The organism is Rhodococcus sp. BP-349 (assembly GCF_019835845.1).
Lineage (GTDB): Bacteria > Actinomycetota > Actinomycetes > Mycobacteriales > Mycobacteriaceae > Rhodococcoides.
In genome coordinates this window covers 227,346-283,651 of the sequence record NZ_JABUDR010000002.1, presented here as the reverse complement: position 1 = coordinate 283,651, position 56,306 = coordinate 227,346, and the positions used below count along the sequence as shown (strand labels likewise).

The 56,306-nt window shown below is 68.4% G+C and carries 60 protein-coding genes (1 of these 60 only partly in view); 33 read left to right on the top strand and 27 right to left on the bottom strand.

From position 1 onward, the window contains the following. The 8 genes from HQ325_RS11785 to HQ325_RS11750 form a co-directional block, all read left to right on the top strand. Positions 1-668: the 3' portion of a glycerol-3-phosphate 1-O-acyltransferase gene (locus tag HQ325_RS11785; RefSeq protein WP_222629702.1), read on the top strand. The gene continues 1,606 nt to the left of window position 1, outside the view; 668 of the gene's 2,274 nt are visible here — the last part of the coding sequence; the start codon falls outside the window, past its left edge; the stop codon is at positions 666-668. Then, positions 665-2,113 (top strand): HAD-IB family hydrolase, encoded by a 1,449-nt coding sequence (locus tag HQ325_RS11780; RefSeq protein ID WP_222629699.1) that lies wholly within the window; start codon positions 665-667, stop codon positions 2,111-2,113. Before HQ325_RS11785 ends, HQ325_RS11780 begins: the two co-directional genes overlap by 4 nt. Continuing rightward, positions 2,106-3,155 carry an adenylate/guanylate cyclase domain-containing protein gene (locus HQ325_RS11775; RefSeq protein WP_222629697.1) on the top strand — a complete coding sequence of 350 codons (1,050 nt, stop codon included), beginning with the start codon at positions 2,106-2,108 and terminating at the stop codon, positions 3,153-3,155. Before HQ325_RS11780 ends, HQ325_RS11775 begins: the two co-directional genes overlap by 8 nt. A gap of 9 nt (positions 3,156-3,164) precedes the next feature. Then, on the top strand, positions 3,165-4,256 hold the full coding sequence (locus HQ325_RS11770) for a spore photoproduct lyase family protein (protein WP_374107230.1): 1,092 nt from the start codon (positions 3,165-3,167) through the stop codon (positions 4,254-4,256). Position 4,257: 1 nt separating this feature from the next. Further along, on the top strand, positions 4,258-5,061 hold the full coding sequence (locus tag HQ325_RS11765) for a DNA-formamidopyrimidine glycosylase family protein (protein WP_222629692.1): 804 nt from the start codon (positions 4,258-4,260) through the stop codon (positions 5,059-5,061). 88 nt (positions 5,062-5,149) lie between these two features. Continuing rightward, positions 5,150-5,995 (top strand): type IV toxin-antitoxin system AbiEi family antitoxin domain-containing protein, encoded by an 846-nt coding sequence (locus tag HQ325_RS11760; protein ID WP_222629690.1) that lies wholly within the window; start codon positions 5,150-5,152, stop codon positions 5,993-5,995. A 110-nt stretch (positions 5,996-6,105) separates the two neighbouring features. Then, positions 6,106-7,551 carry a threonine synthase gene (gene thrC / locus HQ325_RS11755; protein ID WP_222629688.1) on the top strand — a complete coding sequence of 482 codons (1,446 nt, stop codon included), beginning with the start codon at positions 6,106-6,108 and terminating at the stop codon, positions 7,549-7,551. A 10-nt stretch (positions 7,552-7,561) separates the two neighbouring features. Then, positions 7,562-7,996: a VOC family protein gene (locus HQ325_RS11750; protein ID WP_222629685.1), complete on the top strand. Its 435-nt coding sequence runs from the start codon at positions 7,562-7,564 to the stop codon at positions 7,994-7,996. Here the strand turns inward: HQ325_RS11750 and HQ325_RS11745 are convergent, their stop codons facing one another. After that, a complete protein-coding gene (locus HQ325_RS11745) occupies positions 7,997-8,428 on the bottom strand; it encodes a MarR family winged helix-turn-helix transcriptional regulator (RefSeq protein WP_222630971.1) in 432 nt (143 codons plus the stop codon). A 183-nt stretch (positions 8,429-8,611) separates the two neighbouring features. On the opposite strand from HQ325_RS11745, the gene HQ325_RS11740 reads away from it, so the two are divergent. Both HQ325_RS11740 and HQ325_RS11735 read left to right on the top strand, forming a co-directional pair. Next, entirely contained in the window at positions 8,612-10,759 is a 2,148-nt protein-coding gene (locus HQ325_RS11740; protein WP_308014501.1) for an MMPL family transporter, read from the top strand. Beyond that, positions 10,756-11,361 (top strand): lipocalin family protein, encoded by a 606-nt coding sequence (locus HQ325_RS11735; protein WP_222629682.1) that lies wholly within the window; start codon positions 10,756-10,758, stop codon positions 11,359-11,361. Before HQ325_RS11740 ends, HQ325_RS11735 begins: the two co-directional genes overlap by 4 nt. Before the next feature lie 25 nt (positions 11,362-11,386). Here the strand turns inward: HQ325_RS11735 and HQ325_RS11730 are convergent, their stop codons facing one another. Together HQ325_RS11730 and HQ325_RS11725 are read right to left on the bottom strand one after the other, a co-directional pair. Then, positions 11,387-11,740 (bottom strand): universal stress protein, encoded by a 354-nt coding sequence (locus HQ325_RS11730; protein WP_222629680.1) that lies wholly within the window; start codon positions 11,738-11,740, stop codon positions 11,387-11,389. A 34-nt stretch (positions 11,741-11,774) separates the two neighbouring features. Further along, entirely contained in the window at positions 11,775-13,190 is a 1,416-nt protein-coding gene (locus HQ325_RS11725) for a sugar porter family MFS transporter (protein ID WP_222629677.1), read from the bottom strand. Between the two features lie 199 nt (positions 13,191-13,389). Here HQ325_RS11725 and HQ325_RS11720 point away from each other — a divergent pair, with 199 nt between their 5' ends. After that, positions 13,390-13,539: a hypothetical protein gene (locus HQ325_RS11720; RefSeq protein ID WP_222629674.1), complete on the top strand. Its 150-nt coding sequence runs from the start codon at positions 13,390-13,392 to the stop codon at positions 13,537-13,539. Here the strand turns inward: HQ325_RS11720 and HQ325_RS11715 are convergent, their stop codons facing one another. Genes HQ325_RS11715 through HQ325_RS11680 form a run of 8 tightly spaced genes read right to left on the bottom strand, consistent with a single transcriptional unit; the run spans position 13,540 to position 20,967 of the window. Then, on the bottom strand, positions 13,540-14,643 hold the full coding sequence (locus HQ325_RS11715; protein WP_222629671.1) for an MSMEG_0565 family glycosyltransferase: 1,104 nt from the start codon (positions 14,641-14,643) through the stop codon (positions 13,540-13,542). Further along, positions 14,625-15,488, bottom strand: a complete 864-nt coding sequence (locus tag HQ325_RS11710; RefSeq protein WP_222629668.1) for a carbon-nitrogen hydrolase family protein — start codon at positions 15,486-15,488, stop codon at positions 14,625-14,627. Before HQ325_RS11710 ends, HQ325_RS11715 begins: the two co-directional genes overlap by 19 nt. A 7-nt stretch (positions 15,489-15,495) precedes the next feature. Further along, a complete protein-coding gene (locus tag HQ325_RS11705; protein ID WP_222629666.1) occupies positions 15,496-16,749 on the bottom strand; it encodes an MSMEG_0569 family flavin-dependent oxidoreductase in 1,254 nt (417 codons plus the stop codon). Continuing rightward, complete coding sequence (locus tag HQ325_RS11700; protein ID WP_056441075.1) at positions 16,746-17,030, bottom strand: MSMEG_0570 family nitrogen starvation response protein; 285 nt, start codon at positions 17,028-17,030, stop codon at positions 16,746-16,748. The genes HQ325_RS11705 and HQ325_RS11700 overlap by 4 nt, the downstream gene beginning before the upstream one ends. Beyond that, positions 17,023-17,931 (bottom strand): carbon-nitrogen hydrolase family protein, encoded by a 909-nt coding sequence (locus tag HQ325_RS11695; RefSeq protein WP_222629664.1) that lies wholly within the window; start codon positions 17,929-17,931, stop codon positions 17,023-17,025. The genes HQ325_RS11700 and HQ325_RS11695 overlap by 8 nt, the downstream gene beginning before the upstream one ends. Continuing rightward, a complete protein-coding gene (locus tag HQ325_RS11690) occupies positions 17,928-19,325 on the bottom strand; it encodes an MSMEG_0567/sll0787 family protein (protein WP_222629663.1) in 1,398 nt (465 codons plus the stop codon). Before HQ325_RS11690 ends, HQ325_RS11695 begins: the two co-directional genes overlap by 4 nt. 1 nt (position 19,326) lies before the next feature. Then, a complete protein-coding gene (locus HQ325_RS11685; RefSeq protein WP_222629661.1) occupies positions 19,327-20,430 on the bottom strand; it encodes an MSMEG_0568 family radical SAM protein in 1,104 nt (367 codons plus the stop codon). A gap of 12 nt (positions 20,431-20,442) precedes the next feature. After that, entirely contained in the window at positions 20,443-20,967 is a 525-nt protein-coding gene (locus tag HQ325_RS11680; protein WP_027506093.1) for an MSMEG_0572/Sll0783 family nitrogen starvation response protein, read from the bottom strand. 170 nt (positions 20,968-21,137) lie between these two features. Between HQ325_RS11680 and HQ325_RS11675 the strand changes: the two genes are divergently transcribed. From HQ325_RS11675 to HQ325_RS11665, 3 genes are read left to right on the top strand one after another with little or no spacing between them, the layout of a single operon-like run. Continuing rightward, complete coding sequence (locus tag HQ325_RS11675; protein WP_308014502.1) at positions 21,138-22,034, top strand: DUF3626 domain-containing protein; 897 nt, start codon at positions 21,138-21,140, stop codon at positions 22,032-22,034. 12 nt (positions 22,035-22,046) lie between these two features. Beyond that, complete coding sequence (locus tag HQ325_RS11670; protein ID WP_222629659.1) at positions 22,047-22,427, top strand: hypothetical protein; 381 nt, start codon at positions 22,047-22,049, stop codon at positions 22,425-22,427. Beyond that, positions 22,420-22,851 carry a hypothetical protein gene (locus HQ325_RS11665; RefSeq protein WP_222629657.1) on the top strand — a complete coding sequence of 144 codons (432 nt, stop codon included), beginning with the start codon at positions 22,420-22,422 and terminating at the stop codon, positions 22,849-22,851. The genes HQ325_RS11670 and HQ325_RS11665 overlap by 8 nt, the downstream gene beginning before the upstream one ends. A gap of 54 nt (positions 22,852-22,905) precedes the next feature. On the opposite strand, the gene HQ325_RS11660 is transcribed toward HQ325_RS11665, so the two are convergent. Further along, positions 22,906-23,277, bottom strand: a complete 372-nt coding sequence (locus tag HQ325_RS11660; protein WP_222629655.1) for an SdpI family protein — start codon at positions 23,275-23,277, stop codon at positions 22,906-22,908. 3 nt (positions 23,278-23,280) lie between these two features. After that, positions 23,281-23,709, bottom strand: a complete 429-nt coding sequence (locus tag HQ325_RS11655; protein WP_222630965.1) for an SRPBCC family protein — start codon at positions 23,707-23,709, stop codon at positions 23,281-23,283. Between the two features lie 109 nt (positions 23,710-23,818). Between HQ325_RS11655 and HQ325_RS11650 the strand changes: the two genes are divergently transcribed. Both HQ325_RS11650 and HQ325_RS11645 read left to right on the top strand, forming a co-directional pair. Beyond that, entirely contained in the window at positions 23,819-26,092 is a 2,274-nt protein-coding gene (locus HQ325_RS11650; RefSeq protein ID WP_222629653.1) for an ATP-dependent DNA ligase, read from the top strand. Between the two features lie 193 nt (positions 26,093-26,285). Continuing rightward, positions 26,286-27,494: a lipase family protein gene (locus tag HQ325_RS11645; protein ID WP_222629651.1), complete on the top strand. Its 1,209-nt coding sequence runs from the start codon at positions 26,286-26,288 to the stop codon at positions 27,492-27,494. A 10-nt stretch (positions 27,495-27,504) separates the two neighbouring features. On the opposite strand, the gene HQ325_RS11640 is transcribed toward HQ325_RS11645, so the two are convergent. Both HQ325_RS11640 and lon read right to left on the bottom strand, forming a co-directional pair. Beyond that, positions 27,505-29,379, bottom strand: coding sequence for an ABC transporter ATP-binding protein (locus HQ325_RS11640; RefSeq protein ID WP_222629650.1), 1,875 nt, complete (start codon positions 29,377-29,379; stop codon positions 27,505-27,507). 111 nt (positions 29,380-29,490) lie between these two features. Further along, on the bottom strand, positions 29,491-31,809 hold the full coding sequence (lon, locus tag HQ325_RS11635) for an endopeptidase La (protein WP_222629649.1): 2,319 nt from the start codon (positions 31,807-31,809) through the stop codon (positions 29,491-29,493). A 166-nt stretch (positions 31,810-31,975) separates the two neighbouring features. On the opposite strand from lon, the gene HQ325_RS11630 reads away from it, so the two are divergent. Then, on the top strand, positions 31,976-32,884 hold the full coding sequence (locus tag HQ325_RS11630) for a GNAT family N-acetyltransferase (protein WP_222629648.1): 909 nt from the start codon (positions 31,976-31,978) through the stop codon (positions 32,882-32,884). Beyond that, positions 32,871-33,233 carry a sterol carrier protein domain-containing protein gene (locus HQ325_RS11625; RefSeq protein ID WP_222629646.1) on the top strand — a complete coding sequence of 121 codons (363 nt, stop codon included), beginning with the start codon at positions 32,871-32,873 and terminating at the stop codon, positions 33,231-33,233. The genes HQ325_RS11630 and HQ325_RS11625 overlap by 14 nt, the downstream gene beginning before the upstream one ends. Positions 33,234-33,245: 12 nt before the next feature. On the opposite strand, the gene HQ325_RS11620 is transcribed toward HQ325_RS11625, so the two are convergent. Both HQ325_RS11620 and HQ325_RS11615 read right to left on the bottom strand, forming a co-directional pair. After that, positions 33,246-33,641, bottom strand: a complete 396-nt coding sequence (locus tag HQ325_RS11620) for an OsmC family protein (RefSeq protein WP_027506084.1) — start codon at positions 33,639-33,641, stop codon at positions 33,246-33,248. A gap of 43 nt (positions 33,642-33,684) precedes the next feature. Continuing rightward, the gene (locus HQ325_RS11615; protein ID WP_222629644.1) at positions 33,685-34,500 is read right to left on the bottom strand and encodes an alpha/beta fold hydrolase; all 816 of its coding nucleotides are present in this window, start codon (positions 34,498-34,500) and stop codon (positions 33,685-33,687) included. A gap of 118 nt (positions 34,501-34,618) precedes the next feature. On the opposite strand from HQ325_RS11615, the gene HQ325_RS11610 reads away from it, so the two are divergent. Further along, positions 34,619-35,140 (top strand): DUF4190 domain-containing protein, encoded by a 522-nt coding sequence (locus HQ325_RS11610; protein WP_222629642.1) that lies wholly within the window; start codon positions 34,619-34,621, stop codon positions 35,138-35,140. 48 nt (positions 35,141-35,188) lie between these two features. Further along, entirely contained in the window at positions 35,189-35,455 is a 267-nt protein-coding gene (locus HQ325_RS11605; RefSeq protein ID WP_222629640.1) for a hypothetical protein, read from the top strand. A gap of 9 nt (positions 35,456-35,464) precedes the next feature. Here the strand turns inward: HQ325_RS11605 and HQ325_RS11600 are convergent, their stop codons facing one another. Next, a complete protein-coding gene (locus HQ325_RS11600) occupies positions 35,465-35,950 on the bottom strand; it encodes a ribonuclease H (protein ID WP_027506082.1) in 486 nt (161 codons plus the stop codon). 136 nt (positions 35,951-36,086) lie between these two features. Between HQ325_RS11600 and HQ325_RS11595 the strand changes: the two genes are divergently transcribed. The 6 genes from HQ325_RS11595 to HQ325_RS11570 all read left to right on the top strand — a co-directional run bounded on the left by HQ325_RS11595 (position 36,087) and on the right by HQ325_RS11570 (position 41,693). Beyond that, the gene (locus HQ325_RS11595; RefSeq protein WP_308014505.1) at positions 36,087-37,118 is read left to right on the top strand and encodes an acryloyl-CoA reductase; all 1,032 of its coding nucleotides are present in this window, start codon (positions 36,087-36,089) and stop codon (positions 37,116-37,118) included. Between the two features lie 10 nt (positions 37,119-37,128). Then, complete coding sequence (locus tag HQ325_RS11590) at positions 37,129-38,067, top strand: DNA-3-methyladenine glycosylase (RefSeq protein WP_222630964.1); 939 nt, start codon at positions 37,129-37,131, stop codon at positions 38,065-38,067. A 289-nt stretch (positions 38,068-38,356) separates the two neighbouring features. Then, positions 38,357-38,875 (top strand): VOC family protein, encoded by a 519-nt coding sequence (locus HQ325_RS11585; RefSeq protein ID WP_222629634.1) that lies wholly within the window; start codon positions 38,357-38,359, stop codon positions 38,873-38,875. A gap of 61 nt (positions 38,876-38,936) precedes the next feature. Next, positions 38,937-39,884 carry an aldo/keto reductase gene (locus tag HQ325_RS11580; RefSeq protein ID WP_222629631.1) on the top strand — a complete coding sequence of 316 codons (948 nt, stop codon included), beginning with the start codon at positions 38,937-38,939 and terminating at the stop codon, positions 39,882-39,884. A 10-nt stretch (positions 39,885-39,894) separates the two neighbouring features. After that, positions 39,895-40,380: a DUF309 domain-containing protein gene (locus HQ325_RS11575; protein ID WP_222629627.1), complete on the top strand. Its 486-nt coding sequence runs from the start codon at positions 39,895-39,897 to the stop codon at positions 40,378-40,380. 50 nt (positions 40,381-40,430) lie between these two features. Then, entirely contained in the window at positions 40,431-41,693 is a 1,263-nt protein-coding gene (locus tag HQ325_RS11570) for a multidrug effflux MFS transporter (RefSeq protein WP_222629624.1), read from the top strand. A gap of 1 nt (position 41,694) precedes the next feature. On the opposite strand, the gene HQ325_RS11565 is transcribed toward HQ325_RS11570, so the two are convergent. The 4 genes from HQ325_RS11565 to HQ325_RS11550 form a co-directional block, all read right to left on the bottom strand. Then, positions 41,695-42,459 carry a deoxyribonuclease IV gene (locus tag HQ325_RS11565; RefSeq protein WP_222629622.1) on the bottom strand — a complete coding sequence of 255 codons (765 nt, stop codon included), beginning with the start codon at positions 42,457-42,459 and terminating at the stop codon, positions 41,695-41,697. A 9-nt stretch (positions 42,460-42,468) separates the two neighbouring features. Then, complete coding sequence (locus tag HQ325_RS11560; RefSeq protein ID WP_222630963.1) at positions 42,469-42,810, bottom strand: carboxymuconolactone decarboxylase family protein; 342 nt, start codon at positions 42,808-42,810, stop codon at positions 42,469-42,471. A 41-nt stretch (positions 42,811-42,851) separates the two neighbouring features. Next, entirely contained in the window at positions 42,852-43,835 is a 984-nt protein-coding gene (locus HQ325_RS11555; protein ID WP_222629619.1) for an NADPH:quinone oxidoreductase family protein, read from the bottom strand. A 93-nt stretch (positions 43,836-43,928) separates the two neighbouring features. After that, complete coding sequence (locus tag HQ325_RS11550; protein ID WP_222629616.1) at positions 43,929-46,166, bottom strand: bifunctional diguanylate cyclase/phosphodiesterase; 2,238 nt, start codon at positions 46,164-46,166, stop codon at positions 43,929-43,931. Positions 46,167-46,388: 222 nt separating this feature from the next. On the opposite strand from HQ325_RS11550, the gene HQ325_RS11545 reads away from it, so the two are divergent. Both HQ325_RS11545 and HQ325_RS11540 read left to right on the top strand, forming a co-directional pair. Beyond that, positions 46,389-46,994, top strand: coding sequence for a TetR/AcrR family transcriptional regulator (locus HQ325_RS11545; RefSeq protein ID WP_051613430.1), 606 nt, complete (start codon positions 46,389-46,391; stop codon positions 46,992-46,994). Then, positions 46,991-48,199, top strand: coding sequence for an acetyl-CoA C-acetyltransferase (locus HQ325_RS11540; RefSeq protein WP_222629613.1), 1,209 nt, complete (start codon positions 46,991-46,993; stop codon positions 48,197-48,199). Before HQ325_RS11545 ends, HQ325_RS11540 begins: the two co-directional genes overlap by 4 nt. 32 nt (positions 48,200-48,231) lie before the next feature. On the opposite strand, the gene HQ325_RS11535 is transcribed toward HQ325_RS11540, so the two are convergent. Then, on the bottom strand, positions 48,232-49,419 hold the full coding sequence (locus tag HQ325_RS11535; protein WP_222629610.1) for an AAA family ATPase: 1,188 nt from the start codon (positions 49,417-49,419) through the stop codon (positions 48,232-48,234). 242 nt (positions 49,420-49,661) lie between these two features. Between HQ325_RS11535 and HQ325_RS11530 the strand changes: the two genes are divergently transcribed. Next, positions 49,662-50,138, top strand: a complete 477-nt coding sequence (locus HQ325_RS11530; protein ID WP_222629608.1) for an alpha-isopropylmalate synthase regulatory domain-containing protein — start codon at positions 49,662-49,664, stop codon at positions 50,136-50,138. 18 nt (positions 50,139-50,156) lie between these two features. Here HQ325_RS11530 and HQ325_RS11525 read toward each other — a convergent pair whose 3' ends face one another. Beyond that, complete coding sequence (locus tag HQ325_RS11525) at positions 50,157-50,636, bottom strand: MarR family transcriptional regulator (protein ID WP_308014507.1); 480 nt, start codon at positions 50,634-50,636, stop codon at positions 50,157-50,159. A 55-nt stretch (positions 50,637-50,691) separates the two neighbouring features. Here HQ325_RS11525 and HQ325_RS11520 point away from each other — a divergent pair, with 55 nt between their 5' ends. Beyond that, positions 50,692-51,567: an alpha/beta fold hydrolase gene (locus HQ325_RS11520; protein WP_222629606.1), complete on the top strand. Its 876-nt coding sequence runs from the start codon at positions 50,692-50,694 to the stop codon at positions 51,565-51,567. A gap of 23 nt (positions 51,568-51,590) precedes the next feature. On the opposite strand, the gene HQ325_RS11515 is transcribed toward HQ325_RS11520, so the two are convergent. Next, positions 51,591-52,187 carry a hypothetical protein gene (locus tag HQ325_RS11515; protein WP_222629603.1) on the bottom strand — a complete coding sequence of 199 codons (597 nt, stop codon included), beginning with the start codon at positions 52,185-52,187 and terminating at the stop codon, positions 51,591-51,593. A 215-nt stretch (positions 52,188-52,402) separates the two neighbouring features. On the opposite strand from HQ325_RS11515, the gene HQ325_RS11510 reads away from it, so the two are divergent. Genes HQ325_RS11510 through HQ325_RS11500 form a run of 3 tightly spaced genes read left to right on the top strand, consistent with a single transcriptional unit; the run spans position 52,403 to position 55,324 of the window. After that, positions 52,403-53,284, top strand: coding sequence for a metal-dependent hydrolase (locus HQ325_RS11510; RefSeq protein ID WP_222629601.1), 882 nt, complete (start codon positions 52,403-52,405; stop codon positions 53,282-53,284). Then, positions 53,281-54,357, top strand: coding sequence for a PDR/VanB family oxidoreductase (locus tag HQ325_RS11505; protein ID WP_222629599.1), 1,077 nt, complete (start codon positions 53,281-53,283; stop codon positions 54,355-54,357). Before HQ325_RS11510 ends, HQ325_RS11505 begins: the two co-directional genes overlap by 4 nt. A 40-nt stretch (positions 54,358-54,397) precedes the next feature. Next, on the top strand, positions 54,398-55,324 hold the full coding sequence (locus HQ325_RS11500) for an alpha/beta fold hydrolase (RefSeq protein WP_222629597.1): 927 nt from the start codon (positions 54,398-54,400) through the stop codon (positions 55,322-55,324). Here the strand turns inward: HQ325_RS11500 and HQ325_RS11495 are convergent. Both HQ325_RS11495 and HQ325_RS11490 read right to left on the bottom strand, forming a co-directional pair. After that, complete coding sequence (locus HQ325_RS11495) at positions 55,306-55,686, bottom strand: YchJ family metal-binding protein (protein WP_222629595.1); 381 nt, start codon at positions 55,684-55,686, stop codon at positions 55,306-55,308. The two genes, HQ325_RS11500 and HQ325_RS11495, sit on opposite strands and share 19 nt — an antisense overlap. Before the next feature lie 11 nt (positions 55,687-55,697). Then, complete coding sequence (locus HQ325_RS11490; RefSeq protein WP_222629592.1) at positions 55,698-56,297, bottom strand: TetR/AcrR family transcriptional regulator; 600 nt, start codon at positions 56,295-56,297, stop codon at positions 55,698-55,700. Positions 56,298-56,306 lie beyond the last annotated feature (9 nt).

Here is a 56,306-nt window from a genome sequence, read left to right as displayed (position 1 = left end):
ACAACGCTATTCACTTCTTCGTGATGCGGGCTATCGGCGAGTTGGTGGTGCTGCGCACCGAGGACTGCCCCACGGGCGCGGTGGCCGCCGACGATCTGTGGAAGTCCGCGTTGGAGCTGCGGGACATGCTGAAGTTCGAGTTCTTCTTCGGCGAGAAACGCGAGTTCAGTGAGCGGCTGGAGGCCGAGGTCGATCTCATCGATCCGCAGTGGCGCACCGGTCTGGATCATCCCGGGTACGCGTTGAAGTCGTTGCAGTCGCAGCCTTTCCATCTCGCCCACCGGGTACTGCAGCCCATCTTCGAGGCCTATCAGGTGGTGGCCGACCAGCTGCTCACCCTCACTCCCGGCGCGAAGTTCGACAAGGTGTCGTTCCTCGACGACTGCCTGGGCGTCGCGCAGTCGCGGCGGCTCCGACAGCAGCTCGAGCACAGCGAGGCCATCTCGAACGAGCTCTTCGACACCGCACTGCAGTTGGCCGACAATCGCGGCCTTCTCTCCACCGAGGACAACGACATCGCCTCCCGCCGTAGGGAGTTCGCGGCGGACATCGCGGCGTGGGGGCGCGTCAGCAGACGCATCCGCACGATGGTGCACGTGGCCCTCGACTCTGTCGACGGCGCAGACACACCCGATCGGCCAGACAACGCCTCCGGAGGACACCGGTGACCAGCACTCACCCAGCACACACGTTCCAGGATCTGCTCGACGACGTCGCCACGGCTCCGGAAGGCCCGGAAGTGGTGGCGTTCTTCGATTTCGACGGCACCGTCATCGACGGGTACTCCGCGACCGCGGTGTTCAAGGAGCGTCTTCGCCGCTTCGACGTCGACCTGTTCGAGCTGTGGGAGATCAGCAGCGCCGTCGTGGAGATGCGGGTGCGTGGGACCACCGTCGACAATCTGATGGACAAGGCCGTGCACGCGTTGGGCGGCAAGACACACGACGAGTTGATGGAGCAGGCCCAGCGGCTCTTCCGCTCCGAGATCGCCTCGCAGATCTTCCCGCAGGTCCGCACCCTCGTCGCCGCGCATCGCCGGGCCGGCCACCGCGTCGTGATGTCGACGTCCGCGACCCCGTACCAGGCTCAGCCCGTGGTCGAGGACCTCCGCTTCGACGACCTGATCTGCACGCACCCCGAGATAGGTCCGGACGGCGTTCTCACCGGCCTCCTCGACGGCCGGTCGCTGTGGGGCCCGCGCAAGGCCGAGGGGATCGAGGACTGGGCGGCGACCGAGGGTGTCGACACCTCCGTGTGCTTCGGCTACTCCAACGGCATCGAGGACGTCCCGATGCTCGAGACCGTCGGTCGTCCCGTGGCGCTCAACCCGGACCCCGAGCTCGATCGCACCGCACGTGACCGCGGATGGTCCCGCGTCCAGCTGCGCAAGCCCACGCGCGGAGCCGATCTGACGTCCACCGTGCGCAGCGTCGCCGCCCTCGGCTCCGTTCTGGCCAGTGCCGGACTCGGTGCGACCATGGGCGTGCTGAGCCGTAGTCGCCGCGTCGGCGCCAACGTCACCAATGCCGTCGCACCGGAGGTCGCTCTCGCTCTCACCGGCATCACGGTGGAGGTGGTGAACGAGGAGAACGCGTGGAGCCATCGCCCGGCGGTGTTCCTGTTCAATCACCAGTCCACGATGGACATGATCGTCGTGGCCCGCGTCCTGCGTCGGGACATCACGGCCGTCGCGAAGAAGGAGCTGAGCCGCGACCCCCGGTTCGCCCCTCTCGGAGCCCTCTTCGACGTGGCGTACGTGGACCGATCGAACAACGCCGCGGCGCGGGAAGCGATGAAGCCGGCGATCGACAAACTGCACAGCGGCGTGTCGGTGGCCGTGGCCCCCGAGGGCACCCGCATGCCGACGGAACGGCTGGGGCGCTTCAAGAAGGGCGGCTTCCATCTCGCCATGGCAGCCGGAGTCCCGGTGGTCCCACTGATCCTCCAGGGAGCGGGCGACGTCATGTGGAAGTCGTCGTTCACCGCGCACTCCGGCACCGTCACCGTCACGGTGGGAGAACCGATTCCGACGACCGACTGGACGCCGGAGACGCTGGACGAGCACATCGCCGAGGTCCGCGCGGTCTACGAGCGGACCCTCGACCATGCCTGACTCCAGCCCACCCGACCCCGGTCGGCCCACCTTCCGGCAGAACGAGGTCGAACAGACCCTGTTGGGCGAGGAACCCACCTACACCCGTGACCAGGTCGCCGAGCTGGCGAACGTGGATCTCGAACGCGCGCAACAGCTCTGGATCGCGATGGGATTTCCGGTCAGTCCCGATCCGAATGCCGTCATGTTCACCGATGCAGACATCGACGCCCTGCGCCTGCTCACGACCCTCGTCGACGAGAACGTCGTCGAGAAGTCGATGGAGGTGGCTGTCGCGCGGACACTGGGACAGTCGATGTCGCGCCTGGCCGAGTGGCAGGTGGGCGTGGTCAATTCCTACATTCGCTCGCGTATCGCTGCCGACGCCGCCGATCCGGACGCGATTCGATCGGAGTCGCGGGTCACCGCCGCCGACACGGTGCCCACCATGGAAAAGCTGCAGAACTACGTGTGGCGTCGACACCTCGCCGCGGTGGCCGGGCGCGCACTGTCCGTCGAGTCGAGTGGGGAGACCGACACGGTGCTCGCGGTCGGCTTCGCGGACATGGTCGGGTACACCTCGCTCACCCGTCGACTCGATGTCTCCGAGCTGACGTCGCTGCTCGAGGAGTTCGAGTCGGTGGCCACGACGATCATCGCCCGCGGCCACGGATCGGTGGTGAAGAACGTGGGCGACGAGGTGATGTTCCAGACCACCGACCCGCGGGACGCGGCGCGGATCGCCCTGGAACTGCACGACGCCTTCGCCGACCGGGACGATGTTCCCGCCCTGCGCGTCGGTATCGCCGTCGGTCCGGTACTCGCTCGATTCGGCGACCTGTACGGGTCCGTGGTCAACATGGCCGCCCGCCTGACCAGCAATGCGCACCCCGGCACGGTGCTGGTGGACAGCGAGACGGCCGACGCCCTGGCAGGCGAGGACGAGTTCTACCTCAAGTCGCTCCGACCCCTGCGGGTGCGCGGTTTCAGCAAGCTGCGCACCTACGCGCTGCGCCGCAATCGCGATCATCAGCGGGAAGGATCGCACGACACCGAGCGTTGATTCGTGGTGATGACGGATGCACTGCTCACTCCGACCCGCCTGTGGACACCCCGGCGGGTGATGATCACGAAGTCGGCCGCCGAGCTGCCGCACACCGCCGAGATCGTGCGGCGGTGCGAGGCCGCGGGCGTGTCGGAGATCGACGTTCTCCCGGCGGATCGCCTCACCGGGCTGCGCGGCGAGTCCGAGCGGGAGACCTACGCACGGGCGAAGTCGACGCTGGCGGTCGTGGTCGCCCCGCCCAGTGCCTTGAAGCCGCAACCCATCCCGCCCAGCGCCGACTGGCGCATCGACCTGGCGAAGGGCTGCCCGGCGCACTGCCAGTACTGCTACCTCGCCGGTTCGCTGTCCGGCCCACCGGTCACGCGGGTGTACGCCAATCTCGACGACGTCCTGGCCCCGATCGCGACGCATGTCGGCCGCGGCACCATCACCAGCGGCACCGCCGAGCGCGGACACGAGGGCACCACCTTCGAGATGTCCTGCTACACCGACCCTCTCGGCATCGAGCACGTCACCGGATCACTCGCCGCCGCCATCTCGCGGGTCGGCACCGACGAGTTCGGACCAGGCGCCTCCCTCCGCTTCACCACCAAGTTCGACGACGTCACCGAGCTGGTGGGCCTCGACCACGGCGGGCGTACCCGGGTGCGGCTGTCGGTCAACGCCCGCGACATCGGGAACCGTTTCGAGGGCGGCACGGCGCGGATGCCCGCGCGCATCGCGGCGCTGCGTGCGCTCGCACAGGCGGGGTACCCGGTGGGCGTGACCATCGCTCCGATCATGCCCGTGCCCGGCTGGCGCGAGCAGTACGGCGAGCTCCTCGCCGACATCGCCGCGGCGCTGGCCGACATTCCGGACGTCGACCTCACCGCCGAGATCATCACGCACCGATTCACCCCGTCGAGCAAGGACGTGCTGCTGAGCTGGTACCCGGCCACGAAGCTCGAGATGGACGAGGACTCGCGATCAGCCAAGCGCTCGAAGTTCGGAGGCGTCAAGTACGTCTATCCGAAGGACACCATGGCGGAGATGAAGAGGTGGTTCACCGCGGAACTTCACGACGCCCTGCCTGCGGCGCACCTCCTGTACTGGACCTGACGTGCCGGAGGGGGACACGGTTCACGCGCTCGCGGCACGGCTGCGGGCGGCGCTCGACGGCCGGGAACTGGCCGAGGGCCGGCTGAACGTCCCCGCCCACGCGACGGAGAACCTCGCCGGCCGCACGATCCTGCGGCACCGGACGCACGGGAAGCACCTGCTCACCGATCTCGACGGCGACCTGACGCTGCACACGCACCTGAGGATGACGGGGTCGTGGACCGTCACCGCCCCCGGCCGGCGGTTGCCCCGTCGCCTCGATCCCGACGTACGCGTGCGGCTGGCCGTGCGCGACGGGCCCACCGCGTACGGGCTGTCGCTTCCGGTGGTCGAGTTCTCCACCACCCGCGACGCCGACGCGGCGCTGTCGTATCTCGGCCCGGATCCGCTGCACGACGACTTCGACGCCGCGCAGGCAGCGGCCAACATCACGCGGGATCCGCGCCCGATCGTCGCGGTGCTGCTCGACCAGCGCGTCATGGCCGGGCCGGGCAACCTGTGGGCCAACGAGCTGTGTTTCCTCCGCGGGCTCGGGCCGTGGGTGCCGGCGACCGACGTCGACGCCACTCGACTGGTCGCCCTCACCCGCAAGGCGATGCGCCACTCGGTGTCCACCCCGCGGGCCATGCAGGTGACCACCGGAGACACCAGGCCGGGTCGGCAGCACTGGGTGGCGGGCCGGGCGGGCAAACCCTGTCTGCGATGCGGCGCCACCATCCGCGTGGTCGCCGAGGTACCAGGAGATCCGGAGCGACGGCGGACCTGGTGGTGCCCGCACTGCCAGCCGGGTCCGGAGCGGCCGTGATCCGGTGCAGCCGACCGTGCTGTACCCGGTTCACTGCACCGGATCCGATCCACGGAACTGCCGCGGAGGCGCGCGCGTCCAGTGCGAGATGATCGAGAGACTGCTGGCCGAGCAGGACGGGGTGGTGACCAGCGCGCAGGCCCGCACCGCCGGACTCACCCCCGAGGCCATCGAGTGGCGCGTCCACACCGGCCGCTGGCGGCGCACGAGTCGCGGAGTGTTCTTCGCCGTCGACCGACCGTTCACCGACGACGCGCGGATCCGGTGCGCGGTGTGGTCCACGAGTACGGGCGCGCTGTCCGGTCCTGCAGCCGCGTACTGGTATCGCATGCTTCCGCGGGCCCCGGAGACGATCGAGGTGACCGTGCCCCGGACAGGCTCCGGTCGCGGAATCACGGGTGTCCGGTTGCGGCGGCGCGACCTGCCGAACATCGACGTCGTGATCGTGCGCCGTGTCCTCGTGACGAGGACGCCGCTGACCGTTCTGGAGGCGTCGACGGTGCTGGGCCCCGAGGTCATGGATCGCGCCCTGCAGAAGACGATGACCCTCGACCATCTCCGACGAGCGCACGCTCGCAACCCCGGACGTCGCGGGTACGTGCGAGCGGAGCAGCTCCTGCGCGCCGCCGAGGGCGGTGCCCGGTCCGAGGCCGAACGGCTGTTCCGCAGGATCATGAGATCCGCGCACATCACCGGGCTGCGGGTGAACCTGCCGTACGCGGGCTACATCCTCGACTTCGCGTTCCCGCACGCCAGGGTCTGCGTGGAGATCGACGGGTGGGCCTTCCACTCGGACAGCGCCGCGTTCCACCGCGACCGGATCCGACAGAACGTCCTCAGCAGGGAGTGGACGGTGTTGCGGTACACGTGGCGGGACCTCGTCGAACGGCCCGACGAGGTGGCGGCCGAGGTGCGACGCTTCGTCACCGGATGATCCGGTGCAGCCGACCGTGCTGTCCACGGTTCACTGCACCAGATCCGGTCCGGACCGGCGGATGTGGCACAGTTGTCAGCCGGGCGCGCCACCGGACGAGAGAGACGAAGATGCAGTATCAGTCGACGCGGGGTCACAACCTGCCCCAGCACTTCTCGGACATCCTTCTCGGCGGTCTGGCCCCCGACGGTGGTCTCTACCTGCCGGCCGCGTACCCGCAGCTGACCGCCGACGAGCTCGAGTCGTTCCGCTCACTGTCCTACGCCGACCTCGCCTTCGAGGTGCTCTCGAAGTTCGCCGACGACATTCCCGCGGAGGATCTTCGCGACATCACGCGCCGGACGTACACGGCCGACGTCTACTCGAACGGCCGGCCGGGCGACGACACGTCCCTCATCACCCCACTGCGTTCGCTCGGCGAGGAGCAGGGCACCTCGCTCCATCTCCTGGGCCTGTCCAACGGTCCGACGCTGGCGTTCAAGGACATGGCGATGCAGTTGTTGGGCAACCTCTTCGAGTACTCGCTCGCGGGCAGCGGCGAGGAACTCAACATTCTGGGCGCGACATCGGGTGACACCGGCAGCGCCGCCGAGCACGCGATGCGCGGCAAGAAGAACATCCGCGTCGTCATGCTGAGTCCACACGGCCGGATGAGCAGCTTCCAGCGGGCCCAGATGTTCAGCCTGCAGGACGAGAACATCGTGAACCTCGCGGTCGAGGGGAACTTCGACGACTGCCAGGACATCGTCAAGGCCGTCTCCAAGGACGCCGTGTTCAAGGCCCACCACGCCATCGGCACCGTCAACTCGATCAACTGGGGTCGGGTCGTCGCGCAGGTCGTCTACTACGTGCACGGGTGGCTGCTCGCGACGGACGGGCCGGGACAGCGGGTGTCGTTCTCGGTGCCGTCCGGCAACTTCGGCAACGTGTGTGCCGGGCACATCGCCCGGTGCATGGGCCTGCCGATCGATCAGCTCGTCGTCGCGACCAACGAGAACGACGTCCTCGACGAGTTCTTCCGCACGGGTGTCTACCGCCCCCGCGCCGCAGCCGAGACCCACCACACCTCGAGCCCGAGCATGGACATCTCCAAGGCGTCGAACTTCGAGCGCTTCCTTCACGACCTCGTCGCCCAGGATGCCGTCCGGCTCGGTGAGCTGTTCCGCGCGCTCGACACCGACGGCGGCTTCGACTTCTCCGGCACTCCCGAGTTCGATCGCATCCAGGAGTTCGGCTTCGTGTCCGGCCGCAGCACGCACGCGAACCGCGTCGAGACCATCCGCGACGTCGCCGAGCGTTACGGCGTCACCATCGATCCGCACACCGCGGACGGCGTGAGTGTCGCCCGTCGCAACCTGCGCGAGGGCGTGCCGATGATCGTGCTCGAGACCGCGTTGCCGGCCAAGTTCGCGGAGATCGTGCGGGAAGCGTTGGGCACCGAGCCCGAGCGCCCGCCCGCGTTCGAGGGCATCGAGGATCTTCCGCAACGCTTCGACGTCGTGCCCGCGGACGTCGATCGGGTGAAGGACGTCATCGTGGAGCACACCGGCCGCTAGGGTCGAGAAGATGTCGATACGACTCGAGAACGTCGGGATCGCGGTACGCGACCTCGACGAGGCCATCGCGTTCTTCACCGATCTGGGTCTGACTCTCCTCGGCCGCGACACGGTCCAGGGCGAGTGGGCCGACACCGCGGTGGGGCTCGACGGCAATCACGCCGACATCGCGATGCTGCAGACGCCGGACGGAGTCGGCCGCATCGAACTGTTCCAGAACCGCCATCCGACGATGATCGAGACGGAACCGACGCTCCCGCATCAGATCGGCATGCACCGCGTCGCATTCCAGGTCGACGACCTCGATCAGGCGCTGGCTGTGGCCGCTCGGCACGGCTGCCACCCGCTGCGCGGCGTCGCGAACTACGAGGGTGTCTACGCGCTGACGTACGTGCGCGGACCCAGCGGCATCATCGTCATGCTCGCTCAGAAGCTCGGGGCCTGATCATCCGGTGCTCTTGATCTCCTGGTGGTAGGTCTGCATGGCGTCGGTGAGGGCGCCGAACACACGATGCGCCGCAGCGAGATCCGTGTCCGGCAGCGCGGACAGCGACTCGTGGACGTGCTGGCCCAGCGGACCGAAGAACTGCCGTGCGACGTCCATCCCCGGCTCGTCGTAGCGGAGGATGACCCGCCGTCGGTCCCGCGTGTCGGGTTCCCGGCGGATGTGGCCGGACGTGATCATCCGCTCCACCAGATACGTCATGGCGGCGGAGGAGAGTCCGAGGAGAGATCCCAGCTCGCCCGGCGACACCGGGCGTCCACCGACATCGGCGACCATGATGTGCAGCAGGGCTCGGAAGTCGTTCGCACTGAGGTGATGTCGAGCGCCGAACACACGGCCGAGCTGATCCGACTCGGCCGTCATGGCCCGCATGTCGGCGGCGATGGTGGACTCGAGATCGCGCCGGGCACCGTCGGCGTCGGTCGCGTCGGACCGCTCCGACCGTTCGTGTGCTGACACAGATTCTCCTTCGAAAACTCGGGTGTCAGCGTACTCGCCGCAGCTCTGACCGATGTCTCAGTTGCTTAACGATCAACTAACTGAGACACTTTCCCGGTGAGCGACAACTCTGTGTGGAACCGCGTGGCCGGCCTCGTCTCGGGGCCTCGGTCCTGGATCGTCGCCCTTCTCGTCGTCCTGGCCGCCGGCGCACTGATCGGGGGCGTCGGGAGCAACTCCGCTGCCGGGAGTTCACCGACATCGCTCCCCTCGGACGCGGAATCGGCACGGGTCGACGCCCTGCTCGAGGAGTTCCCCGACGCCGACCTCTCGCCGGTGATCCTCGTGGTGACGCGTGCCGACGGCGGCGCCCTGTCCGAACAGGACCTCGCCGACGTCGCTGCCGCGAGGATGCGGATGAACGGTGTCGAGCGCGGCGTGGACGCGGGTGCGCCCGACGCCCCGGTCGTTCCCGCACCCGACGGCGAGGCGGCCATCGCCCCCGTCCAGGTGTCGACGTCGGAGTCCGGAACGACACTGGCCGATCTGGTCACCGAGCTGCGCACCGCCGCTACCGACGGCCTTCCCGACGGGTTGACCGCGCAGGTCACGGGTGGTCCCGCATTCGCCGCCGACATCGCCGACTCCTTCTCCGGGGCCAATGTCACGTTGCTCGGCGTCACTGCTCTCGTCGTCGCGCTGCTGCTCATCGCCACCTACCGATCACCGGTTCTGTGGCTCGTGCCGCTCGCCGTCGTGGGCTTCGGTGACCGGGTCGCCTCGACGGTCGGCACCGCCGTGTCCGGGCTCACCGGGCTCTCGTTCGACGGCAGCACCTCGGGCATCACGAGCGTCCTGGTGTTCGGTGCCGGCACCAACTACGCGCTGCTGCTCATCTCGCGGTACCGCGAGGAGCTGCGTCGCGAGAGTGACCACCGGGTCGCCCTGCACCACGCCGTACGGCGCGCCGGCCCGGCCATCGTGGCGAGCAACGCGACGGTGGTGCTCGCGCTCCTGACGCTGCTGCTGGGCACCTTGCCGAGCACGCGCAGTCTGGGCGGTCTGGCCGCGGCCGGTCTCGTGGTCGCCGCCGTCTTCGTGCTCTTCGTTCTTCCGCCACTGCTCTCGCTGTTCGGCCGGAAGCTGTTCTGGCCGTTCGTTCCTCGCGTGGGCGATCCCGAGCCGACGGACAAGGGCGTGTTCTTCCGCGTCGCCAACGCCGTCGGTCGTCGCCCCGGCCGCGCCGCGGCGGTGTCACTGGTCGCACTCGCCGTCTGCATTCTCGGCCTCGTCGGAACGACCGTCGGCCTGTCCCAGACCGAGCAGTTCCGCGTCACCGCCGAATCCGTCACCGGCATCGACACGCTCGCCGAGCACTTCCCGGCGGGGCAGTCCGATCCGACCGTCGTCGTCGCGCGGACCGCAGCGGCCTCGGAGGTCGAGGCAGCGCTGCAGGACACCGACGGCGTGGTGTCGGTGTCCCGAACTGCGGACTCCCAGCCCGGCACCTCCCAGCCCGGCACCTCCGACACCGGTCTCACCGAGTGGTCCGTCGTGCTCGACGCGGAACCGTCCTCCGACGGCGCGTTCGCCGCGGTCGAGAACCTGCGTGCATCTGTCGCACCGATCACGGGTGCCGACGCTCTGGTGGGCGGCAGCGATGCGCAGGCGCTGGACACGTCCGATGCCGCAGCTCGCGACCGCCTGGTGATCATCCCGGTGATCCTGCTGGTGGTTCTGCTCGTTCTGTTCGCTCTGCTCCGGTCGGCCCTCGCACCCCTGGTGCTCGTGGCCACGACGGTGCTCAGCACCCTGGCGGCGCTGGGCATCGGCAGCTGGGCCAGCGAGAACATCTTCGGCTTCCCTGCCCTCGGCGACAACGTGCCGCTGTTCGGGTTCCTGTTCCTCGTCGCCCTGGGTGTGGACTACACGATCTTCCTCGTCACCCGGGCGCGCGAGGAGACACCGTCGTACGGGACGCGGACGGGCATCGTGCGCGCCGTCGCGTCGACGGGCGCGGTCATCACCAGCGCGGGCATCGTGCTCGCCGCGGTGTTCACCGTGCTGGGCGTCCTGCCCCTCATTCTGCTCACGCAGCTCGGGATCGTCGTGGGCCTCGGCATCCTGCTCGACACCTTCGTGGTCCGCACGATCGTGATTCCGGCCCTGTTCACCCTGATCGGTCCCCGCATCTGGTGGCCGACCGAACTCGACCCACACTCCGAAGACAGTCCGAACGCCACGAAAGAAGGAGTCACCTCATGATCCGCAGCATCATCCGCACGGCAGTCGCCGGAGCGTTGGTCACCGGAGCACTGCTCGCCGGCGGCAGCGCCGCGTCCGCGCAGCCCCTGTTCGAGCCCCTGCAGCCCATCGCCCAGCTGGACGTCCAGCGCTACGCCGGTGACTGGTGGCAGATCGCGGCCGTCCCGCAGCCGTTCAACCTGAACTGCGCCAAGGACACTCGGGCCAACTACCAGGTGCTCGACCCCAGCAACGTGCGCGTGCAGAACAACTGCACCCGCTGGGACGGCGGAGCCAACGAGATCATCGGCAACGCCCGGGTGAACGATCCGGTCACGCAGGCGCAGCTGCACGTGAGCTTCCCCGGCGTTCCCACCCAGGACAACCCCGAGGGTCCCACCAACTACATCGTCACCTACATCGCCGACGACTACTCGTGGGCGCTGGTGGGCGACCCGTTCCGCACGTCCGGCTTCGTCCTGTCGCGGTCGCCGCAGGTGAGTGCCGATCAGTGGAAGCAGATCCGTGGCGTCGTCGAGAGCCGTGGCTACAACGCCTGCCTGCTGTTGACGTCGCCGACCACTCAGGGCAGCAACGAGATCCGCCCGCTCTGCACCGTCTGACCTTCGCCACCGCTCACCGTTCGGCTCAGCTGGGTCGAACGGTGAGCACCGGCACCGGGGACGTCATCAGCAGACGCTGACTGACGCTGCCCAGCAACGCCTTCCCCACGCGACTGCGCTTCTTGATCCCGATGACGAGTCGCGTCACCTCCGGGTGCGCCTCGATCTCGTCGATCACCGCGATCACCGGGTCGCGGTCCTCGCGCCCCGCTCGCTCGATGACACGGACTGCCACATCACCCACGTCGCCGATGTCGAGCGCGCCGAGGGTCAGGTCGACCGCGATCACGTCGGTCCCCAGCATGCGAGCCTCCGACACCGCCGCCGCCAACGCGTGCGTGCCCTCGCCACTGTCCGTCACTGCCACCAGTACTGCCATGATGTCTCGCCGTCCTTCTCGAAGTGGGGTGGTGTCAGGAGTACTCGCGGCGGAACCTGGCCTCGAGCTCCTCGAGGCTCTGACCGCGGGTCTCCGGTACCTGCGTGATGATGAAGACCAGGGCCAGTATGCCCAGCCCGACGAAGATGAAGAACGTCGGCGCGATGCCGAGCGCGTCGACCACCGGTGGGAAGGCCAGTGCGACCGCGGCATTGGCGATCCACAGCATGAACACGCAGACACCGATGGCAAAGCTGCGAATCTTGAGCGGGAAGATCTCCGCGAGCATCAGCCAGACCAGCGGCCCGATCGTGCCCTGCATGCAGAAGACGAAGAGCACGACGAAGACGAGGATGAAATAGGCCTTGGCGGTACCGTCCGGCAGCAGCAGCGCGGACAGACCGACCAGGAGATGAAAGAACGTCGTCAGCGAGAAGCCCGCGATCAGCATCGTTCGACGATCGATCCGATTCATGATGAGCAGGCCCACCGTGATGCCGAGGACACTGAACAGGCCGTTGAGCGTGTTCGCGATGATGGCGGAGCTACTCGAGAATCCGGCATCGGACAGGAGCTGCGTGCCGTAGTACATCACCGAGTTGATTCCCGTGAACTGTTGGAACACACCGAGTCCCACACCGATGTAGATGAGCCGTCGGATCCATCGCACCGACAGGTCGGCCGCGCCGCCGGTCTGCGAGAGCTTCTCCTCCTCGGCCAGAGCGTGCACCTCGGCCATCTCGGCCTCTGCGCGTTCGGGCGACCGCACCTGCTTCAGCACTGCCAGGGCGTCGTCGTCCCGGCCCTGCGCGACGAGCCAGCGGGGACTCTCGGGCATCCGCAGCATGCCGAAGAACAGCGCGAACGCCGGCAGCACCGCGACCAGCAGCATGTAGCGCCAGACGGAATCGTGCTCGCCCCAGATGTTGAAGATGAGGGCGTTGATCACGAAGGCCGCGAACTGGCCACTGACGATCATGACCTCGTTGCGGGTCACCAGGGAACCGCGGCGCTCGAACGGGGAGACCTCCGAGAGGTACACCGGCACGGTCGCGGACGCTCCGCCGACCGCGAGGCCGAGGATGAAGCGGAACACCGCCAGCACCTCCCACGACGGGGCGAGAACGCAGCCCAGAGTGCCGAGGACGAAGATGCCGGCCAGCATCAGGATGTTGTGCCGACGGCCGTACTTGTCCGACAGTCGGCCCCCGACCAGTGCGCCGATGGCCGCCCCGAAGATGAGGATGCTGACGACGAAGCCCTCGGTGAAGGCCGTGAGCGACAGGTCCTCCTTCAGCGGCTCCAGCGCGCCGTTGATGACGCCCGTGTCGTAGCCGAACAGGAGGCCACCGAAGGTGGCCACGACGGCGATGACGCCGAGGCGACGCGAGTGGGGACCGGGTGCGTCCGGCGGTAGTGCACTTCCCGTGGTGCTGACTTGCGAAGACATGACATCCCATCGTCGGCGTGGCGGGTCCGCGCCGCCCAGCGACGCTCAAACCATGTCTGTATGTCTTAACATAGTTTCGACGCTCTGCGAAGTGGATCACATCATTTTCCCCTCGCCACCGCTGCATCTCTCAGTTGTTCAACTATTCAGAATCTGAGATGATCGCTTCGGCGATCCACCTCGAGAAGGGAGTGCCACCATGTCCGACGAGCCCGAGCGGGACGGCGAGCAGCGCGCGGCGCCGCTGTCGTTCGTCCAATTGTTCTTCGACGCGACGGTCGACACGACGTCGCCGGGACACGGACCGGACGACGGACCCGGCGACACGGGCACATCGCCCCTACGCTGATCAGCGGTGCGCGAGCCCTGCGTAGAACGCGAGATGAGCGGCTGCGGCGTCGTCCCAGCTCGTGCGGGCAGCCAGTGCGCGCCCGGCAGCGGCACGGTCGTCCGACGTCAGAGCGTCCTCGAGCGCGGCAGCCGTCCCTCCGGCATTACCGCCGTAGCGCACCGCGTCCCCGAACACCTCGCGGAACACGGGGAGATCCCGCACCACGACGGGAACCGAGGCGGCGAGAGCCTCCATCGCGGCCAGCCCGAAGCCTTCCTTGGTGGAGAGGAACGCGAATGCCGACGCGCCCGCGACGAGAGACGGGAGCACGTCGTGGTCGACGGTGCCGAGCACCCGGGGTGCGGGCCCCTCGTCGCCTGTCGACCGACCGGCCTCCGGCCTGCCCGCCAGTTCCGCGAGTCGGGTGTCGAACTCCGCCCGGTACCCCCGGTAGTCGAACAACGTCTCACCGCCGGCGAACACCAGACCCACGTCCGGACGCCGCTCTCGAAGCACGGCGTGGGCCTCGAGCAGGTCGATGCTCCCCTTGCGCGGCTCGATGCCGCCGACCGCGAGGACGTATCGGCCGAGGCGGGTGCGCCACTCGTCGCCGCGTGCCGCCGCGAACCGAGCATGGTCGACCCCGTTGGGGATGACCGTCGGCGACAGGCCCCATCCCGCACGCACCTCGTCGGCGACGGCGCGCGAGACACAGATGCGGGCGTGGGGCTCGACGACCGCACGCTCGTGGCAGGCGGCGAGTTCCGGTGTCGTGAACTCCTCGAGGTGGTGGATCGTGCGGACACAGCGTCCGACGGCGTTCGCGGTGATGCAGTCCTGGGCATGCACGACGTCGGCGTCGCCCGGGTCGAAGGCGCTGCGCATCAGCGCTATCGACCGCAGGATGCGGTCGCCGACCGACTCGTGCTCGCGCGCCGGGAACGGAACGAGACGCACCGTCACCGCGGGATCGATCGCACGGTAGAAGCCCTCGTCGCCGCCGCGCGCCAGGGACCACACCGTCACGTCCGCTCCCGCGCGCGCCAGTGCTTCCGCCAGTTCGACGGTGTGGACCACTCCCCCTCGCGGTTTCGTCGAGTAGGTCAGGAGGGCGACACGCACGTGATCTCCTTCGATGCCTGTGAGTGGTAAGTGTCCGGTCGTCGTTCGTCGAGGTGACGCAGCACCCGACGGGCCCGATCCACCTCCGCGTCCACGTCGATGTCGCAGCACGCCAGGCCACCCTTGTCTCGCGTCCGGCACAGGACCTCGCCGCCGGGACCGACGATCTTCGCCTGACCGAGGAAGCGCAGAGACCCCGTCACCCCCGTGTGGTTGGACGACAGCAGCACCACCTGGTTCTCGGCTGCACGAGCGGCGTCGTAGAGGTCGAACAGGCGAGACTGCCTGTCGTTGGCCAACTTCGACGCCCTGTCCGTCACGCTGGCCGGCCACGCCGACAGCGCCGCGATGATGCGTGCACCGTCGAGCGCCAAGGTGCGCGCCGCCTCGGGAAACGTCTTGTCGTAGTCGATCAGCATGCCCATCCTGCCCACCGGCGTGTCGAACGCCGAGAACCGATCTCCCGCCGCATAGGCCAACGATTCTCCCGCCGGTTGGTGCACCTTCCGATGTCGACCCACCACACCGTCGCCCGTGAGACACACGGCGGCGTTGTAGCGGACCAGGGCCGCCCTCTCGGTGTACCCCACGCACACGGTCATCGCACCGGCTGCCGCAGCGATCACCGCGAGTTCGGGCCCGTCCTCGTCGAGCGCCGGCGGCAGCTCGTCGAGATCGGGCCGCGCGAGATCACCGAGGTAACCGCCGAGGCAGGCGTCGGGCAGGACCAACAGGTCGATTCCCCGCTGATGGCCCTGCTCGATGATGCCCACGATCTTCTCGACGGACCGCTCGACGTCACGGCCGAAGTGTCCCGCGAGCGCCGCCGCCCGGATCGGCGCCATATCGCGGTCAGACCGCCGCGGGCACGCGGGCGCCGACCGCCGGGGACATCTGCTCCGCGAGGTACTCCGCATCCCGTGCCACCGCCGCGAATCGACCCGAGCCCCAGGTGTTCTGCCACGGCAGACCCAGGAAGTACAGGCCCTCGGCCGCGGTCACACCGCGGGTGTGAGCCGGGTGGCCCTCACCGTCGAACACCCCGACCTTCAGCCAGCGGTAGTCCCGGCGGAAGCCGACGGCCCACACGACGGACGTGACGCCCGCCGCCTCGAGATCGAGCTCGGCGGCTTCCGACTCGGGCCGCCAGACCGGTGTGTAGCGCTCCTCGACGGGAGCGTCGAGTCCCGCCCTGGCGATGTAGGCGTCGATGTCGTTCTTGATGCCCTCCGACACCGCGTCCGCCGCGTCGAGTGACTGCTCGAGAGTCGGCGCGAAACGCAGGACACCGTCCGAACCGACGTCGGTCAACCGCCCGTACAGCCGCATCCCGTCCAGCGCGAAGGCGCGCAGGTCGATGTCGCGTCCGCCGTCCCGCCCGGTCACGTAGTGGTTCGTGCTCTCCCGCTTGAAGAGTCCGCCGGCGTGCTCGGAGATCGACACGTCGTACACCCCCATGTCCTGCAGCCACGCGACGCAGTCCCGTCCGCGGTAGAAGCGGGCGACACGAGGCGCGGACCCCGTGACGAGGTGCACCTGCCTGCCCTCGAGGTGCAGATCCTCGGCGATCTGTGCGCCGGACTGCCCGGTGCCGACCACCAGGACCCCACCCGGAGGAAGTGCCGCCGCGCTGCGGTAACGCGACGAGTGGATCTGCGTGATCGTCTCCGGCACCCGCTCGGCGAGGCGAGGAATCGACGGGACGTGGTAGCCACCGACGGCCACCACGACCTGATCCGCGGTCATCGCCCCGGCAGAGGTCGACACGGCGTAGCCGCCGCCGGGTGCCTGCTGCACCGACAGCACCGCAACGTGTTCGCGGACCGGAGCGCCGAACGAGTCGGCGTAGCGACGTACGAAGTCGTACACCAGGTCTCGGGTCATGAATCCGTCGGGATCGTCGCCGTCGTAGGCGTACCCGGGCAGGACGCACTGCCAGTTCGGTGTCACCAGGGTGAAGTTGTCCCACCGCCCGTCCAGCCACTCGTGAGCGATGGTGTCCCGTTCGAGGACGACGTGGTCGACACCGCGTCGGGTCAGGTGCCAGCTCATGGACAGACCGGCCTGGCCCGCGCCGATCACGATCACGGTGTGATGCTCGGTCATCGCGCTCCTCCCAGGTCGAGCACGTGCACGGTGCCGCGGTCGAACGCCGCTGCGGTGGTCTCGATCTCGCGCAGGGTCGCTGCTGCCGAGGTACAGGCGAAGCCGTACTTGGCTCGCACCCGATCACTGGCCTCGGTGAGTGCGAGACGACTGCGCTGCACGAAGTCGGCGATCTCGTAGCGAGTCCCGACCGTCAGATGGTCACGGACCACGAGTGACGGCGAATAGCACTGTTGGCGGCACCCGTTGGGCCACTGGACGGTGAAGGTCATCTCAGGCACGGCTCATCACCCGGTCCACCCGAGACATGCTGTCGCCGTCGACGAGGGTCCCGTACACGGACGGCCGGCGGTCGCGAAGGTTGTACATGCCGCCGCCGCGGGCCGCCGCGATCGCTTTCTGCACATCGAGAGTCGCTGTGGCCAGGCCGGGTTCGACCCCCGTGCCGGCGAGGATCTCCCCGCCCGGGCCGACGATCTTGGCGCTGCACACGAAGTCCAGCGACCCGAAGGACCCCGCCTGATTGGACGCGATCCACACGACCTGGTTCTCCAGGGCTCGGGCCTGGTCGTAGATGTCGAAGCGCAGCTTCCATCGATCGTCGGCCATGTTCGGCGCACGCCCCGTGCGCGAGGTCGGCCATGCCGACAGCGAGGTGATGATCTCGGCGCCGTCGAGGGCGATCTCCCGCGCCGCCTCGGGGAACGCCTTGTCGTAACAGATCTGCATGCCCATCCGGCCGACCGGTGTGTCGAAGGCGCGGTACTCGGAACCTGCCGAGTAGCAGAGGTTCTCGCCCAGCGGTTGGTGCACCTTGCGGTACGAGCCCAGCACCCCGTCACCGTGCACCGTCACCGCGGCGTTGTACCGCGTGAGACCGTCCGCCTCACAGAAACCGAAGGTCACCACCATGTCCCCGGCCATCGCCGACACTCGCGCGATCTCCGGGCCGTCCAGCTCCAGGGCCGGCGGCAGGTTCTGCAGCCGGCTCCGGCGCTTCTCCTCCGACTCGTCTCCGCCTCCCAGACTCGGGAGGTAGCCGCCTAGGCATGCCTCCGGCAGGACCAGCAGCGCGCTGCCGCGACGCCGTGCCTCCGCGATGGTGCGCTCGATGGTGGCGTACGACTCGTCCATGTCGCGGCCGAAACGCTCGGACGCCACCGAGAGAGTTACGTCGTTCATGCTGGTCCCAATCCTGTGACTGCGGCGGAGACCGCCGAGGTGGTGGCGCCGTCGGGCCACCGCAAGGTGACTCCCGGCTCCGAGGTGAGGCGGCCGCAGGCGGCCGATGTCGCCGGACCGGCCGGCGGGAGCCGACGTCCGGGGCGGTCCGCGGTGATCATCGCGAACCCGGGGAAGCACGTGATCCATCGGCCGAGGTCGGCACCACCGGGTCGGGGTATGCGGGCGACGTCGATCTCGGCGCCCGTACCGGATGCCTCGGCCAGCATGCCGACGGTGCCCGCGAGCCCCGCCATGCTGACGTCCTTCGCCGCACGAGGAGCTGCCCGGGCCACGAACGAGCCCATCTCGCGGAGGTCCGACCCGGAGCGTGCGGAGGTCGAATCCCACTGCAGGCCGTGGTAACCGGGTCGCCAGCCGCCCCCGAGGTCGGCGGTGAGACTCAGCTCGTCACCGACCTCACCGCCGCCCGCACGCACCGGCGACGACGTCCGTCCGAGTGCCGTGACCGACAGCGCCGCCGGCACACCCACCTGGGTGTGGCCGCCGAGCACGGGAACCCCCCACGCGTCACTGGCGCGGGCGAGGCCCCGGATCACGCGGGTGAGGAGCGACGTCGTCGGAGCGCCGACGGCGTCCAGCATGCCCACCGGGGTCGCACCCATGGCGGACAGATCGTTCAGATTCACCAGGGCGGCACACCATCCTGCCCACTCCGGGTCGCGCTCGACCATCGACGGCACGATGGCGTCGCACGCGGCGATGATGTCGGAGCCGGGCACCGGCACTCCGTCGTCGCCTCGGAAACCACTCGCCCCCAACCCCAGTGGCGCAGTGGCCAGGGGCGCCAGCACACCTGCGAGCACGGCCTTGGTCGACCGGACGAGACGTGCCACCGTGTCGATGGTCCAGCGCATCGTCTCGTGCGGGGCGCCGGCCAGCACGGTGGGGCCGGTGGCGGTCCACCCGAGCGCCGTGAACATCGGGACGTGGCGAGACTGCACGGTGGCGTCGAACCGCACCACCCCGGCCGTCTCCACATGAGCGCAGGCGGCTCGGATCAGAGCGGGTCCCACTGCGCGACTACGCTTCTCCCGCGCGACGACGAGGCGGCTGCCCGACCACCATCCCAGGTCGACGTCCGTGCAGGGAGCCACCCGGACCCCGCCGAGGACGGCGCCGTCGGGGGCGGTCGCGAGAAGGACGACCGCGCGCGGATCGTCGTCGACGTCGTCCCGGTCGGTACCCGAGAACAAGCCCTGCTCGACGACGAACGACTCGCGTCGAAGACGGTGATAGGCGGCGAGATCGGCCGCCGACTCGGCCGGCCGGACGAGGAACGGGGCAGCGTCGACGGTGGGTGCCCCGGTGAGGATCGACAGTTCGGTGCTCATGTCAGCCACCCATCGTCTGCAGGACGCTGCACGCACCACACGCTGCGCACCCGGCCTTCTGGTCGGTCCCCAGCATCTCCGCGTCCACCAGTGCCGCGGCCACCCGAGTGCTCACGTCGGTCAACAGCTCGGCGGACGGCGCACCGGCCCCGTCGACGTCGACTGCCAGCGTTCCGGGATGCGGCCGGAACGGGACGACGAAGGGATAGACCCCCATCGCGATCAACTCGGTGGCGCCGCGAACCATCTCGTCCGGGTCCTCGCCGAGCCCGACCAGCAGATACGTGGACACCTGGTTGCGTCCGAAGACACGCACCGCCTCCGCCCATGCCGCGCGGTACTCGTCGAGCGAGACCGACGCCTTGCCCGGCATCCAGCGGCGCCGCACGTCCTCGTCCAGGGACTCGACGTGGATACCGATGGACCGTGCGCCGGCGTCGTACAACTCGGTGAGGGTCGCGAGATCACCGGGCGGTTCGCACTGCACCTGGACCGGCAGGTCGGGGAGCACGGCGCGCACCGCGCGGACGCAGCGTGCCAGGTGCAACGCCCCGCGATCTCGGCCCGCCGAGGTCCCGGTCGTCATGACCATCTGGGTGATGCCGTCGAGTCGCACCGCCGCCTCGGCCACGGCGGCGAGATCGGCGGGCTTCTTCACCGCCACGGTGGCGCCGCTGCGCAACGACTCCTCGATGGAGCAGAACCGACACCGTTGCGACTCGTCGTAGCGAATGCAGGTCTGCACCACGGTCGTGGCCAGCACCCCCTTGCCGTGGAGCTTGGCGAGCTTCTCGTAGGGCACACCGTCGTCGGTGGTGAGGTCGTAGAAGGCCGGCCGGGCGATGGCGGCGATGTCCAGTCCGACGTCGTCCCCGTCGAACAGCACCCGATCGCCGTCCAGGACGTAGGGGCTCGACGGATTGCGGGGCAGCGCTGCACCGAGTCCGTCGATGCTCACGTGGCCGTCGTCGCTCGGTCCCGCACCCGCAGTCCGGCGCACCGGCGGGGTCCCACGGATGCCGAGCAGGGCCAGATCGACCCGGTGGTTCCTGGTCGAGCGGGAAGGCCGGAGGCCGGTCGGGGTCTGCAGCCGAACGTCGGACATCGCCGTCTCACCTCAGACCATGTACGTGGAGTTGATGATCGCGCCCTTGCGGGCGTAGTGGATCAACGCGTCCTGCACGTCCAGCGGGTGCGCGGGCACGACGCCCTCGATCAGGTCTTCCTCGCGGCCGCCGTGCAGCGCGAGCCCGAATCGGCAACAGAACACGGTGCCGCCCTCCGAGATGAACGTCGCGAGAGCGTCGTTGATGTTCTGCTCGCCGGGGAAACCGGAGTCTCCGGTGGTGGGGAAGCCGCGGGTCGCCAGGCAGTTGATGGCGCCGGGACCGTAGAAGTACATCGCCGACTCGTAGCCCTTGCGCAGAGCGCGCGTCGCCTGCAGCACGGCGACGAAGCTCACCGACGACTCGTGGGCGATGCCGTGCACGAGAGTGAAGTACGACTCGCCGTCCTCCGCCTTGTAGTCCGGGAAGATCTTGGTTCCGCCGTAGATGTTGCTGCCCTTGGGGAGTGACGGGTGCGGGATCTCGGCAAGCGAGGCGGACATGTTGTCGAGGATGGTCTGATCGAACGCGGCCACGGAAACCTCCGGAAGATGAGTGAGCGAGTACTCGGGTGCGGAGACGTCCGTCCCGCTGACACCAGTACAGGCCCGCTCGATGTCCGGATGGTCACCCGCGGAACAACGCCCTGTTTCGTCCTGCTCACTCGTGTAACCCCGGCGACACACCGCCGCGTTACCGTCGGAGTGTGGTCGACGTCTCGGGTGCCCGACGCCGCCTCGCCCTCGCGCACGTCGCGTCGCGAGTCGAGGCGGGCCCACCCGTGCCACCGTCGACGAGCGTGACCGTGCACTTCCATCCCGATCGGCTCGTGGCCGGCCGACCGTTGCTCGAGGTGCTGATCGAGGAGAATCTCTATCGATCGCAGTTCGTCACGGGCACGAGCAACGGCGGGTTCGATCCTGCGCCCGGTGGTCGTCGCCGCGCGTGGGAGTCCCGCATGTTCGGTGGGGCCTACGACGACGGCCCGGCGTCGGAGCGCCCGATCTACGGCTCGCTGAATCACCGCCTGGAGCCCGCGGGTGGATCGGTGCGCTTCGGCTCCTCCCACCTGGTGCTCCGCGGAGACGTGCTCCCCAGGACGACCTTCTGCTATCCCGATTCCGTCCACGAGCCGACAGCCTTCGGCACCAGTGAGCGCATGCCACTCGTCGAGACGGCACTCTCCCACCACGACGTCGACGTGCTCGACGACTACATCGAGGCCCACGTCCACGGGCCCCTACGACTGGACACCGATGTCGAGGCACTCGTTCTCGACCCGTCGTTCCGCGGGACCGAGCTGGACGCGATCGCACGCCGGGCACCCGTTCCGGTGCGGTGGCACCACGGGTTCGAGCTGACATCGAGTCGGTTCGATCACTGCGCCGACTACCGCGGACCACACATCGCCGACCTCGCACGGTCCGTGGCGAGAGACGGGCGTCTCACCGCGTGCATCGTCGGTCAGGCCGCGAACACCGGTGAGCACGACGATCAGCACGTCAAACAGCTCTGGCACTGCGTCGCGCGCTTCGGACACGACTGGTCCGACCGTCCGGGGCCCACAACCTCACCTGCCGAGGGACGAATCGGACGGGGATAAACTGGGCTCACCATGCTCACACCCATCACGGTCGCCCTCTACGTGCTGCCACTCGTCGCCGCGGTCTGGGCACTGGTGAAGCTGATCCGCAATCAGGCGCTGCTCCTCGCGAACCGCGGTGACCGCGTGTTCTTCCGGTTCCTCGTCGGCATCGAGCTGCTCGTGCTCGCCCAGGCCGTGGTCGGTTTCGTCGCCCTGGCCACCACCGATCGCGACGTGCACGCCGTCACCTTCGGTGCGTATCTCATCGGTCTCGCGCTGCTGTTGCCGATCGGTGTGTGGTGGTCCCTCGGGGACCGCAGTCGCGGCGGTACCGCCGTCCTGATCGTCGTCACCCTCACCCTCGCGGTGATGGTGCTGCGCCTGAACCAGATCTGGGCCGGCCATGCCTGACGCCACACCGACGGACCTGCAGACGGCCACCCGGTCGGGCATCGGGCGCGTGCTCATCGCCCTCTACGCCCTGTTCTCCGTCGCCGCCGCGTCGCGCTCGGCGGTGCAGATCGGGACCCGGTTCGACGACGCACCTGTCGCGTACCTGCTGTCCGCGTTCGCCGCCCTGGTCTACATCGTCGGCACCGTGTGTCTCGCACGGGCCTCCGTGGTGTCGCGCCGCATCGCGACCATCTCGTGCGTCGTCGAGATCGTCGGTGTGCTCGCCGTCTCGATCGCCAGTTACGCCGTGCCGCAGGAGTTCCCGGAGCCCACGGTGTGGTCGCACTTCGGGTCGGGCTACCTGTTCATCCCGGTGATCCTGCCGATCGCGGCGCTGTGGTGGCTGCGGCGGACGGATACCGGTCGGACTGGGAAGGGCTGACTCGTCTGCGCTGCGGGGCATACGGACAAGCCCGCCCTCGCAGGCGCGAGAGAATCACGCGTGTCGCTCGGCCACCCTGTCCGCACGCACGGTGGCCGCCACCAGGACCACAGCTTGCACCGCGAGACCTACGGCGGGAACCGAGACTACCGCGGGCCCGATGTCGGCCTCGGTGAGCGACGCGATCAGCCAGAGCGTGGTCGTCACACCGACGACCACGACAGCGGTGACCCCGACGGCCAGCAAATGCGCTGCGGCAGCTCGATGACCAGCTCGCCAGGCATCGCGGGACGCCATCGTCGCCTTCGTGCGCAACCCCACGGCCGAATTCACGTCCACGTTCGCGCCCTGCTTCCGCATCACCCATGACAGGGACCCGAGAAGGACCACCCCGACGAGAAGTGACAGCACCGGAGCGGGTTCCACGAACTACCCCAGCTTCGCCAGGTTGGTCACACTCGTGCGCACATCGGATTCCAGGACCTTCGCGACGACCCCGCCGATCGGGCCGGACAACAATCCGCCGCGGAAGTTCGCGTCGAGGGTGAACTCGGATCCGGCATCCTTCGGCGAGACCGTCATCTTCAGGTCGATCTTGATGCCGCCCTTGCCTTTACCGAGCAGCGCGATCTCGTAGGGCTTGTCGTACTCGGTGATCGTCCAGGTGATCACGTTGCGGAAGCCCTTGACCTTGATCAGGGAGTCGATGGTGACGCCTTCCTTCAACGTGTCCGGCACGGGACTGCGCCATCCACCGAAGATGGTCATCCACTCCTGGAAGCTCGACAGATCGGACGCCCTGGCCCACGCCTCGTCCGGTGTCATCGTCGATTCCACCGTCACGTTCACTCCGGCCACGCGGCCCTCGCTTCCTGCCTCGTCGGTCCCGCGCACGGGTCCTGCCACCGAGCGTGGCACCGCCCTCGAACATACCCACCTCGCGGGACACGCAATCTATCCTGAACCCATGGCATCGCTGGAGGTCGCGGGGCGACGGATCGCGCTGACCAACGTCGACAAGGTGCTCTGGCCGGAGACGGGAACCACCAAGGGTGAGGTGATCGACTACTACGTCGACATCGCGCCCGCGATGCTGCCCCATCTTCTCGGACGCCCCGTCACTCGCAAACGCTGGCCGAACGGGGTCCAGGCCGGCTCGTTCTTCGAGAAGAATCTCGCCGCGTCGGCACCGGACTGGCTCGATCGACGACGTCTGCATCACTCGGACCGCGTCGTGGTCTACCCGGTCTTCCACACCGCCGCCGATCTCGCGTGGCTCGGACAGCAGGCGTCGCTGGAAGCCCATGTGCCGCAATGGACTTTCGACGGCGATGAACAGGGCAAGGCCACTCGCATCGTCTTCGATCTGGATCCGGGCGAGGGTGTCGACCTCGACACCTGCGCGACCGTCGCCTGCGAGGTGCGCTCGATGATCACCGACATCGGGCTCACCGCCTACCCCCTCACCAGTGGTAGCAAGGGCATTCACCTGTACGTCCCGCTGGCGAAGCCGGTGTCGTCGTCCGGCGCCTCGACCGTCGCGAAACGCGTTGCGACGCTGCTCGAGGAGAGGATGCCCGATCTGGTCACCGCATCGATGTCGAAGGCTCTACGACCCGGGAAGATCTTCCTGGACTGGAGTCAGAACAACGGCAAGAAGACCACCATCGCGCCGTACTCGCTGCGCGGACGCGACCGCCCGACCGTCGCGGCTCCGCGGACGTGGGACGAGCTCTCCGGTGGCGGTCTCGCCCAACTGAGCTTCGAGGAGGTGCTCGCTCGCTTCCACCGGGACGGCGATCTGCTCGCGGGACTCGATCCGGAGCCGGAGGCGTCGACGATCACCGACAGCCTGGGCCCGTACCGCGGCAAGCGGACTGCCTCCCGCACACCGGAACCCGTCCCGACGACACTGACGACTCGGGAATCCGCGGACCCGATCTTCGTCATCCAGGAACACCACGCACGTCGACTCCACTACGACTTCCGACTCGAGCGCGACGGCGTGCTGGTCTCGTGGGCGGTCCCGAAGAATCTACCGACGGACGAGAAGAAGAACCATCTCGCCGTGCACACCGAGGACCATCCGATGGACTACGCGTCCTTCGAGGGGACGATCCCGCAGGGCGAGTACGGCGGCGGCGAGGTGAGCGTCTGGGATCACGGCACCTTCACCACCGAGAAATGGCGGGACGACGAGGTCATCGTCGAACTCGAGGGTGAGCGCGTCGCGGGCCGGTACGCACTGATCCGGACCGACGGGGACCAGTGGCTCGTGCATCGGATGAAGCCGCGCCCCCAGCCGACACGCACCGAGTTGCCCCAGCACCTGCGGCCGATGCTGGCGTCCGCCGGAACGCTGTCCGGACTCGACGCCGACGAGTGGTCGTTCGAAGGGAAGTGGGACGGCGTCCGCATCGTCGCGACTCTCGACCACGGGGACGTCGTGCTCGAGAGTCGGACCGGACAGAACCTCACGCGCCGCTACGCGGGGATCACGGCGCTCGCCGCGGATCTGTCCGACCATGCGGTCGTGCTCGACGGTGAGGCCGTGGTCTACCGCGCGGACGGAGTCACCAGCTTCCAGGCACTGCAGGACGCGCATCCCGACGACGTGCAGTTCATCTGCTTCGACATCCTCCACCTCGACGGCACGGATCTGACGGGCAAGAAGTTCACCGACCGGCGGAAGATCCTCGAGCTGCTCCTGACCGGCCTCGAGACGGTGACCGTCTCACCGCTCCTGCCCGGTACAGCGGCGGGAGCACTGTCCGAGAGCGAGCGCCGCGGGTGGGAGGGCATCGTCGCGAAGCGGCGGGACTCGACCTACGAGGTGGGCCGACGCAGCACCGCCTGGATCAAGGTGAAGAACTGGCGGACACAAGAGGTGGTCGTCGGCGGATGGCGCGCCGGCAAGGGCTCCCGCACCGGGAGCATCGGGTCGCTCCTGCTCGGCATCCCGTCCGAGAACGGACTGCACTACGTGGGGCGTGTCGGCACCGGATTCACCGAGCGACAGCGTGCGGACCTGGTGACGCTTCTGTGTCCGACCGTCGTCGACGAGTCACCGTTCGACGAACCTCTCCCCACTGCCGACCGCCGCGATGCGACGTGGGTGGCCCCCACCGTCGTCGGCGAGGTGCGCTTCTTCGAGTGGACCGACGGCGGCTCGTTACGCCATCCGAGCTGGCGGGGCCTGCGCGAGGACAAGACCGTCGAGGACGTTCACCGCGAGGATTGAGCGCTCCCACTCGAGTGGGCAAAGTTTGGACCTTACACAAGAACCATCGAATACGGTTGTCGCCGTCGTGTCGCTTGCTTACGGTTCGATCACGGGGCCGGGGCGCCGTTTCCCGAGTGGAACCGAGCGCTCGGGCAGTGTTCAATGTGGCTGTCGTTCGATAACCGCACAGTCGGTTCGTAGGAGTGTTCCAGTGAGATCCATTCGTCGCCTCGTGCTCGCCGCGGTCACCGCAGCCGTCGTCGCTGCCGCCCTTCCGGGGACCGCCGCCGCAGACGCCCAGTACCCGACCCCCAATGCCGACCCGTTCTACTCCGCGCCGGGCGACATCTCCGGGCTCGCGCCGGGCACGGTCCTCGCCAGCCGTCCGATGCCCAACCCGCCCAACTTCTTCGGCGTGTCGACGTGGCAACTGGCGTTCCGCAGCACCGGCAGCGAGGGCAACCCCATCGTCGGCGTCACCACCGTCTTCGTCCCACTGGGGAAGGCGCCCGACGGCCCGCTGCTCTCCTACCAGCAGATCGTCAATGCTCTCGGCCTGAAGTGCGCGCCCTCGCAGGCGCTGTACTCGACCGACCCGAACGTCGTCATCCGCGACGCCGCCGCCTTGAACGCGGTGTTCACCCGCGGCTGGTCGGTCTCGATGCCGGACCACCTCGGCCCCAACAGTGCCTACGGTGCCGCCAAGCTGGGCGGTCAGATCACGCTGGACGGCATCCGCGCTGCCAAGAACTTCGATCCGCTGCAGCTGCGCAACAGTCCCGTCGGGATGGGCGGCTACTCCGGCGGAGGCATGGCCACCGCCTGGGCAGCCGCGTTGGCACCCTCGTACGCACCCGAGTTGAACATCGTGGGCAGCGCCCAGGGTGGCGTTCCGATGAACCTGTTGAAGATGGCCTACATGCTCGGCGAGAACACACCGCACCCCGTGTTCGGGCTGGCACTGGCCGCGGCGATCGGTCTCGGTCGCGAGTACCCGGACCGGATGCCCGTGTCGCAGAACCTGACTCCTCAGGGCACGTCGATGATGAATCAGATCGCCGACTCCTGCACCAACGACATCCTGGCCGTGGGCGCCAACCACAGCGCCGCGGAGATCACCGCGAACAAGTCGGTGTTCGCAGATCCGCAGGGCCGCGCCGTCGTGGAAGAGAACAGTGTCGAGCTCTACCCCGGCGTTCCGCGCGCACCGATCTTCGAGTGGCACAGCCCGACCGACGGGCTCATCCCCGTCGAAGCCATCGACAGCACCACCGCCCGGTACTGCAGCGCCGGTGCTCGGGTGCAGACTCTGCTCACCCCGACGCCCGACCACCTCAGTGGCGCGTTGCTCGGCCTGCCGTCCGCACTGCAGTGGCTGAACGATCGCTTCGCCGGCCTGCCTGCACCCAGCACCTGCTGAGCGCGGTGGCTCAGGCGCGGACCGGTTCGTCGAACTGCGTGCGGTAGAGCTCGGAGTACCGACCCGAGTTCGCCAGCAGTTCGGTGTGCGTACCGCGTTCGACGACGCGGCCGTTCTCGATGACCAGGATGAGATCGGCCGCCCGGATGGTGGAGAGCCGATGCGCAATGACGATGGACGTCCGTCCCTCCAGCGCCTCGGCGAGAGCCTCCTGCACCGCGGCCTCGGAGGTGGAGTCCAGTGACGCTGTGGCCTCGTCCAACACCACGACGGTGGGCCGCGCCAGCAGCAGTCGGGCGATGGTGACGCGCTGACGTTCACCACCGGAGAACCGGTAGCCGCGCTCACCGACCACCGTGTCCAGGCCGTCCGGCAGCGAGAGCACCAGCTCCTCCAGACGCGCTCGCCGCAGCGCGGACCAGATCTCCTCCTCCGTCGCATCCGGATGCGCCAGGGTGAGATTGGAGCGCAAGGTCTCGTGGAACAGGTGGCCGTCCTGCGTCACCATACCGACGGTGCGCCGTATCGATTCGGCCGTCAGATCGCGGACATCGACGTCGCCGATGCGCACGGCACCGGAATCCACGTCGTAGAGCCGCGACACGAGCTGGGCGATGGTCGACTTGCCCGCACCCGAGGATCCCACCAGTGCCACCATGTGCCCCGGCTCGGCGCGGAAGGACACTCCGTGGAGCACCTCCTCGCCGCCGCGAGCGTCCAGGACGGACACGTCCTCGAGGGACGCCAGCGACACCTTGTCGGCGGACGGGTAGGCGAACCGCACGTCGTCGAACTCGACGGTGACCGGACCCTCCGGAACCGCACGGGCGTCCGGCTTGTCGGTGATGAGCGGATCGAGGTCGAGGATCTCGAAGACCCTCTCGAAGCTCACCACGGCGCTCATGATGTCGACGCGGGCGCTCGCCAGCGCCGTGAGCGGTGCGTACAGCCTGGTCAGAAGCAGCGCGAGGGTCACGACGGACCCGGCGTCGAGCTGCCCTCGCAGTGCGTAGAAACCGCCGAGACCGTAGACGAGCGCGAGGGCCAGCGCGGACACGAGAGTCAGTGCCGTCACGAAGACGGTCTGCACCATGGCCGAACGCACGCCGATGTCGCGGACGCGGCCCGCTCGGAGCGCGAACTCGGACGACTCGTGATCGGGGCGTCCGAACAGCTTGATCAGCGTCGCGCCGGGAGCGGAGAACCGCTCGGTCATCTGTGTCGACATGGCGGCGTTGTGCGCGGCGGCCTCGCGCTGCAGACGGGCGAGGCGAGTGCCCATGCGGCGGGCCGGGAGAACGAAGATGGGCAGGAGCAACAACGCCAGCACGGTGATCTGCCAGGAGATCCCGAGCATGACGACGAGGGTGAGCAGCAACGTCACGAGATTGCTGACGACACCCGACAGCGTGCCGCTGAATGCGCGCTGCGCGCCGATGACGTCGTTGTTCAACCGTGAGACCAGCGCACCGGTGCGCGTGCGCGTGAAGAAGGCGATCGGCATCTTCTGCACGTGGTCGAACACGCGTGTGCGGAGGTCGAGAATCAGGTTCTCGCCGATCCGCGAGGACAACCACCGGTTCACCAGCCCCGTACCGGCGTCGAGCAACGCCACGACCGCGATGACGACGGCGAGCACGAGGACCGTTCCGTAGGCGCGGCCCTGCACGATCGCGTCCACGACGCGGCCGGCCAGCACGGGCGTCGCGACGGCCAGGACCGCCGCGACGACACTGAGAATCAGGAAGCCCACGAGGAGGGTGCGCAGGGGGCGGGCGAACACCAGGATGCGCCGCACGGTCACCCGGGAGAACGGTCGGTGATCGTCGCCGTTGGTGTGCATCGATCGATACATCTGATTCCACGCGGTCATTTCCATACTCATGTGGAACCTCCTGTCACTCGTCGCGATCTCTGCCCACCGACGGCACGAACCGCGGCGTCCTGTGTCACCTGCACTTCGGGCAACCCCGGCGCCGCCCTCCCCATTCCGAGGTCAGGCAGCGGCGACCTGCTCCCGCGCAGGTTCGAGGGCTTGCGAGACGATATCGGCGACGTCCGACATGGGCCGGACGTCGACGGCAGCCCGTACCTCGGCCGGCACGTCGTCGAGGTCGGGCTCGTTCCGCGCGGGAACGAACACGGTGGTCAGTCCGGCGCGTTGCGCGGCGAGCAACTTCTGCTTCACCCCACCGATCGGGAGCACCCGACCGTTCAGGGAGACCTCACCCGTCATGCCGACGTCCGAGCGCACGGGGCGGCCCGTCGCCATCGACACCAGCGCGGTGACCATCGTGACGCCCGCGGACGGACCGTCCTTCGGTACGGCACCGGCCGGCACGTGGATGTGGATCGCCTTGTCCAGCGCCGTGGGGTCCACCCCGAGTTCCGCCGCGTGCGACCGCACGTAGGAGAGCGCGATCTGCGCCGACTCCTTCATGACGTCGCCGAGCTGACCGGTGAGGGTGAGACCGGCGGTGTCACCCGTCGAGCTCGCCTCGATGAACAGGACGTCGCCGCCCAGACCGGTCACGGCCAGGCCCGTCGCGACACCGGGGACCTCGGTGCGTTCGTGTGCCTCGGGGGTGAAGCGGGGCCGTCCGAGGTAGGTGACCAGATCGGGCTCGTCCACCGTGATGGGCCGCTCGTCCTGCGCCAACTCGGTCGCCACCTTGCGCAACGCCTTCGCCAGCAGTCGCTCGAACTGACGGACACCGGGCTCACGGGTGTAGTCGGCGGCGATCGTGCGGAGTGCAGCGTCCGTAACAGTCACCTCGGCATCGGTCAGTGCAGCGCGGTCGACCTGCCGCGGAAGCAGGTGGTTCCGTGCGATGACGACCTTGTCGTCCTCGGTGTAGCCATCGATGGTCACCAGTTCCATACGGTCCAGCAGCGCTGTCGGAATCTGGTCGATCACGTTGGCGGTCGCCAGGAAGACCACGTCCGACAGGTCGAGATCGAGGTCCAGGTAATGGTCCCGGAACGTGTGATTCTGAGCTGGATCGAGGACCTCGAGCAGCGCCGCCGCGGGGTCACCGCGGAAGTCCGATCCGATCTTGTCGATCTCGTCCAGCAGGACGACAGGATTCATCGAGCCTGCCTCGGCGATCGCACGCACGATGCGGCCCGGCAGGGCTCCGACGTAGGTGCGACGGTGTCCGCGGATCTCGGCCTCGTCGCGCACGCCACCGAGGGCGACGCGAACGAACTTGCGGCCCAACGCCTTCGCCACCGACTCACCCAGCGAGGTCTTGCCGACGCCGGGAGGACCGGCCAGCACCATGACGGCACCGGATCCACGTCCGCCCACCACCGTCAGACCGCGAGAAGCGCGCCTCGACCGGACGGCCAGGTACTCGGTGATGCGGTCCTTCACGTCGTCGAGTCCGTGGTGGTCGGCGTCGAGGACGGCGCGTGCCGCGACGATGTCGGTGCTGTCGTCGGTGGTCACAGTCCACGGCAGTTCCAGGACGGTGTCCAACCAGGTTCTGATCCAACCACTCTCGGGGCTCTGGTCGCTCGAGCGCTCCAGCCGACCGACCTCGCGTAGCGCTGCCTCGCGAACAGAGTCCGGCAGGTCTGCGGACTCGACACGTCCTCGGTAGTCGTCGGCACCGTCGGGCTCGCCCTCACCCAACTCCTTGCGGATGGCCGCGAGTTGCTGCCGCAGCAAGAACTCCTTCTGCGTCTTCTCCATACCGTCGCGGACATCGCCCGCGATCTTGTCGGTCACCTCGATCTCGGCGAGGTGGTCGGTGGTCCACTCGGTCAGCACCGTCAATCGTGCTGCCACGTCCGGGGTCTCGAGCAACTGCCGCTTCTGGACATCGGTGAGCCACGACGCGTAGCCGGCGGTGTCGGCCAGCGCGGACGGGTCCGAGAGCTTGTTCACCGAGTCGATGGCCTGCCATGCCTCGCGGCGCTGCAACATGGCCAGAACGAGCTTCTTGTACTCCGCGGCGAGAGTCCGTACGGCGTCCGTCGGCTCCGGCTCGGACACCGGCTCGGCCTGCACCCACAGAGCGGCGCCGGGACCACTGACTCCGGTGCCGATGTGCGCACGCTTCTCCGCCTTCAGCACCGCAGCCGGCTCACCGGTGGCGAGACGGCCAACCTGCACGATCGTCGCCACGACGCCGTAGGCGGGGTAGCGGTCGTCCAGTCGTGGGGCGATCAGCAGAGTGCCGTCGGCACTGGTCCGCGCGGCGTCGACCGCAGCGCGGGCAGCGTCGTCCAGTTCGACCGGCACGACCATGCCGGGCAGGACGACGGGGTCGGTCAGGAACAGAACGGGCAAGCGAGTCGATTCGCTCATGGGGTCCTCCAAGGTTGCGCGTGATCAGCTCAACTTGGCGGCGGTCGATGGTGTTCCCGCAGATGAGGGCGTTCGCTGGAGGCGTACATGTGCGGTCGCGTGCCCTGACGACACGCGACCGCACATGCGTTGGCACTCGATTCCGCTGATGCATACCGTGACGGACATGGAACTGGAGCTTCGAACTCACCACGCCCGGTCCACCTCGCTCGCCGACGAACCTGCGGCGGCGACGTGGATTCGAGCCGTCACATTCGGGTTCCACGAGCCCACCTACACCGACGAGGCGTTGGCACTGTGGCTACGCACCGTCGTCGCGATGTCCGTGCGTATGCGAGGAGTCCACGATCTCGACACGGCGGGACTGCGTGATCCGGACCAGCCCGTGGGCACCCTCGGTAGCTGGGACACGACCGTGAACATCGGCGGCTCGCTCCTGCCCGCCAACGCGATCAGCGACGTGACGACCAGAGCGTCACATCGGCGGCGCGGCATCCTGCGGAGGTTGATGACCGCAGACCTGACGGACGCCGCCGACCGGGGGCTGCCGCTGGCCGCTCTGACCGTCAGCGAGTCCGGGATCTACCGCCGGTTCGGCTTCGGCCCGGCCGTGCAGGCCAACGCCGTGAAGGTCCGGACCGACGCGTCGTTCGGCATCACATCGACGATCACGGGTCGGGTCGAGTTGGTCGACCGCGACGTCTACCTCGAGCATGTGGAGGCCCTCTTCGCCGTGTTCCACAGTCGCACCTCTGGTTCGGTGGCTCGTCACCCGTCAGGCTCGGACGCCCTGAGCGGTACCGACCTCCAGACCGGGAAATTGCAGCACACGTTCCGATACGCACTGCATCTCGACGACGACGGACAGTGTGACGGTGCGGTGGCGTGGAAGATCGAGGACGACAACGCCCTGGTGATCCGTGACCTGATCGTGCCGGATCCCGCAGTCGGAATCATGTTGTGGGACTTCCTCGGACGCCACGACCTCGTCACCACGGTCACACAGCGACGAGCGCGAGTGGACGATGCCCTACGCACTGCTCGAACCGGATGTCTACACGGTGGAAGGCCGTAGCGACTTCCTGTGGTTGCGAGTACTCGACGTCTCGGCTGTGCTCGAGGCTCGGACGTATTTCGTCGACGGCACGGTCACACTGGCTGTCACCGACGACATGGGCTTCGCCACCGGCACCTACCGGCTCACCGTCGTCCACGGCGAAGGCACCGTGCACCGAACATCGAATGTCGCAGAAGAGTTGGACTCAGACGTACTCCTGGACGTCGCCGCGCTGGGCTCCGTCCTGCTCGGCGGCGTGAGTGTGTCCACGGTGGCGGCGGCCGGGCATATTCGCGGTCCGGGCACCGCGGACCTCGCGGCTCTCATGGTGTGTCGTACAGCGCCTGCCCTGATCACGCCGTTCTGACGATTCACTTCGTCACTCGCTCAGCGTCACGTCCACACCCGTGACGGTCTTGAGGAACGGGCAGATCGAGCGGGCCTGCTCCAGCACGTCGCCCGGGTTGTCGACGCCCGGCAGTGTCACGCCGAGGCGGTAGGCCGCGTCGTAGCCCGCACCGTCGGCGGAGGACAGCGTCACCTGTCCCTCCACCGACGCGCCGTCGAGGGATCCCCCCGCGGTACCGACGGCGATGCGCAGCGATTCGAGCAGGCAGGAGCTCAGTGCAGCGGCCATCAGCTGCTCGGGGTTGGTGGCCCCACCCGGACCGCCGAGGTCGGAGGGCTCGTGGACATCGAGGGAGAGCACGTCGTCGCTCGAGGAGATCGATCCGTCGGTGGCGGTGACAGTGGCGGTGTACAGGTCTTGGCTCATGCCTGCCGGGTGTCCGCGAACTGCTGTCCGCAAACCATCGAGGTCACGAGTGCTCGGCGAGAAAGCCGAGCACCTCGTCCTCGAACTTGCGCGGCTCGTCGAGAAACAGTGCGTGACTGCTGTTCTCGAACACGACGGTGCGCGCGCCGGGAATCGTGTCACCCACGTACTGTGCCGCTTCCCACGGGAACGCCTTGTCGTGCTTGCCCACCATGACCAGCGACGGCAGATCGAGTGTCGGCAGCAGATCGCGCCAGTCGTGATGGGTGTGGTCCGCCATCACCGCGTTGCGCGCGTCCGAGGGCATCTTCGTCATCTCCGCGAGGAGGACCTCGACACGCTCGGCGGGGAGGTCGGTGGCGGTGATCTCGTCGAGCTGTTCGCGGTCGAAGTTCTCGCGGTCGTACGTCACACGGCCCTGCACCGCGGCCAGCGACGCGTCGTCGAAGATGCTGGTGTGCGCCAGAGTCCACTCGGGCGTCCGGTACTGCCGCGGAGTCTGCGCGACGTAGATCGCCTGCGCCAACAGGTCGTTGCCGAACAGTTCCTGGTAACTCCAGATCACCGGACAGCCCAGCGACCACCCCAGAACGGTGACGTCCGTCAGCTCCAAGCCCACGAGCAGATCGCGGAGGTCCTTGGCCAACCTCGACACCCGGTAACCGTGGCCCGGGTCCTCCGAATCACCGTGTGCGCGCATGTCGACGGTGATCACTCGGGCGTGCTCGGCGAGTCGATCGACACTGCCGTCGAAGAATCGGCCACTGAATCCCCACCCGTGCAGCATCACGAGCGGCCGCCCCGTTCCCTGATCGGTGTAGTGCAGGACTGTGCCGTCGCTGACGGGCCGGGTGCTCATACTGTGGAGATACCCCGCCGCGCACCTGCGGTAACGGTGCGATCACGCACACACACCGAGGGTGCTGTCCGGCGCTACAGTGCGAGACACCAGCCGAGTCGCCCGTCAGGAGAGACCAATGAGCGGTCCCACACCCGAGTACGGCCAGCAGCCCGAATATGGTCAGCAGCCCCCGTACGGCCAGCAGCCCGGCCCCGGAGGGCAGTACCCACCGCCGGGCGCATACGGCGGTGGGTACGGTCAGCCTCCGGTCAGCCCGAAGAACGGCGTGGGAATCGCAGCGCTCGTTCTCGGCATACTGTCCATCCTGTCCTTCTGGACCTTCGGGTTCGGCATCTTCCTCGGCATCATCGCCGTGGTGCTCGGTGTGCTCGGCCGCGGCCGGGTCAAGCGCCGCGAGGCCACGAACGGCGGTGTCGCCACGACAGGGTTGGTGCTCGGCGTGCTCGGCATCATCGGTGGAGCGGTGTTCATCGCCCTGACCGTGTGGGTGTTCAACGAGGTGGGCGTCGGGGATCTCGCCACCTGCCTCAACGATGCCGGCGGCGACGCGACTCGGGTGGAGCAATGCCAGCAGCAGTTCACCGACAATCTGGAGAATCAGTTCTCGGTGACCCTGACGCCCACCGCGACGCCGTGACGGTCACGGCAGGGTTGACCGTCCAGTGGATCGGGCACTCCGGTGTCCATGAGTGATTCCGTGAACGAGCCCGTCGACACCGCGTCCATCGACCCGCGCGAGGAATCCAAGGGCACGGGTGCGGACACCGCGCAGAGCCCGAACGAACGCGACGAGGCGGTACGCGAGTTCGACAACCATTCCGAGGCCGAGCCGGCGCCGACCCTCGATCGGAGCGAGGCGGCCGTGGACGAGGGAAAAGACCTGCCCGCTCCGAGTCCGCGCGACGTGACCCCCGGCGACAAGGACGAGAAGCAGACCGCTCGCCAGGAGTGAGTCGGTGCCCTAGAAGAGCGTGACCGGTTCCTGGGCACCGACCGGCTCGCACGGAGTCAGCGAACCGTCGCGTATCGCCCGCGCAGCGATTCCGGCCAGCTCGTCCGCCATCTCGTTGAATTGGTTGCCCACATGTCCGCGGACCCAGCGAAACCGCACCGGACCCTCGCGCTCGGTGATGGCGCGGTCGATCGCGCGGACCAGTTCCAGGTTGCGTACCGGACCGCCCGTGGACGTGCGCCAGCCCTTGCGCTTCCACCCGGCGAGCCACTCCGACGCGCACTTGATGGCGTACTGGCTGTCCGACTCGATGAGCATCGGCTCCGGCCCCGGATGTGCCGCCACTGCTTCGTACAGGGCCCTGAGCTCGGCGATCTGATTCGTGCCGGACGCCTCGCCGCCGGATGCGGACGGACCGGTGTGGTCGACCCACGCCCAGCCGATGGCTCCGCCGGGGTTCTTCAGACACGAACCGTCGGTACTCACGATGATCACTCTCGAGACAGTACGGCCGAGGACCGACAAATCCGTGGTCCCGCGCCGAGCGCGCACCCCGTCGGCGGCTCGGCATACTCTCGAACGCGGACCATCAGCCCAGAACTCGATCCGAACCGACACAGGGAGACGCCACGTGACCACGCCGACCCACGATCGATCCGCCACCGAGATCCCGGAGAACTTCCGCGCCCTGGTCGCTCGGCAGACCGACGACGGTGTGGATCTCACGTCCGAGACGGTCGACCTGTCGTTCCTGCCGGAGGGTGAGGTGGTCGTGCGCGTCGAGTACTCGGGCGCCAACTACAAGGACGCCCTGGCCGTCACCCCGAAGGGCGGAGTCGTGCGTGAGTACCCCATCGTTCCCGGCATCGACCTCGCCGGTGTGGTGGTCTCCTCGTCGTCCGACTCGGTCTCGATCGGCGACCGCGTCGTGGCACACGGCTACGAGATCGGTACCGGACGTCACGGCGGCTACGCCGAGTACGCGCGCGTTCCGGCCGAGTGGATCGTGCCGCTCGCGGACGGGCTGACGACGGCCGACGCTGCCACCATCGGTACCGCAGGCTTCACCGCCGCTCTGAGCGTGCAAGCCCTGCTGGCGCGCGGTCTCACCCCGTCCGACGGTCCGGTGCTGGTCACCGGCGCGAGCGGTGGGGTGGGCAGTGTCAGCGTGGACCTGTTGTCCCATGCCGGTTTCGAGGTGGTCGCCTCCACCGGCAAGGAGTCGGCGCACGATCTGCTCACCGCACTCGGCGCGTCCTCGATCATCGGCCGCCTCCCCGAGGACCCCGACGCGGCGCCGCGTCCTCTCGGCAAGGCACAGTGGGCCGCCGCCGTCGACTGCGTCGGCGGGAAGACCCTCGCTCACGTGCTGAGCACCACGAGGTACGGCGGAGCAGTGGCCGCCAGTGGGCTCACCGGGGGAGCCGGACTCTCGACCACCGTGTTGCCGTTCATTCTCCGCGGAGTGGCCCTGCTCGGCATCGACTCGGTGCAGCTGCCCATCGAGGCCCGCCGCACCCTGTGGAACCAGTTGGCCGGTTCCCTGCGCCCGAGTCGGCTCGCCGAGGTCACCACCGAGGTGACTCTCGACGAGGTGGCGGGAGTGCTCGACTCCCTGCGCGACGGGGCCACCACCGGTCGCACCCTCGTCCGTGTCGGCTAGCTCGTTCCCCGTGCTCGACCCCGGTCACACTCCTCGAGGCGCAGTGGAAACCACGCTGGCCTCGGATCGTCCACTTGCCCTTCGGTATTCGCTGTCACCACACCGCCGCGGCGCGGGCGATCCGGCTCATCGGGTGGAGGCCGACGGATCGATCTGGCGCACCTCACGATTCCGAACGGGACCGGTGACGTATCGCCTCCGCCAGGTCGATCGGTTCGAGGTGACCTGCGAGGCCTGGGGCGCCGGCTCCGCGGAGTTCCTCGACTCTCTTCCGGGACTCGTGGGCATGGAGGACGACGCCGACGGATTCGCACCCGAGCACCGCATCCTCGCGGAGGCTCATCGCCGGTTCCCGCATCTGCGCATCGGCCGCACCGGCCAGGTCATGGAGGCGCTGGTCCCGGCCGTTCTGGAGCAGAAGGTGCACGGAGTGGCCGCCTTCGCGGCATGGCGCTACCTGCTCTCGAAGTTCGGTGAGCCGGCACCGGGACCGGCGCCCGCGGGGATGCGTGTACCGCCGCCCGCCGAGGTGTGGCGACGGGTCCCGTCCTGGGAGTTCCACCGTGCGAACGTGGATCCGAAGCGCTCCAAGACGATCGTGCGCAGCGCCGCGCTGGCCGACAAGCTCGAACCGATCGTGTCCATGACGAGGGAGGATGCCGAGCGCCGGTTGCGCCACGTTCCCGGAATCGGCGTGTGGACCGCGGCCGAGGTGATGCAACGGGCATCGGGGGATGCGGACGCTCTGTCCGTCGGCGACTACCACCTGGCGTCGGTGATCGGATGGACGCTGACGGGGGCTCCGATGACGGACGACGAGATGCTCGAGTACCTGGCGCCGATCCGGCCGCACCGCTACCGGGCGGTGCGCCTGCTCGAGGTCAGCGGAACCGCCGTGCGCCCGAAGTTCGGTCCGCGCACCGTGGTCACCGACCACCGCCACCACTGACGGACGCTGCAAGGTGTGTGCACACAGGTACCCGTGAGCGCACACCATCTCCCGCACGCAGGAGCGGGTGTTCGGTTCACGCAGGCTGTGTTCACACAGCTCGCAGGGACAGTTCCCGGCCTGACGGACGCTGCAAGGCGTGTGCACACAGGCACCCGTGAGCGCACACCATCTCCCGCACGCAGAAGCGGGTGTTCGGTTCACGCAGGCTGTGTTCACACAGCTGCGGGAACACGTGGCGTAGACTTCAAGTTGAAGCTTCAAGTCAACCCGACCCGAAGGACATCCGATGGCCATCTCCCGCCTGAACCACGCCGTGCTCTATGTGCGCGACGCCCAGCGCAGCGCACGCTTCTACTCCGACGTGCTCGGTTTCCGCGTCGTCATGTCCATGGGCGATCGCGCCGTGTTCGTGCAGGCGCCGGACAGCACGAACGACCACGACCTCGGCCTGTTCTCCGTCGGCGACGCAGCGGGCGCGTCCCCGGCAGGCCGCAACACCGTCGGGCTCTACCACCTGGCCTGGGAGGTGCAGACGCTGTCCGACCTCGTCGACCTGCGGGAGAAGATGGCCACCGCGGGAGCGCTGGTCGGCGCATCCGATCACTCGACGTCCAAGAGTCTCTACGGCCAGGATCCCGACGGCATCGAGTTCGAGATCGCCTGGCTCGTTCCCGCGGACCGCATCGACGACGCGATCCTGCAGGGCCGTTCCACCATCGCTCCCCTGGACCTCGACGCGGAGATCGCTCGCTTCGGCGCAGACACCACGGGCGGCATCGGCGTCAGTTCGGCGGCGCTGTCCTGACGGACGCCTCTCACTCGGTGCCGGGCGGAAATAGCGACGGCTCACAGGTGTTGCACCGGACATGACTCGCATCGGAACCTCGGACCTGGACGTCTTCCCGCTCGCACTCGGTGCCAACACCTTCGGGTGGACGAGTGACGAGCAGGACTCGCACCGCATCATCGAGGCCTTCCTCGGAGCCGGTGGTTCGCTGATCGACACCGCGGACTCGTACTCCGCCTTCGCCCCCGGCAACTCGGGCGGCGAGTCGGAGACGGTGATCGGGAAGTGGTTCACTTCGGCGGGCCGCCGCGACGACGTCGTCCTGGCCACCAAGGTGAGCCAGCACCCGCAGTTCACGGGTCTGGCCGCGGGCACGGTCGCTGCCGCGGCCGACGCGTCGTTGCAGCGCCTGCAGACCGATCGCATCGACCTCTACTACGCACACTTCGACGACTCGGACACCCCGCTCGAGGAGACGGTGGCCGCCTTCGACGCACTCGTGAAGGCCGGCAAGGTGCGGTATGTCGGCATCTCCAACTACACGGCGGAGCGCGCGCGGCAGTGGATCGACATCGCACAGCGCGAGGGGTTCGACGCACCCGTGGCGCTGCAGCCGCACTACAACCTGGTGCATCGTCGCAGCTACGAGCCCGAGCTGATGGAGGTCGCCGAGAAGAACCAGCTGGGCGTCTTCCCGTACTTCGCGCTCGCCTCGGGCTTCCTGACGGGTAAGTACCGCACGCGCGACGACATCGAGGGCACACCCCGCGCGGCGATGACGTCCGGCTACTTCAGCGACGCCGGTCTCGACGTCGTCGGAGCGCTCGCCGACATCGCGGACGCTCACGGCTCCGCGATCCCGACCGTGGCGTTGGCGTGGCTGCTCTCCCGCAACGGCATCGTGGCGCCCATCGCCAGCGCGAGCCGTCTCGAGCAGCTCGCGTCCCTGACGGACGCCCCGGCGCTGTCGCTGACCGCCGACGAGCTCGACCGTCTGACCGCGTTGTCGGACAAGGTCGGCGAGTAGCGTCGTCTCGGTGGCCACGCCGAGACGAGAGCGCAACCCCGAGGGCCGGCCGCAGAACGGCCGGCCCCGCGACGGGCTCGGACGTCCCCTGCCCCGCGGGTCCGAGGGTGTCGAGCGCATACCCGACGACGTCCAGCTTCCGCCGGTCGAGTCCCTCGTCCGTGCCCAGCAACTCCTCGACGACGGTATGCCCTTCCACGCGCACGAGATTCTCGAAGGCACGTGGAAGATCAGTACGCCGACTGAGCGCGCCCTCTGGCAGGGCCTGGCCCAGCTCGCCGTCGGTCTCACCCACCTGTTGCGGGGTAATCGCGTGGGAGCCACGTCGCTGTTGACGCAGGGACGTGACCGTATCGGGACGTACGCCGAGGCACCACACGACATCGACATCGCAGGGCTGATGCGCTGGGCCGACCTTCTGGTGACTGCGCTGGACCGCGGGGAGTCCCCCGTTCCGACCGTCCCGCACCTCACGCATCGCCGACAGTTCACCTGACCGTCACACGGATCGGGAACACATCGCGGCTGCGCGGTGCTGCACCCCGGGTGACGACAGACTCCCGCACCACCACGGCGACTCCCGGCACGGCTGTCGGCAGCTCCGACCAGCCGGCCGCACCCTCCAGGCTTCGCACCATCCTGGTTCTCGGCGCCCTCGTCGCGCTGGGGCCGCTCACGATCGATGTCTACCTCCCGGCCCTGCCCGCGATCACCGAGGACCTCGGGTCGACTGATGCCGCGGTGCAGTTCACCCTCACCGGCACCCTCATCGGACTGGCCGTGGGACAGCTGGTGATCGGGCCGCTCTCGGACTCCCTGGGACGTCGACGGCCCCTCATCGCCGGCACGATGATCCACATCGTCGCGTCGCTGTTGTGCATGATCGCTCCGACCGTCGGCATCCTGGGCGTGACCCGAGCTCTGCAGGGCTTCGGCGCCGCCGCCGCCATGGTCATCGCGATCGCCATCGTCCGCGACCTCTTCGACGGCCGAGCCGCAGCCACCGTGATGTCACGGTTGGTCCTGGTCATGGGCGTCGCGCCGATCGTGGCACCCAGCCTCGGCAGCCTCGTCCTCATCCATGGGTCGTGGCGCGGCGTGTTCGCCGGGCTCGCCGTCGTGGGTGCCGCCCTCATGCTCGTGGCGATGTTCCTGCTGAAGGAGACTCTCCCCGAGGAACGCCGCCGGCCCAACGAGTTCCTGCCCGTTCTGCGGACCTACGGCTCGTTGCTCAGCGATCGTCGATTCGTGGTTCTCGTTCTCGTGGCGGGCCTCGGAATGTCGGCCCTGTTCGCGTACATCTCCGGCAGCTCGTTCGTGCTGCAGGACGGATACGGACTCGGCGAGCAGCAGTTCGCGCTGGTGTTCGGCATCGGTGCCGTCGCGTTGATCAGTGCGTCGCAACTCAACGTGCTGGCGCTGCAGCGCTTCACCCCGCAGCGGATCGTCACCGTGGCACTGGTCGCGATGGCCGCGTCCGGCGCCGCGCTCATCGTCACCACGACCACCGGATTCGGAGGCATCGTCGGTTTCATGGTGCCCGTGCTGTTCGTTCTGGCATCCGCCGGCTTCGTCATGCCCAACTCCCCGGCGCTCGCCCTGTCACGCCACGGTGAGGCCGCCGGCACCGCCGCCGCTCTGCTGGGTGCCGCGCAGTTCGGCATCGGTGCGCTCATCGCGCCCCTGGTGGGCGTCCTCGGCAACGACGGCCCGGCCATGGCCATCGCGATGACCGGTGGTGCGACCATCGCGCTACTCGCTCTCGCGAGCGTCCGGTCCGAGAAGCCGGTACCCGCCGACGCGGTCTGACTCAGAGCGAGCGGAGGTACGCGACGTCGTCCTTCATGCCGTCGGCGGGCGTCTCCAGCATCACCGGAGCGTCCGCCGCGGCGGCGACGGCGGCCAGCACCTCGGCCTCGATCTCGCCGCTCTCGAGATTGGCGTGACGGTCGCGAGCCGAATCGAATTCGTCGCGAGAGTTGTTCAGGTGCACCAGGTCGATGCGTCCGGTGATCGCCTCGACGCGCTCCACGGCGTCCACGAGGTCCTCGCCGCCGGCCCAGGCGTGGCACGTGTCGAGGCAGAACCCTGCTCCGAACTCCCCGACGGCGTCCCAGAGTCGAGAAATGGCGTCGAACCGCCGCGCCATCGCGAAGTCGCCGCCGGCGGTGTTCTCGATCCAGATCGGAACCGCGAATCCACCGGACTCGGCCTGCCGTTCGAACAGCTTGCGCCAGTTGGCCACTCCCTCGGCGGGATCCTCCCCGTCGCGAACGTGTCCACCGTGGACCACCAACCCGAGGGCACCGATCTCGGCGGCCACGTCGGCCTGCTGCGCGACGGCCTTGCGGGACGGGATGCGGATGCGGTTGTTCAGGCTCGCGACATTGATGACGTAGGACGAGTGGACGACGATGTCGACCGCACTGTCCCGGACCGCCTCCAACCCCGAACCGACAACGGGCTTGTTCCATTTCTGCGGGTCCGTGAGGAACAGTTGCACCAGGTCGACGTCGAGATCCTCGGCCTCGCCGAGCGGGTTCTCCGAGTTGCGGACGTGTGCACCGATACGCATGTCCCGACCTTACTCGAGCGGGCCCAGCTCCTCGTCGAGTACTCGCTGCACCACCCGCATCGCTGCGAGCGCCGCCGGCGCGCCGCAGTACCCACTGGCGTGGACCACGGACTCCACGATCTCCTCGCGGGTCAGACCGTTGGTGAGTGCGCCCCGGATGTGCCCGCCGAGCTCCTGCTCCGCCCGCAGCGCGATAAGCATCCCGATGTTCAGCAGGCTCCGACTCCGCCGATCGAGGCCCGGCCTGTTCCACACGGCGTCCCACACGTGCTCGGTGACGTGGCGCTGCAGCGCTTCGGAGTCGGTGCCCGCGCTGTTCTCGAGGGCCGCCGCGACGAAGGTCTCGCCCATCACCTCGCGGCGGACCGCGAGACCGTCCCGGTAGGCATCGCTCACTGCAGCGTCACCACGACTTTGCCTGTGGCGGTACGGTTCTCAAGAGATGCGATGGCCTCGCCGGCCTTGTCGAGCGGGTACACCACCGGCTCCGGCGCCACCAGCGCGCCCGAGGCGAACAGCGGCTCGAGCTCGGCCCACTGCGTCGTCGTGTAACCGGGCCGGCTCATCCACCACGCACCCCATCCGGCGCCGACGACCTCGACGTTGCTCAGCAGCAGTCGGTTGACCTTGACCGTCGGGATGTCGCCACCGGTGAAGCCGATGACCACGAGTCGACCCGCAGGCGCCAGCGATCGGATGCTGTCGGTGAAGCGATCCCCGCCGACGGGGTCGATGACGATGTCGACTCCGCGGCCACCGGTGAGTTCCTTGACCGTGTCCTTCCAGCCCTCGCCGTTCGGGCCCTGCAGCATCACCACATCGGTGGCGCCCGCGGCGCGAGCGACCTCGGCCTTGGCCTCGCTGCTCACCACCGCGATGGTGCGTGACGCTCCCAGTACCGGGGCGAGTCGCAGCGTCGATGTCCCGATGCCGCCGCCGGCGCCGTGGACCAGGACGGTCTCGCCCTCGGCCAGACGTCCGCGCTCGCGGAGGGCGAAGTGCACCGTCAGATCGTTGAACAGCAATCCCGCACCCGCCTCGAACGAGACCGCGTCGGGCAGCGCGAAGACGAGGTCGGGGGAGGCCACCGCCACCTCGGCCATACCGCCGCCGAATCCGGTCAGCGCCGCCACTCGGTCACCGGGCGCGAATCCCGAGCCCTCGGGCGCCGACCGCACGACACCGGCCACCTCGCTTCCGGGCACGAACGGCAAGTCCGGCTTGTACTGGTAGAGACCGCGGCTGAGCAGGGCGTCGGGGAAGGCCACACCGGCAGCCCGCACGTCGATCACCACGCCGTCGCCGGTGGGCTCGTCGAGATCGGTGAGGGTGAGGGCTTCGGGGCCTTCGAGGGTGGTCACCTGCACTGCGCGCACGGACTGTCCTTTCGCCGGTCGACGGTCGAGGGGGTGGTGCGAGTCGACTCGGGCCTCAGGTTACAAAGAACGCGCGGCCGTCGGTGCGCTGGGTCACACGGCGGCGGCCACCGAGGAGTTCACGGCCTTCACCGTGCGCACGACGTCCCCCGCAGGGACCGGGCGTGCGATGTGGAACCCCTGCACCGCGTCGCATCCGAGTCCGCGCAGCACGTCGAGGGTGTGTTGGTCCTCGACGCCCTCCGCCACGATGTGCAGACCCATGCTGTGCGCGAGAGCGATGGTGGACCGGACGATCGCGAGGTTGGCTGCATCCGACGCCAGCGAGGTGACGAAGGAGCGGTCCATCTTGAGCTGCTGCACCGGAAGCGACGCCAGGTAGGTCAGGGAGCTGTACCCCGTGCCGAAATCGTCGATGGACAGCGAGACCCCCTGTACCCGAAGCGCTTCGAGTGTGTCGATGGAACGCTCGGGGTCGGTCATCGCGGACGACTCGGTGACCTCGAAGACGACGGCGTGTCCGGGGAGACCGTGGTCGTCCAGCGCAGTCCGCACTCGGGACGCCAGGGAGGAATCGACGAGATCACGGACGGAGAGATTGATCGCCACGTCGATGTCCAGCCCCGCCAGGCGCCAGCGTCGGCAGGCGGCCATCGCGGTGTCGATGACGAACGAGGTGACCGCCGGAAGCATCCCGGTCTGCTCCGCACTCGGCAGGAACGCGGCGGGCGGCAGCAGTCCCTCGCGCGGATGCCTCCACCGCAGAAGGGCTTCCATACCCGACACGGCTGCGGTGTGCAGGTCGAGGCGGGGCTGGAAGAACACCTCGAGTTCGCCGCCCGCGATGGCGGCCTCCAATTCGCCCATCCGGCGGAGCTGATCGATCCTGTCGATGTCCATCGTGTGGTCGTAGACGGCCAATCGCGGTTGCCGTGACTTGGCGGCCACCACGGCGGCATAGGCCCGCTGCACCAGTTCCTCTGCTCGCGGATGCGGCGTGTCCGACGACAGTGCCACGGCCACAGTACTTTCGAGTGTCAGCTTCATGTCCCGCACCTCGAGCGGGGACCCGACCGCGCGTTGCGCAGCGACGGCGACCGCGACGGCGTCGTGCCTGTCGACGGGACCCGGTAGGACGATGGCGAACTCGTCGCCTCCGAGTCGTCCCACCGTGGCCGCCGTGTCCACCGTGTCGACGAGGCGGCGGCCGATCTCGGTGAGTACCTGGTCCCCCACCGCGTATCCGAAGGTCTGGTTGATGTCGGAGAACCGGTTGAGATCCACCAGCACCAGGGCGACGCCGTCGCGGCCGTCGGGGCCGAGTATCTCGTGCAGCCGACGGCCGAGCCTGCCGCGATTGGCGAGCCCGGTGACCGAATCCGTGTCCGCCGCGACGCGCAACGCCCGCGACTGCCGTTGCAGCAGTGTGAGAAACGAGGTCATCCGCACAGCGCCGAGCACGACGATGATCGAGGCGGCCACCACCACCGCGGGCCCCCAGCGGGTGACCGGTGTACCCCGGATCAATTCGATGCTCATCACGACCGGTGTCATGGCCACGGCCGAGGTCAGCAGGGCCAATCGAGTCATGCCCGTCTGCGCACGACTGATGGTGCGGACGCGCGGGCGCTCGTCACGGCGCAACGCCGCGGCACCGAACAGGACGTAGGACGCGAGCCAGCAGACATTCAGAACCCTGGATGCCGCGGGCCCGTCCTCGACCACCACGTACGACGCGTAGTCGGCGACGACCATCAGAGCCGTTGCCGCGCCCAGGAGCCAGTGCGTGGTGGAACCGGCCCGTCGCTTCAGTACGACGAACACGAGCAGCACCAGGAGAAAGACGTCGACGTCGGTGTAGAAGATGCCCAGCCACGTGCCGGCGTCGGGCACTCGGTCGCCGGTGGGACCCGCCACGACCACCCACGAGGCCAGCCCGACCCCGGCGGTCATGATCGCGGCTTCGAGAATGTCGGCCGGGCTCAGCATCTGCGTTCCCGTACTGCGGACCGAGAGCAGCGCCACGACGATGAGCATGTACCCCAGGACATAGGCCGCGTCGGCCACGGAGGGAACGGGAACACCGCCGTCCGAGTTCTCCATCACGGCGACCACGATGTCGCCGACGACCCAGAAGCCCAACGCCGTCGCGACGATCCACCACGAATGGGTGCTCACCTTGCGGTGCGCGCGAATTCCCACCGGAATGGACGCCACCGCACCCACGGCGATGACGCAGTACAGAACGCTCGACACCACGCCGGGCGGAAGGACCGCGTAGACGGTGATCGCGAGCGCGCCGAGCACGAGAAACCGGGTCGGCGAGGACATCGAGACCATGCTGCCTCTCTCGTGACCCCGACCGACATGGACTGAATGAATGTACCGCCGCCGACCGGCGCGCATCGCGAGAACACCGCGAAGAGAGCGCGATCACCAAGTGAATGGCCACTAACCGAATACGGTAAACTGGCTGCTCTCGACCGACGACAGGGGGAGGCCCGAGTGGTGAACCGTATCGCGGCGGGCTCCTCGCCCACCGAGCGTTCGCGGATGAAGGCCGAGCGCCGCAGTGCACTGGTCGACGCCGCCGCCGTCCTCGTCGCGGAGCGCGGGTACCACGGACTGCGGCTCGAGGATCTCGGCGCGGCGGTGGGTATCAGTGGTCCCGCCGTGTATCGCCACTTCCCCAACAAGGAAGCTGTCCTCGTCGAACTACTGGTGGGAATCTCGGAGTACCTCCACGCCGGCGGGGAAGAGGTGCTGGCCCGACGGTCGGCACCGCTGCCGACGCTGCACGAACTTGTCGCGTTCCACCTCGACTTCGCCATGACCTCGCCGCGCCTCATCGAGATCCAGTTCCGCGATCTCGCGAACCTGCCGACCGACGCCCAGCGTTCGGTGCGCTCGCTGCAGCGCCGCTACGTCGAGATCTGGGTCCGCACCCTGCGGGAACTGGACTCTGACTGCTCCGAGGACGACGCTCGCGTCCAGGCTCACGCGGCGTTCGGTCTGCTCAACTCCACTCCGCAGTCGATGGGCCGCGTGCCCGCGTCGCTGCTACGACACCGTTTGTCCACCATGGCTCTGACCGCTCTGGGGATCGACCCCGCCGCATCCACCATCACATCTGCCCCCACCAGTGAGGAAACAGCATGACCGCATCTTCCGGCACCACGTCCGTCATCGTGGCCGGTGCCCGCACTCCCATCGGCCGGCTGCTCGGATCGCTGTCGACCCTCTCCGGCTCGGACCTCGGCGGCGTCGCCATCGCCGGCGCCCTGGAGAAGGCCGGCATCAGCGGTGACCAGGTCCAGTACGTCGTCATGGGCCAGGTCCTCACGGCCGGCGCGGGCCAGATTCCCGCACGCCAGGCCGCCCACGCCGGCGGCATCCCCCTCAGCGTTCCTGCCCTGACCATCAACAAGGTGTGTCTGTCCGGTGTCGACGCCATCGCCCTCGCCGACCAGATGATCCGCGCCGGCGAGTTCGACATCGTCGTCGCCGGCGGCCAGGAATCGATGTCCCTCGCCCCGCACATGCTCGAGAAGAGCCGCAGCGGATTCAAGTACGGCGACGTCACGATGAAGGACCACATGGCCTATGACGGCCTGTACGACATCTTCACCGACCAGGCCATGGGCGCCCTCACCGAGGACCGCAACGCCGACACCCGCTTCGTCACCCGCGAGGAGCAGGACGCGTTCGCCGCTGCCTCCCACCAGCGCGCCGCCGCAGCCTGGAAGAACGGTGTCTTCGACGACGAGGTCGTACCCGTCGGCATCCCGCAGCGCAAGGGCGACCCCGTCGTCGTCACCAGCGACGAGGGCATCCGTGCCGACACCACGGCCGAGAGCCTCGCCAAGCTCCGCCCGTCGTTCGACAGGAACGGCACCATCACCGCCGGCTCCGCCTCGCAGATCTCCGACGGCGCCGCCGCCGTCGTCGTGATGAGCCGCGCCAAGGCCGAGGAGCTCGGACTGACCTGGCTCGCCGAGATCGGCGCCCACGGCGTCGTCGCCGGACCCGACTCCTCGCTGCAGTCCCAGCCCGCCAACGCCATCGCCACCGCCTGCGCCAAGGAGGGCATCGCCCCGACCGACCTCGACCTCGTCGAGATCAACGAGGCGTTCGCCGCCGTCGGTATCGTCTCCACCCGCGAACTCGGCATCGACCCCGAGAAGGTCAACGTCAACGGCGGCGCCATCGCCATCGGTCACCCCCTCGGCGCGTCCGGCGCCCGCATCGCCCTGCACCTCGCACTGGAGCTGCAGCGACGCGGCGGCGGAGTCGGCGCTGCAGCACTGTGCGGTGGCGGTGGACAGGGCGACGCCCTCATCCTGCGAGTTCCCGCAGCCGAGTAGCCGATTCCGGAACTGGTGCGCAGGCCGATGCGCTAGTCGGCCTGCGCCCTCAGGTAGCGGCCGAAGTGGGGGACGGTGAAGCCGATCGACCCGCGCTCCGCGGAGTAGATCAGTCCCTTCTTGATCAGCCCGTCGCGTGCGGGGGACAGTGACGCCGGTTTCCGTCCGAGTTCCACGGCGATCTTCGACGTGGAGACGGGACCGTCGTCGCCGGACAGGTCGGCCATCGCTCGCATGTACTCGCGTTCGGCGGGAGTTGCTCTCTCGTAACGGGATCCGAAGAAACCGACGGCCAGCTCGTCCTCGGCTGTCGGTGCCGCGACCCGCACGTCGTCGACCGTGATCGGGCTGTCCGCAGCCAGGTCCCACGTCGCCTTGCCGTACGCCTGGACGAAGTAGGGGTACCCGTCCGCGGCCTCGTACAGCGCGTCCAGTGCCTCGCTCGTGTACTCGACGTCCTCGCGCTCGGCCGGTGCGATGAGCGCACGGTCCGCCGAAGCGCGGTCCAGCCGGTCGATACGGTGGTAGCTGAACAATCGCTCCGAGTAGCTCTTCGAGGCGGACAGCACCGCCGGGAGGTGAGGCAGGCCGGCGCCGACGACGATCAGCGGAGCCGCGTCCTGGCTCAGTTCGTGGCACGCGCCGCAGATCGCGGAGATGTCCTCCGCCGCGAGGTCCTGCATCTCGTCGATGAAGAGGGCGATACCGACGCCGACGTCCCGAGCCAACGACGCGGCGTCGAGCAGCAGTTCGACCAGGTCGATCTCGATGTCGCCGGTGTCCGCGCGTCCCTTGAGAGCGGGCGCGTCGATGCCGGGCTGCCACTTGTCCCGCATGCCCTTGTCGGCGGACGCACGGAGAGCGAAGGACTTCAGCACTCCGAGGAACTGGTCCACGCGTTCGGGATCGCGATGCGCCACCGCGATCTCCCGCACTGCCATGTGCAGCGCCGACGACAGCGGTCGCCGCAGGTCCTGGTCGGGGCGGGCCTCGATCTTCCCGGTTCCCCACTTCCGCGAGATCGCCGCCGATCGCAGGTGGTTCAGCAGCACCGTCTTGCCGACGCCGCGCAACCCGGTGAGCACGACACTGCGTTCGGGCCGACCGCGCGCGATGCGCTCGAGCACCACGTCGAACGCGTCGAGTTGCTTGGACCTGCCGGCGAGTTCGGGTGGCCGCTGGCCGGCGCCGGGTGCGTACGGATTGCGAACGGGGTCCATGGCGTGACGGTAGCAACGTCGGTAGCGTTCTCTGCCCTTCTCTAGCGCGTGTCCTAGAACGGAACAGAGAACCATCGAGAACCGAGCCCTTGCCTGTGACGCCGCGACGCAGCTACTCTCGTGACATGTCGCGCATTCTCGTCGTAGTTCACCGCAGCGGGGTCTGATCTCGGACCGACCCCCCGCTGCGGGTCGAACGAGCGCCCGTCGGTCCTTCCTCTTCCCGGAAAGACCCCAGCGACATGAGCACCAGCGCACATTCCTTCACCGAACACTTCTCGCACAGTTCCGCTGCCATTCACGCCTCGTCGGCTCTGCCGCACGGGTTGCGCGCGGAGGCTGACGGCATGTCCTTCGCGGAGTTCGTCCACACCTACTCGCCCAACTCCGGCCCCATCCGGCTCGGTTCCGCAGAGTGCGCGCCGAAGGGTGCGGGCAGGTTCGAGTTCACGGCCACCCTCGCCATAGGCGACACCATCCGCAGCTCGTCGATCGTCTGCCACGGGCCGGCGGAGGCCATGACGTCGATGCTCTACGACGCCGGCGTCAACCTCGAGATCCTGTCGTTCCACCAGCAGATCACCGAGACGGGATACGTCACCTACATCCGCGGACAGCAGGATCACCGCACCGCGTGGGCCATGGGGACGGGCTCGGATCGCACCGAGTCGACCGCCAAAGCCCTTGTCGCTGCCGCGAATCGGATGCAGAACCAGTAGTCGGTCGACACACCGGTCTCACGAGCCCGGCGCAGTCGATCTGATGGCGGCCAGCATCGCCGACTGATACCGGCGGATGGTTGCTCGGTCGTCGTCCGACAACTCGGAAAGTTGCGTGGCAGCCCTGAGAATCAACGGGCCGAAGAACTCCGAGCCCAGTCGCTGAGCCTTGTCGGTGACCCTCAGGGCCACCTTGCGGCGATCACCGACGACCGACTTCCGTTCGACGTGGCCGGCGAGTTCGAGCCTGTCGACGAGTGCCGTCGCGGTCGCCGAGGTGATACCCAGCTGCGTCCGCAGCCACGACGGAGTAGCCGTTCGACCGGCGCGAGCAGCATCGAGGAGAACGATCAACGCGCGCACGTCGGTGCTGTGCATACGGTGCTTCTCGGCAAATCCCGCACCCAGCAGGTCGAGCTCGACGACGAGCGCACGCAGGCCGTGCACCAGGTCCATGACCTCCGTGTCCACCGAGGGGGTTGCGTCGACGTCGTCCACGGCACCAGTATGTCACCTATCGTATTACTCGACCATCGAGACAACGAGGTGCTGCATGACCGATGCGATGCAGACGTTCCGTCGATCGCCCGAGGGGCAGGAGTTCGATGCGGCCTACGACCGCGTGCTCGGCACGTGGCCGACGGGAACGACCACCACGATGGTGCCGACACGATTCGGCGACACCCATGTCACCTCGGCCGGTCCCACCGACGGCCGCCCTGTCGTACTGCTCCCTGGATCCGGAGCGACCTCGATGGCCTGGACCGGTCAGGCGACCGAGCTGCGTCGTCACCACCGAGTGGTCGCGGTGGACATTCTCGGCGACGTGGGTCGGTCGGTCCCGACGGGTGAACCGGTGACGAACGTCGACGACCTCATGCTGTGGCTGGACGACGTGTTCGCCGGGTCGGCACTGCGGCGACCGTCGATTCTCGCTCACTCGTACGGCGCGATGATCGCTCTGGCGTTCGCTCTCCGTCGGCCGGCCGACGTCGACCGCCTCGTCCTGCTCGATCCGAATTCGTGCTTCACCGGCATGCGCGCCGCCTACCTGGCACACGCGTTACCGCTCCTGCTGCGACCGTCGGAAGAGCGACAGCGACGATTCACGGCGTGGGAGACAGGCGGCGCAGTTCTCGACGCCGACCTGTCCCGACTGTCCGAACTCGGAGCAGCCCATCACCCTCGTCGTCGGCCCATCGTTCCGAGGCGGCCGAGTTCTTCGGCGCTGCGCTCGCTCCAGGCGACCACGACGGTCGTTCTCGCCGGGTCCAGCCGGATTCACGACAGTGCTGCGGTGCGAGATCGCATCCAGAAGAACTGGCCGTCGATCAGTACCCGAATCCTCGACGGCGCCACCCATCACACGTTCCCGGACTCACCGAGAGCAGAACTCGGCGTCGCGATTCACGACGCTCTGACGAGGTAGCGACAGCCGTCGGCACACGTCCGTCAGGACAGGAATCGCGCGATCGCGTCGTCCCACTCCCGGTCCCGACGACGGTCGTAGACGCGGGCGAAGACGCTGCGCACGATCACGAGCACGATCGCCACCAGCGCGAGAAGCGCTGCGGCGCCGAAGATGCTGACCACCACGACGTCGACCCCGGTGGGCGGGGGTGCGATGCGACGACCGTCCGCGTCGACGGTGATGGTCACCTCGGTACCCGACGGACTCTGCGCCGCAACAGGAACCGACCCGACGTGCTTCACGCCGTCGGAGGACCAGGTCGCGGGAGCCAACACGGTGGGAGTGACCGCCGCGAATTCGTCCGACGCCACCGGCGCCACGGAGTCCGCGGTGGTCGTGGCGAGCACCGACGAGGACGACGTCACGGCGTCGGCCGCCATGGTCTGCTGATCGTGGTAGAGGCTGACGCCCATCACGGCGACGAACGGGACGGCGAGCAGGAACAGCGTCACGAGAAGACGGTGCAGTCGAGCCTCCGCGCGGTCGACGCCTCGAACGAGCGGATTGCGCGGTGTGCGCGCCACGGGCCGCCGAGTGTGGTCGGTCCCGCGCTCCGCCCTCTTGGAATTGTCCGCCATCGTCTCGTGTCCTGCCTGCGTCACGGACCCCGTGCGCCGTGACGGCGGCGGGTGTCCTGCGTGTCCGACCTTCTGTCCAGCGTCCGCGCAGCGTGTGACCTCGGCAAGGTCGTTCGCGTCACGTCACATGTGTTCTCGCTTACCCGAGGTGCTTTACTGTTACCAGTTGTCATACTAAGATTTGTGTGAACGACGCCACACCGGAAGGACCCGACATGACCGCCGATGCCGACAATCTCGTGTTGCAGGCGCGCGACGTGCACTTCGACTGGGACGACCTGCCGATGCACTGGATCCCGGGTGAGCCGTTCTCCACACACGCGCTCAACGTGCTGCACCTGCTCCTCCCCGCCGGGGAGGAATGGTTCGTCGAGACGTTCCGACAGGCGCTCCCGTTCATCGAGGACGAGAAGCTCCGCGAGGACGTCATCGGGTTCATCGGCCAGGAGGCCATGCACTCGTCGGCGCACTCCGGTGTCCTCGAGCACCTGCAGCGCAGCGGACTCGATCCGACGCCGTTCACCGACCAGATGAACTGGGTCTTCGGCAAGGTCATCGGCCCTCGACCCATCACCAGCAGCCGCGAGAAGAACTACCTCGTCGAGCGCCTGGCGATCATCGCGGCCATCGAGCACATCACCGCGTTTCTCGGCGACTGGGTGCTGAACGCCGAGGGGCTCGACCGGGCCAACATCCACCCGACCATGCTCGACCTGCTGCGATGGCACGGGTCCGAGGAGGTCGAGCACCGCTCTGTCGCCTACGAGACGATGCGCTACTTCGATCGCCGCGAGGTCCGACGCCTTCGCACCCAGGCTCTCGCGGCACCGCTGCTGGTCTACCTGTGGATCCGCGGAACCCGCTTCCTCATGCAGAACGATCCGCTTCTCGCCGACGGACCGGCGTCCCGGCGCCGTCCCACGCCACTCGCCTGGCGCCGCGCTGCGAAGAAGGGCACCGTTCCCGGGCCGATCGATCTCGGCCTGCGGCTCTCGCGCTACTTCCGTCGCAGCTACCACCCCAGCCAGGAGGGCTCGACGGCGCAGGCCGTCGCCTATCTGGCCTCCTCGCCCGCGGCCCGGGCAGCGTCGCGATGATCGATGCACCACGCGACCTCCGCGGACGGCCTCGTGGCGACCGGGCCCTCGGCCTGATCGGCCTGGTCGTCGGCAACTACCTCGGTGCGATGTCGCGTGTCCCCTACGACCCTCGGGTGGCCCTGCGTCCCCCGGACACGGCGGCCACACTGACGGTCGCGAGTGTCACGCCGGTGACCAGCGACGGCGATGTCGCGCAGATCGATCTCGTCGACGCGGGCGGATCGTCCCTGCCGGCCTGGCAGCCGGGCTGCCACATCGACGTGCACCTGGAGGGTGACGCGACGTCGGGACCGCTCCGGCGGCAGTACTCGCTGTGCGGCGACCCCGCCGACACGACGCGGTACCGCATCGCCGTCCGACGCATCGGCACCGTCTCAGAGCGGATGCACGCCCTGCGCCCCGGCGACACGGTGACGGTGCGCGGTCCCCGCAACGCCTTCCTGTTCGCGCAGGAACGCTCGGTGCACTTCGTCGCCGGCGGCATCGGCATCACCCCGATCCTGCCGATGGTCCGCGCCGCTCGCGATCTCGGCCTGGACTGGACCTTCGTCTACTGCGGACGCTCCCGCGAGAGCATGCCCTTTCTCGACGAGATCGAGAGCTGGAATTCGCCGCGCGTCGCCGTCCGCACCGACGTCGAGGACGGACTGCCCACTGCCACGGACCTTCTGGGTCCGGCCGCCCGTGGCGGCGCGGTGTACTGCTGCGGACCGACGCCGATGCTGACCACCGTGCGCACGTCGTTCGCGGGCTGCGGCGCGTCTGCTCTGCACTTCGAACGTTTCGGGGCCCCACCCGTGGTGGGCGGTCGGCCGTTCACGGTCACTCTCGCGAGAAGCGGTCGCACGCTGACAGTTCCCGCCGACAGGTCTGCACTGTCCGTCATCGTGGACGAGGACCCGACCGTCGCGTACTCCTGTCGTCAGGGCTTCTGCGGCACCTGCAAGGTGCGTGTCCTCGCGGGGACGCCCGAGCACCGCGAGACTCGACTGAGTCCCACCGAGCAGCAGGAACACATGCTGCCGTGCGTGTCTCGGGCAGACTCCGACCACCTCACGCTCGACGTCTGATGTCCTTCCACACCCCACGTCCACCGATTCCGGAGCGTCCATGACCGTCACCCGCCCGTTCGAGTCCGAGCGCTCCACCGTGCGGAACGGTGACGTCGAGCTCGCCGTGTACACCGCCGGCGTGTCCGACGGCCCCACTCTCGTGCTGGTGCACGGGTGGCCGGACAACCACACCCTCTGGAACCACGTCGTCGGACTTCTCGCCGACCGCTACCGCGTCGTCACCTACGACTCACGCGGCGCCGGTGACTCCACGGTCCCCGCACGGACCCGCGGGTACCGACTCGACGCGATGGCCTCCGATCTGCGAGCGGTGATCGACGCGGTCAGTCCCGACGCCCCGGTCCACGTGCTCGGTCACGACTGGGGCGCGGTGGAGGCCTGGGAGCTCGTCGCCGAAGCCGATGCGCCGCTCCGCATCTCGTCCTACACGTCCGTGTCGGGACCCAACCTCGACCACCTCGCACTGTGGGCCCGCTCGCGACTCCGTAGGCCCACACCGCGCAACCTGGCACAGGTGTTCGCTCAGACGCGAGCGTCCTGGTACACGGTCACCTTCCACGTCCCGCCGTTGGCGCGATTGCGGATGTACCGCATGAAGCGCAAGGGCTGGACCCAGTTCATCGGCGAGTTCTCCGACGTCCCCGCCGCGATGGTGGAGGAGTCACCGACACTTCTCGACGACGCGTGGAACGGCCTGCGCATCTATCGAGCAAATCTTCTGCCGCGCTTCACCTCTCCGCGGCGTCGCTACGTCACCGTGCCCGTGCATCTGATCGTCAACACCCGTGACGCGGCGGTGCGTCCGTTCCACTACGAGGACACGCCGCGCTGGGTGGCCGACCTGTCGCGTACCGATCTCGATGCAGGACACTGGTCGCCGCTGTCGCATCCGTGGGACATCGCGCGCATCACGTCCGAGTTCGTCGACGGCATCGAGTCGCGGCGTCAGACCGCGTCGACGTAGACCCAGGCTCCCTCGCAGCGGGAGAACGTGCTGTTCTCCCGCTGCGAACCCGGTCGCCGCGCACCCGCGTCACGGAAGTGAGCCACGAACTCGACCGTGCCCGTGGTGTGCAGCATGCCGCCTCCGGTCGTGCCCAGGATCTCCAGCCCGGTCCACCGGCGGCGGTCGTCGAGGTCGAGCGCCGACGGTCGAGTACCGGGATGCCATGTGCGCAGCAGATACTCGGCGTCGAGCACCGTGAAGGCGGTGTACCGGGAGCGCATGAGCCGCTCGGCGGTCGGCGCACCGATCCGTTCCTCGAGCAAGGGTCCACAGCACTCGGACATCGGTAGGGGAGTGCCGCACGGGCAGGTGTCGGGCATGGCTGTAGAGCCTACGACCCTCGCAGCGAGTCGAGATGTGCCGCCAGCTCCGCCTCGGCCCACGCGCGGTTCTCGTCGTGTGGCGCGTGGACCAGGTGCAGCGCGAGCCCGTCCAGGAATGCATGAAGTCGACGCGCCTCGTCGGGTACCCGGTCGGACAGTGCCGCGTAGTCGGTGTCGTTCTCGGCGAGTAGGTTCACCAGTCGCCTGCACCCCGCGGCCAGGTACTGGTGCGCCCGGTCGTAGGCGACGCGCATCGCGGCGTTCGTGAAGGCGAGAGCGCCCAGCGACATCTGCACCTCCATCTCGAGGCGACTCTCGTCGGTGAGCGGCAGCAACTCTCGCAGGCTCGCCTCGCAGTACTCGCGGGGTGACAGCTGCGGGTCGATGCGCTCCAGGCGTTCGACGACGCGTTCGGCTGCATGTTCGAGGCAGAACGCTCGCAGGTCGTCCTGCGTGGGAAAGGAGCGACGGAGGGAGGCCGTCGCCAGCCCGGCCTCCTCGGCCACGTTGCGCACCGACAGATCGAGCAGGCCGTCTCGACCGATGATGCGCCAGGCGGCGTCGGCGACGTCACGTCGCCGCTGGTCGTGATCGATCAGTTTCGGCACTCCCAGAAT

Coding starts and splice junctions, on each gene's coding strand:
- HQ325_RS11775 (WP_222629697.1), top strand. CDS start 2,106: ATGCCTGACTCCAGCCCACCCGACCCCGGTCGGCCCACCTTCCGGCAG.
- HQ325_RS11770 (WP_374107230.1), top strand. CDS start 3,165: ATGACGGATGCACTGCTCACTCCGACCCGCCTGTGGACACCCCGGCGG.
- HQ325_RS11760 (WP_222629690.1), top strand. CDS start 5,150: ATGATCGAGAGACTGCTGGCCGAGCAGGACGGGGTGGTGACCAGCGCG.
- thrC (WP_222629688.1), top strand. CDS start 6,106: ATGCAGTATCAGTCGACGCGGGGTCACAACCTGCCCCAGCACTTCTCG.
- HQ325_RS11750 (WP_222629685.1), top strand. CDS start 7,562: ATGTCGATACGACTCGAGAACGTCGGGATCGCGGTACGCGACCTCGAC.
- HQ325_RS11745 (WP_222630971.1), bottom strand. CDS start 8,428: ATGCGGGCCATGACGGCCGAGTCGGATCAGCTCGGCCGTGTGTTCGGC.
- HQ325_RS11735 (WP_222629682.1), top strand. CDS start 10,756: ATGATCCGCAGCATCATCCGCACGGCAGTCGCCGGAGCGTTGGTCACC.
- HQ325_RS11730 (WP_222629680.1), bottom strand. CDS start 11,740: ATGGCAGTACTGGTGGCAGTGACGGACAGTGGCGAGGGCACGCACGCG.
- HQ325_RS11725 (WP_222629677.1), bottom strand. CDS start 13,190: ATGTCTTCGCAAGTCAGCACCACGGGAAGTGCACTACCGCCGGACGCA.
- HQ325_RS11720 (WP_222629674.1), top strand. CDS start 13,390: ATGTCCGACGAGCCCGAGCGGGACGGCGAGCAGCGCGCGGCGCCGCTG.
- HQ325_RS11710 (WP_222629668.1), bottom strand. CDS start 15,488: ATGGCGCCGATCCGGGCGGCGGCGCTCGCGGGACACTTCGGCCGTGAC.
- HQ325_RS11705 (WP_222629666.1), bottom strand. CDS start 16,749: ATGACCGAGCATCACACCGTGATCGTGATCGGCGCGGGCCAGGCCGGT.
- HQ325_RS11695 (WP_222629664.1), bottom strand. CDS start 17,931: ATGAACGACGTAACTCTCTCGGTGGCGTCCGAGCGTTTCGGCCGCGAC.
- HQ325_RS11690 (WP_222629663.1), bottom strand. CDS start 19,325: ATGAGCACCGAACTGTCGATCCTCACCGGGGCACCCACCGTCGACGCT.
- HQ325_RS11685 (WP_222629661.1), bottom strand. CDS start 20,430: ATGTCCGACGTTCGGCTGCAGACCCCGACCGGCCTCCGGCCTTCCCGC.
- HQ325_RS11670 (WP_222629659.1), top strand. CDS start 22,047: ATGCTCACACCCATCACGGTCGCCCTCTACGTGCTGCCACTCGTCGCC.
- HQ325_RS11665 (WP_222629657.1), top strand. CDS start 22,420: ATGCCTGACGCCACACCGACGGACCTGCAGACGGCCACCCGGTCGGGC.
- HQ325_RS11650 (WP_222629653.1), top strand. CDS start 23,819: ATGGCATCGCTGGAGGTCGCGGGGCGACGGATCGCGCTGACCAACGTC.
- HQ325_RS11640 (WP_222629650.1), bottom strand. CDS start 29,379: ATGAGTATGGAAATGACCGCGTGGAATCAGATGTATCGATCGATGCAC.
- lon (WP_222629649.1), bottom strand. CDS start 31,809: ATGAGCGAATCGACTCGCTTGCCCGTTCTGTTCCTGACCGACCCCGTC.
- HQ325_RS11630 (WP_222629648.1), top strand. CDS start 31,976: ATGGAACTGGAGCTTCGAACTCACCACGCCCGGTCCACCTCGCTCGCC.
- HQ325_RS11620 (WP_027506084.1), bottom strand. CDS start 33,641: ATGAGCCAAGACCTGTACACCGCCACTGTCACCGCCACCGACGGATCG.
- HQ325_RS11615 (WP_222629644.1), bottom strand. CDS start 34,500: ATGAGCACCCGGCCCGTCAGCGACGGCACAGTCCTGCACTACACCGAT.
- HQ325_RS11610 (WP_222629642.1), top strand. CDS start 34,619: ATGAGCGGTCCCACACCCGAGTACGGCCAGCAGCCCGAATATGGTCAG.
- HQ325_RS11605 (WP_222629640.1), top strand. CDS start 35,189: ATGAGTGATTCCGTGAACGAGCCCGTCGACACCGCGTCCATCGACCCG.
- HQ325_RS11585 (WP_222629634.1), top strand. CDS start 38,357: ATGGCCATCTCCCGCCTGAACCACGCCGTGCTCTATGTGCGCGACGCC.
- HQ325_RS11580 (WP_222629631.1), top strand. CDS start 38,937: ATGACTCGCATCGGAACCTCGGACCTGGACGTCTTCCCGCTCGCACTC.
- HQ325_RS11565 (WP_222629622.1), bottom strand. CDS start 42,459: ATGCGTATCGGTGCACACGTCCGCAACTCGGAGAACCCGCTCGGCGAG.
- HQ325_RS11560 (WP_222630963.1), bottom strand. CDS start 42,810: ATGGGCGAGACCTTCGTCGCGGCGGCCCTCGAGAACAGCGCGGGCACC.
- HQ325_RS11550 (WP_222629616.1), bottom strand. CDS start 46,166: ATGTCCTCGCCGACCCGGTTTCTCGTGCTCGGCGCGCTCGCGATCACC.
- HQ325_RS11545 (WP_051613430.1), top strand. CDS start 46,389: ATGAAGGCCGAGCGCCGCAGTGCACTGGTCGACGCCGCCGCCGTCCTC.
- HQ325_RS11540 (WP_222629613.1), top strand. CDS start 46,991: ATGACCGCATCTTCCGGCACCACGTCCGTCATCGTGGCCGGTGCCCGC.
- HQ325_RS11535 (WP_222629610.1), bottom strand. CDS start 49,419: ATGGACCCCGTTCGCAATCCGTACGCACCCGGCGCCGGCCAGCGGCCA.
- HQ325_RS11530 (WP_222629608.1), top strand. CDS start 49,662: ATGAGCACCAGCGCACATTCCTTCACCGAACACTTCTCGCACAGTTCC.
- HQ325_RS11520 (WP_222629606.1), top strand. CDS start 50,692: ATGACCGATGCGATGCAGACGTTCCGTCGATCGCCCGAGGGGCAGGAG.
- HQ325_RS11515 (WP_222629603.1), bottom strand. CDS start 52,187: ATGGCGGACAATTCCAAGAGGGCGGAGCGCGGGACCGACCACACTCGG.
- HQ325_RS11510 (WP_222629601.1), top strand. CDS start 52,403: ATGACCGCCGATGCCGACAATCTCGTGTTGCAGGCGCGCGACGTGCAC.
- HQ325_RS11505 (WP_222629599.1), top strand. CDS start 53,281: ATGATCGATGCACCACGCGACCTCCGCGGACGGCCTCGTGGCGACCGG.
- HQ325_RS11500 (WP_222629597.1), top strand. CDS start 54,398: ATGACCGTCACCCGCCCGTTCGAGTCCGAGCGCTCCACCGTGCGGAAC.
- HQ325_RS11495 (WP_222629595.1), bottom strand. CDS start 55,686: ATGCCCGACACCTGCCCGTGCGGCACTCCCCTACCGATGTCCGAGTGC.